Annotated in this window: 56 protein-coding genes, 3 tRNA genes, 1 pseudogene and 1 riboswitch (2 of these 61 only partly in view); of the genes and pseudogenes, 35 read left to right on the forward strand and 25 right to left on the reverse strand. The window is 73.0% G+C overall.

Annotated features, from left to right (window positions below; translation table 11 throughout):
- Positions 1–112 carry the end of a ketol-acid reductoisomerase gene (ilvC, locus tag QP089_RS31245; protein ID WP_285916388.1) on the forward strand. The gene continues 872 nt to the left of window position 1, outside the view, so 112 of the gene's 984 nt are visible here — the last part of the coding sequence; the start codon falls outside the window, past its left edge; the stop codon is at positions 110–112.
- A 58-nt stretch (positions 113–170) separates the two neighbouring features.
- Here ilvC and QP089_RS31250 read toward each other — a convergent pair whose 3' ends face one another.
- Positions 171–968 (reverse strand): hypothetical protein, encoded by a 798-nt coding sequence (locus QP089_RS31250; RefSeq protein WP_285916390.1) that lies wholly within the window; start codon positions 966–968, stop codon positions 171–173.
- 138 nt (positions 969–1106) lie between these two features.
- Here QP089_RS31250 and QP089_RS31255 point away from each other — a divergent pair, with 138 nt between their 5' ends.
- From QP089_RS31255 to QP089_RS31275, 5 genes are all read left to right on the forward strand, one after another.
- Positions 1107–1676, forward strand: a complete 570-nt coding sequence (locus QP089_RS31255; RefSeq protein ID WP_285916391.1) for a PadR family transcriptional regulator — start codon at positions 1107–1109, stop codon at positions 1674–1676.
- A gap of 99 nt (positions 1677–1775) precedes the next feature.
- Positions 1776–3296 (forward strand): DUF2079 domain-containing protein, encoded by a 1521-nt coding sequence (locus QP089_RS31260; protein WP_285916392.1) that lies wholly within the window; start codon positions 1776–1778, stop codon positions 3294–3296.
- 384 nt (positions 3297–3680) lie between these two features.
- On the forward strand, positions 3681–4319 hold the full coding sequence (locus tag QP089_RS31265) for a thymidylate synthase family protein (RefSeq protein ID WP_285916394.1): 639 nt from the start codon (positions 3681–3683) through the stop codon (positions 4317–4319).
- Between the two features lie 241 nt (positions 4320–4560).
- A complete protein-coding gene (serA, locus tag QP089_RS31270; RefSeq protein WP_285916395.1) occupies positions 4561–6147 on the forward strand; it encodes a phosphoglycerate dehydrogenase in 1587 nt (528 codons plus the stop codon).
- A gap of 561 nt (positions 6148–6708) precedes the next feature.
- Complete coding sequence (locus QP089_RS31275) at positions 6709–7440, forward strand: (2Fe-2S)-binding protein (RefSeq protein WP_285916396.1); 732 nt, start codon at positions 6709–6711, stop codon at positions 7438–7440.
- Between the two features lie 47 nt (positions 7441–7487).
- On the opposite strand, the gene QP089_RS31280 is transcribed toward QP089_RS31275, so the two are convergent.
- Both QP089_RS31280 and QP089_RS31285 read right to left on the reverse strand, forming a co-directional pair.
- On the reverse strand, positions 7488–8213 hold the full coding sequence (locus tag QP089_RS31280; RefSeq protein WP_285916398.1) for a CbtA family protein: 726 nt from the start codon (positions 8211–8213) through the stop codon (positions 7488–7490).
- A gap of 173 nt (positions 8214–8386) precedes the next feature.
- The gene (locus QP089_RS31285; RefSeq protein WP_285916400.1) at positions 8387–8620 is read right to left on the reverse strand and encodes a CbtB domain-containing protein; all 234 of its coding nucleotides are present in this window, start codon (positions 8618–8620) and stop codon (positions 8387–8389) included.
- A 32-nt stretch (positions 8621–8652) separates the two neighbouring features.
- Positions 8653–8842: riboswitch (cobalamin riboswitch) on the reverse strand.
- A gap of 129 nt (positions 8843–8971) precedes the next feature.
- On the opposite strand from QP089_RS31285, the gene QP089_RS31290 reads away from it, so the two are divergent.
- The gene (locus tag QP089_RS31290) at positions 8972–10027 is read left to right on the forward strand and encodes a 3-isopropylmalate dehydrogenase (protein WP_285916401.1); all 1056 of its coding nucleotides are present in this window, start codon (positions 8972–8974) and stop codon (positions 10025–10027) included.
- A gap of 174 nt (positions 10028–10201) precedes the next feature.
- Complete coding sequence (locus QP089_RS31295; protein ID WP_285916402.1) at positions 10202–11305, forward strand: branched-chain amino acid aminotransferase; 1104 nt, start codon at positions 10202–10204, stop codon at positions 11303–11305.
- 70 nt (positions 11306–11375) lie between these two features.
- Here the strand turns inward: QP089_RS31295 and QP089_RS31300 are convergent, their stop codons facing one another.
- Together QP089_RS31300 and QP089_RS31305 are read right to left on the reverse strand one after the other, a co-directional pair.
- Positions 11376–11939 (reverse strand): hypothetical protein, encoded by a 564-nt coding sequence (locus QP089_RS31300; protein WP_285916403.1) that lies wholly within the window; start codon positions 11937–11939, stop codon positions 11376–11378.
- Positions 11940–12017: 78 nt separating this feature from the next.
- On the reverse strand, positions 12018–12257 hold the full coding sequence (locus QP089_RS31305) for a cold-shock protein (protein ID WP_285916405.1): 240 nt from the start codon (positions 12255–12257) through the stop codon (positions 12018–12020).
- Positions 12258–12670: 413 nt separating this feature from the next.
- On the opposite strand from QP089_RS31305, the gene cimA reads away from it, so the two are divergent.
- Both cimA and QP089_RS31315 read left to right on the forward strand, forming a co-directional pair.
- Positions 12671–14248, forward strand: a complete 1578-nt coding sequence (gene cimA / locus QP089_RS31310) for a citramalate synthase (RefSeq protein WP_285916407.1) — start codon at positions 12671–12673, stop codon at positions 14246–14248.
- A 25-nt stretch (positions 14249–14273) separates the two neighbouring features.
- Positions 14274–14558: pseudogene (locus QP089_RS31315) on the forward strand (GNAT family N-acetyltransferase); the annotation flags it as partial.
- A gap of 54 nt (positions 14559–14612) precedes the next feature.
- Here QP089_RS31315 and QP089_RS31320 read toward each other — a convergent pair.
- On the reverse strand, positions 14613–14972 hold the full coding sequence (locus tag QP089_RS31320; protein ID WP_285916409.1) for an antibiotic biosynthesis monooxygenase family protein: 360 nt from the start codon (positions 14970–14972) through the stop codon (positions 14613–14615).
- 461 nt (positions 14973–15433) lie between these two features.
- On the opposite strand from QP089_RS31320, the gene QP089_RS31325 reads away from it, so the two are divergent.
- The 7 genes from QP089_RS31325 (at position 15434) to QP089_RS31355 (ending at position 18893) form a co-directional block, all read left to right on the forward strand.
- Positions 15434–15802 (forward strand): hypothetical protein, encoded by a 369-nt coding sequence (locus tag QP089_RS31325; RefSeq protein ID WP_285916411.1) that lies wholly within the window; start codon positions 15434–15436, stop codon positions 15800–15802.
- An 83-nt stretch (positions 15803–15885) separates the two neighbouring features.
- A complete protein-coding gene (locus QP089_RS31330; RefSeq protein WP_285916413.1) occupies positions 15886–16806 on the forward strand; it encodes a cellulose binding domain-containing protein in 921 nt (306 codons plus the stop codon).
- A gap of 22 nt (positions 16807–16828) precedes the next feature.
- Complete coding sequence (locus QP089_RS31335) at positions 16829–17593, forward strand: fumarylacetoacetate hydrolase family protein (protein WP_285916415.1); 765 nt, start codon at positions 16829–16831, stop codon at positions 17591–17593.
- A 56-nt stretch (positions 17594–17649) separates the two neighbouring features.
- Positions 17650–18282: a DUF2461 domain-containing protein gene (locus QP089_RS31340; protein ID WP_285916418.1), complete on the forward strand. Its 633-nt coding sequence runs from the start codon at positions 17650–17652 to the stop codon at positions 18280–18282.
- Positions 18283–18385: 103 nt separating this feature from the next.
- A tRNA-Gln gene (locus tag QP089_RS31345) sits at positions 18386–18457 on the forward strand.
- Positions 18458–18479: 22 nt separating this feature from the next.
- Positions 18480–18552 (forward strand) — tRNA-Glu (locus QP089_RS31350).
- Between the two features lie 268 nt (positions 18553–18820).
- Positions 18821–18893, forward strand: a tRNA-Glu gene (locus QP089_RS31355).
- A gap of 72 nt (positions 18894–18965) precedes the next feature.
- Here QP089_RS31355 and QP089_RS31360 read toward each other — a convergent pair.
- The 4 genes from QP089_RS31360 to QP089_RS31375 form a co-directional block, all read right to left on the reverse strand.
- The gene (locus QP089_RS31360; RefSeq protein WP_285916420.1) at positions 18966–19760 is read right to left on the reverse strand and encodes an SAM-dependent methyltransferase; all 795 of its coding nucleotides are present in this window, start codon (positions 19758–19760) and stop codon (positions 18966–18968) included.
- Between the two features lie 179 nt (positions 19761–19939).
- On the reverse strand, positions 19940–20311 hold the full coding sequence (locus QP089_RS31365) for a hypothetical protein (RefSeq protein ID WP_285916421.1): 372 nt from the start codon (positions 20309–20311) through the stop codon (positions 19940–19942).
- A 306-nt stretch (positions 20312–20617) separates the two neighbouring features.
- Positions 20618–22654, reverse strand: a complete 2037-nt coding sequence (locus QP089_RS31370; RefSeq protein WP_285916422.1) for an MMPL family transporter — start codon at positions 22652–22654, stop codon at positions 20618–20620.
- A 138-nt stretch (positions 22655–22792) separates the two neighbouring features.
- Entirely contained in the window at positions 22793–23398 is a 606-nt protein-coding gene (locus tag QP089_RS31375) for a winged helix-turn-helix domain-containing protein (RefSeq protein ID WP_285916424.1), read from the reverse strand.
- A 230-nt stretch (positions 23399–23628) separates the two neighbouring features.
- Between QP089_RS31375 and QP089_RS31380 the strand changes: the two genes are divergently transcribed.
- Complete coding sequence (locus QP089_RS31380) at positions 23629–24081, forward strand: hypothetical protein (RefSeq protein WP_285916426.1); 453 nt, start codon at positions 23629–23631, stop codon at positions 24079–24081.
- 23 nt (positions 24082–24104) lie between these two features.
- On the opposite strand, the gene QP089_RS31385 is transcribed toward QP089_RS31380, so the two are convergent.
- Both QP089_RS31385 and QP089_RS31390 read right to left on the reverse strand, forming a co-directional pair.
- The gene (locus tag QP089_RS31385) at positions 24105–24593 is read right to left on the reverse strand and encodes a hypothetical protein (protein WP_285916428.1); all 489 of its coding nucleotides are present in this window, start codon (positions 24591–24593) and stop codon (positions 24105–24107) included.
- A gap of 125 nt (positions 24594–24718) precedes the next feature.
- On the reverse strand, positions 24719–26203 hold the full coding sequence (locus QP089_RS31390; RefSeq protein WP_285916430.1) for a beta propeller repeat protein: 1485 nt from the start codon (positions 26201–26203) through the stop codon (positions 24719–24721).
- A gap of 774 nt (positions 26204–26977) precedes the next feature.
- Here QP089_RS31390 and QP089_RS31395 point away from each other — a divergent pair.
- The 9 genes from QP089_RS31395 (at position 26978) to QP089_RS31435 (ending at position 36111) form a co-directional block, all read left to right on the forward strand.
- The gene (locus tag QP089_RS31395) at positions 26978–28396 is read left to right on the forward strand and encodes an MFS transporter (RefSeq protein WP_285916431.1); all 1419 of its coding nucleotides are present in this window, start codon (positions 26978–26980) and stop codon (positions 28394–28396) included.
- Positions 28397–28517: 121 nt separating this feature from the next.
- Positions 28518–28859: an NADH-quinone oxidoreductase subunit A gene (locus QP089_RS31400; protein WP_285916432.1), complete on the forward strand. Its 342-nt coding sequence runs from the start codon at positions 28518–28520 to the stop codon at positions 28857–28859.
- Positions 28850–29785: a hypothetical protein gene (locus tag QP089_RS31405; protein ID WP_285916433.1), complete on the forward strand. Its 936-nt coding sequence runs from the start codon at positions 28850–28852 to the stop codon at positions 29783–29785. Before QP089_RS31400 ends, QP089_RS31405 begins: the two co-directional genes overlap by 10 nt.
- Entirely contained in the window at positions 29778–30641 is an 864-nt protein-coding gene (locus QP089_RS31410) for a complex I subunit 1 family protein (protein ID WP_285916435.1), read from the forward strand. The genes QP089_RS31405 and QP089_RS31410 overlap by 8 nt, the downstream gene beginning before the upstream one ends.
- Before the next feature lie 10 nt (positions 30642–30651).
- A complete protein-coding gene (locus tag QP089_RS31415; RefSeq protein WP_285916436.1) occupies positions 30652–31161 on the forward strand; it encodes an NADH-quinone oxidoreductase subunit J in 510 nt (169 codons plus the stop codon).
- Positions 31158–31463, forward strand: coding sequence for an NADH-quinone oxidoreductase subunit NuoK (nuoK, locus tag QP089_RS31420; RefSeq protein ID WP_285916439.1), 306 nt, complete (start codon positions 31158–31160; stop codon positions 31461–31463). The genes QP089_RS31415 and nuoK overlap by 4 nt, the downstream gene beginning before the upstream one ends.
- Positions 31460–33247, forward strand: a complete 1788-nt coding sequence (locus QP089_RS31425) for an NADH-quinone oxidoreductase subunit 5 family protein (RefSeq protein ID WP_285916440.1) — start codon at positions 31460–31462, stop codon at positions 33245–33247. Before nuoK ends, QP089_RS31425 begins: the two co-directional genes overlap by 4 nt.
- A 3-nt stretch (positions 33248–33250) precedes the next feature.
- Complete coding sequence (locus tag QP089_RS31430) at positions 33251–34738, forward strand: complex I subunit 4 family protein (protein WP_285916441.1); 1488 nt, start codon at positions 33251–33253, stop codon at positions 34736–34738.
- Positions 34735–36111, forward strand: coding sequence for an NADH-quinone oxidoreductase subunit N (locus QP089_RS31435; protein WP_285916443.1), 1377 nt, complete (start codon positions 34735–34737; stop codon positions 36109–36111). Before QP089_RS31430 ends, QP089_RS31435 begins: the two co-directional genes overlap by 4 nt.
- On the opposite strand, the gene QP089_RS31440 is transcribed toward QP089_RS31435, so the two are convergent.
- From QP089_RS31440 to QP089_RS31470, 7 genes are all read right to left on the reverse strand, one after another.
- Positions 36101–37681 (reverse strand): CocE/NonD family hydrolase, encoded by a 1581-nt coding sequence (locus QP089_RS31440; protein WP_285916445.1) that lies wholly within the window; start codon positions 37679–37681, stop codon positions 36101–36103. The two genes, QP089_RS31435 and QP089_RS31440, sit on opposite strands and share 11 nt — an antisense overlap.
- A gap of 120 nt (positions 37682–37801) precedes the next feature.
- Positions 37802–38665 carry an MHYT domain-containing protein gene (locus tag QP089_RS31445; protein ID WP_285916447.1) on the reverse strand — a complete coding sequence of 288 codons (864 nt, stop codon included), beginning with the start codon at positions 38663–38665 and terminating at the stop codon, positions 37802–37804.
- A gap of 166 nt (positions 38666–38831) precedes the next feature.
- The gene (locus QP089_RS31450) at positions 38832–39230 is read right to left on the reverse strand and encodes an NUDIX hydrolase (protein WP_285916449.1); all 399 of its coding nucleotides are present in this window, start codon (positions 39228–39230) and stop codon (positions 38832–38834) included.
- A gap of 10 nt (positions 39231–39240) precedes the next feature.
- Complete coding sequence (locus QP089_RS31455; RefSeq protein WP_285916451.1) at positions 39241–39990, reverse strand: amino acid ABC transporter ATP-binding protein; 750 nt, start codon at positions 39988–39990, stop codon at positions 39241–39243.
- Positions 39987–40859, reverse strand: a complete 873-nt coding sequence (locus QP089_RS31460; protein WP_285916453.1) for an amino acid ABC transporter permease — start codon at positions 40857–40859, stop codon at positions 39987–39989. Before QP089_RS31460 ends, QP089_RS31455 begins: the two co-directional genes overlap by 4 nt.
- A gap of 7 nt (positions 40860–40866) precedes the next feature.
- On the reverse strand, positions 40867–41739 hold the full coding sequence (locus QP089_RS31465) for an ABC transporter substrate-binding protein (RefSeq protein ID WP_285916455.1): 873 nt from the start codon (positions 41737–41739) through the stop codon (positions 40867–40869).
- A 32-nt stretch (positions 41740–41771) separates the two neighbouring features.
- Positions 41772–42632 (reverse strand): SAM hydrolase/SAM-dependent halogenase family protein, encoded by an 861-nt coding sequence (locus tag QP089_RS31470; protein ID WP_285916456.1) that lies wholly within the window; start codon positions 42630–42632, stop codon positions 41772–41774.
- An 89-nt stretch (positions 42633–42721) separates the two neighbouring features.
- Between QP089_RS31470 and QP089_RS31475 the strand changes: the two genes are divergently transcribed.
- Positions 42722–43630: a LysR family transcriptional regulator gene (locus QP089_RS31475; RefSeq protein WP_285916458.1), complete on the forward strand. Its 909-nt coding sequence runs from the start codon at positions 42722–42724 to the stop codon at positions 43628–43630.
- On the opposite strand, the gene QP089_RS31480 is transcribed toward QP089_RS31475, so the two are convergent.
- From QP089_RS31480 to QP089_RS31490, 3 genes are all read right to left on the reverse strand, one after another.
- Positions 43627–44865, reverse strand: coding sequence for an NAD(P)-binding domain-containing protein (locus QP089_RS31480; RefSeq protein WP_285916459.1), 1239 nt, complete (start codon positions 44863–44865; stop codon positions 43627–43629). The genes QP089_RS31475 and QP089_RS31480 overlap by 4 nt on opposite strands.
- A gap of 91 nt (positions 44866–44956) precedes the next feature.
- Positions 44957–45580: a MerR family transcriptional regulator gene (locus QP089_RS31485; protein ID WP_285916461.1), complete on the reverse strand. Its 624-nt coding sequence runs from the start codon at positions 45578–45580 to the stop codon at positions 44957–44959.
- Between the two features lie 148 nt (positions 45581–45728).
- Positions 45729–48062 (reverse strand): glycoside hydrolase family 3 protein, encoded by a 2334-nt coding sequence (locus tag QP089_RS31490; RefSeq protein WP_285916462.1) that lies wholly within the window; start codon positions 48060–48062, stop codon positions 45729–45731.
- 112 nt (positions 48063–48174) lie between these two features.
- On the opposite strand from QP089_RS31490, the gene QP089_RS31495 reads away from it, so the two are divergent.
- Positions 48175–48795, forward strand: coding sequence for a TetR/AcrR family transcriptional regulator (locus QP089_RS31495; RefSeq protein ID WP_285916464.1), 621 nt, complete (start codon positions 48175–48177; stop codon positions 48793–48795).
- A gap of 185 nt (positions 48796–48980) precedes the next feature.
- On the opposite strand, the gene QP089_RS31500 is transcribed toward QP089_RS31495, so the two are convergent.
- Positions 48981–49694, reverse strand: a complete 714-nt coding sequence (locus tag QP089_RS31500; protein WP_285916466.1) for an IclR family transcriptional regulator — start codon at positions 49692–49694, stop codon at positions 48981–48983.
- 99 nt (positions 49695–49793) lie between these two features.
- Between QP089_RS31500 and leuC the strand changes: the two genes are divergently transcribed.
- The 4 genes from leuC to QP089_RS31520 all read left to right on the forward strand — a co-directional run bounded on the left by leuC (position 49794) and on the right by QP089_RS31520 (position 52814).
- Complete coding sequence (gene leuC / locus QP089_RS31505; protein ID WP_285916468.1) at positions 49794–51191, forward strand: 3-isopropylmalate dehydratase large subunit; 1398 nt, start codon at positions 49794–49796, stop codon at positions 51189–51191.
- A gap of 9 nt (positions 51192–51200) precedes the next feature.
- Complete coding sequence (gene leuD / locus QP089_RS31510; RefSeq protein ID WP_285916470.1) at positions 51201–51788, forward strand: 3-isopropylmalate dehydratase small subunit; 588 nt, start codon at positions 51201–51203, stop codon at positions 51786–51788.
- Positions 51789–52143: 355 nt separating this feature from the next.
- Entirely contained in the window at positions 52144–52377 is a 234-nt protein-coding gene (locus QP089_RS31515; protein ID WP_285916471.1) for an SCO5555 family protein, read from the forward strand.
- A 158-nt stretch (positions 52378–52535) separates the two neighbouring features.
- A complete protein-coding gene (locus QP089_RS31520) occupies positions 52536–52814 on the forward strand; it encodes an HU family DNA-binding protein (RefSeq protein WP_151542535.1) in 279 nt (92 codons plus the stop codon).
- A gap of 51 nt (positions 52815–52865) precedes the next feature.
- Here the strand turns inward: QP089_RS31520 and QP089_RS31525 are convergent, their stop codons facing one another.
- Positions 52866–53078: a hypothetical protein gene (locus tag QP089_RS31525; protein ID WP_285916474.1), complete on the reverse strand. Its 213-nt coding sequence runs from the start codon at positions 53076–53078 to the stop codon at positions 52866–52868.
- A gap of 9 nt (positions 53079–53087) precedes the next feature.
- Positions 53088–53774: a 2-phospho-L-lactate guanylyltransferase gene (gene cofC, locus QP089_RS31530; RefSeq protein ID WP_285916475.1), complete on the reverse strand. Its 687-nt coding sequence runs from the start codon at positions 53772–53774 to the stop codon at positions 53088–53090.
- 85 nt (positions 53775–53859) lie between these two features.
- Here cofC and QP089_RS31535 point away from each other — a divergent pair, with 85 nt between their 5' ends.
- Both QP089_RS31535 and QP089_RS31540 read left to right on the forward strand, forming a co-directional pair.
- Positions 53860–54807 (forward strand): lysophospholipid acyltransferase family protein, encoded by a 948-nt coding sequence (locus tag QP089_RS31535; RefSeq protein WP_285916476.1) that lies wholly within the window; start codon positions 53860–53862, stop codon positions 54805–54807.
- A 17-nt stretch (positions 54808–54824) separates the two neighbouring features.
- Positions 54825–55141: the start of an NAD(P)H-dependent glycerol-3-phosphate dehydrogenase gene (locus QP089_RS31540; RefSeq protein ID WP_285916751.1), read on the forward strand. It continues 673 nt past the right edge of the window; 317 of the gene's 990 nt are visible here — the first part of the coding sequence; the start codon lies at positions 54825–54827; its stop codon lies off the right edge, out of view.

A 55141-nucleotide genomic window follows, 5' to 3' on the forward strand; every position in this document is an offset into this window, starting at 1 on the left:
GTTCGAGGGCGGCCAGGCCCAGTTCGGCAAGTACCGCGAGCAGCTCGCCGAGCACCCGATCGAGAAGACCGGTGCGGAGCTGCGCCCGATGATGAGCTGGCTGAACGACTAGCCGCTCCACTGACCGGGGGCGAGCGCGGCGCTCGCCCCCGTTCGCGTTCCCGGCGTCCTCAGCGCGACAGGCGGCGGCGGATGCGGGCGCGCAGGGACGTCGCGCCGGCGTCCTCCCGCACGACCAGCGCCAGGTGGCCGCCCTTGGTGAAGTAGACCGAGACGTGGTGCGGGCCCACCGGGCGCCGCTGCGGCGCGGTCTTCAGGCCGTCGCTGCGGCGGGAGCCGAAGCGGGCCTCGCGGGTCACGCCGTGCGCGGTCGCGGCGACGTGCACGTCCCAGCGGCCCGGTTCGACGCCGGACGGGTCGGCGAACGCCTCGAAGCCGCCGGCCTGCGCGCCGGGCGCGGGGCGCGGGTCGGCGGGGAACACGTGCTCCCTGCCGGTCGCCCGCTCGCGCAGGATGACGTCCACGGCCGTCCGGTTGGTCTCGACGCGCTCCAGCAGCGCGGTGCCGCGGATCCGGACCCGCCTGCCCTGCCAGGCCACCGCGTCGAGGCGGTGCTCGACGCCGACCTCGGTGGTGATGTCGGCGTCCTGCCGGGGGACGCCGCGCAGGTAGGGGTACATCGCGTAGATCCGGCCGCCGACCACGACCGCGCCAGCGGGGCTGCCCTCCACCTCGTCGCGGATCAGCCGCTCCAGCTCGTCGCGCAGGCCGTACTGGATGCAGAACGCGCGGAGCCGGTCGGCGGCGGGCAGCGCGGCGCGGGCGGCGTCGCTGAGGCCCTCCTCGCCGATGACCCGGCGGGTGCCGTCGACGAGCCGGTCCCGCTGCCGGCGGTCCAGGTCGAGGTACCGGTGGTCGTAGACGCGCAGGACGTCGCGCAGGACGCTGATCGTGCTGTCCGAGGTCACGCTTCTCTCCTGATCGGCCGGGGACATCGTCACGGTAAGGCGCGCGATGGCCGCGCACAGTGAAATTCCGGTAGCGTGTCCTCCGGGATGCATACTCGGTATTGCGCTGCGCATACCGGGTATGCATACTCGGTGATCATGTCCATCCGTCACGGCCTGCTGGCGCTGCTGTCCCGGGGACCGCGCTACGGCTACCAGCTGCGCGCCGAGTTCGAGGCGTCCACCGGGGCGTCGTGGCCGCTCAACATCGGGCAGGTTTACTCCACGCTGGCCCGCCTCGAGCGCGACGAGCTGGTCGTCCGCGACGGCGCCGACGGCGAGGGCCGGTTCGTCTACCGGATCACCCCGGCCGGCGAGGCGGACGCGCGGCGCTGGTTCGCCACCCCGCTCGGCCGCGCCGACCGGCCCCGCGACGAGCTGGCGATCAAGCTGGCGCTGGCCGTCACCGCGCCCGGCGTGGACGTCCGCCAGGTCGTCCGGACCCAGCGCGCCGCCACCCTGCGCGGGCTGCGCGACCTCGACCGGCTGAAGGCCGCCGCCGCGGATGAGCCGGGCGTCCCGGGCGGCGCGAGCGGCGCGGGCGGGCGCGACGCCCGCGACGCCCGCGCGTGGCGGCTCGTTCTGGAGTCGATGATCTTCCAGGCGGAGGCCGAGGTCCGCTGGCTGGACCACTGCGAGGCGTCGCTGACCGGCCCCGCCGTCTCATGAGGGCGATCCCGCCGGGGGCCGCCGCGTGACGGTCCTCGCGTGAGGCTCTCCAGGCGCCGCGAGGCGGGGCATGGGGGCGCGGCTGATAGCGTCCGGCCCGTGGCGGAGGTCGAGGCGGTCGCGGCGGCGGCGGACGGCGCCCCCGCAGGCCGGGCGCCGCGCGGGAGGCGGCGCCTGTGGGCGCTCACCGCGCTGGTCGCCGCGAGCGCCGTGCTGAACTCGGCGTTCGCGCTGCTGCGCCTGCGCGCCTTCCGCGCCAGCACCTACGACCTGGTGATCTTCGATCAGGCGGTCCGGTCCTACAGCCGCTTCGGCGCCCCGGTGGCGATCGTCAAGGGCGTCCACAACGGGTTCGGGCCCGGCTTCTCGATCCTCGGCGACCACTTCTCGCCGATCCTGGCGGTGCTGGCGCCGCTGTACTGGATCCACGACGGCCCGGGGACGCTGCTGGTCGTGCAGGGCGTGCTGTTCGCGCTGGCGATCGTGCCGATCTGGCGGTTCACCGAACGCCGGCTCGGCGCGGGCGCCGGATACTGCGCCGCCGCGGCCTACGCGCTGTCCTGGCCGGTCGCCGAGGCGCTCGCGTTCGACTTCCACGAGGTCGCGTTCGTCCCGCTGCTGTCGGCGGTGATGATCGAGCGGTACGACGCCGGGCGGCGCGGCCGGGCGGCGCTCGCCGCGCTCCTCCTGCTGCTGGTCAAGGAGGACATGGGGCTGCTGCTGGCGGGGTTCGGGCTGTTCCTGCTGACCCGCCGCGGCGAGCGGCGCGCGGGCCTGGCCTACCTGGCGGTCGGCGCGGTCGCGACCGGCGTGTGCTCCAAGGTCGCCATCGCCGTCTTCGGCGGCGACAACGACTACTACTGGGCCTACACCTCGCTGGGCCCCGACCTCCCGCACGCCGCCGTGCACGCGCTGACGCACCCGTGGGACGCGGTCGCGGAGATCGGCACGCCGCCCGCCAAGCTCGCCATGATGGGGCTCCTCGTCCTGCCACTGCTGCTGCTCCCGCTGGCCTCGCCGCTGACGCTGGTCGTCCTGCCGCTGCTGGCCGAGCGGATGCTCGCCGACCGGTTCGCCAACTGGTGGGCGCCCCACTACCACTACAACGCGTTCATCGTCGCGGCGCTGGTCATGGCCGCCGTGGACGGCGCGGCCCGGCTGCGCCGCAGCGACCGGCTGCGCGCCCGCCTGCCCCTGCGCGGACGGCTCCGGGAGGGGCTGAGCCCGCCCTGGGCGCCCGCGGCCGGCCTGCTGGCGGCGGCGATCATCGCGGTGCCGTTCTTCGCGTTCGGCGCGCTCGGCGACCCCGCGCTGTACCTGCGCAACGAAAGGGCGTCGGCCGCCGCGGCGGCGGTGGCGAAGGTCCCCGACGGGGCGCTGGTGGAGGCCGCCAACGGCGTCGGCCCGGGGCTGACGGCCCGTACGCGCGTCCTGCTGTGGGACTGGCAGCCGCGCGACGCGCCCTGGGTCGTCGCGGACGTTCAGCGGCAGACGTTCCCCTTCCCGTCGGTGGCCGAGCAGCAGCGGCGCGTCGCCGAGCTGACGGCGTCCGGCTACCGGGAGGTGTTCCGCCGGGACGGCTACGTCGTGCTGCACCGGGACGGCCCGGACCCCTGGTGAGCGAGCCCGCGCGCACGCGCCGGTAAAGGCGGCGATCGTTTGGACAGAGTGTCCAATGACCTTTGTGATCGCGGCCCGTCAGAATGCCGGTGGAGATGGCCCGCAGGGTAAAAGAACCTACCCTTTTGGCGTACCTTGCCGGATACTTGAAGAAAGTCGCGACGGCCGTGGCCGGCGCGGGAGCACCTGCGCGAACACTCACGTGACCGCCGCCGGAGCGGCGTTGGGGCGAGTACATGAGTGGAGAGAGGCTGTCAGGCGCCGTCGCCGGCCGGCCGGCCGGGCGCGCGGCGCAATTCGTCACCGGCGCGGCAATGCCGCGGGCAGGAAAACACCCGTTCCGCATTGGCGGTGATCGGGTGGGCAATGGCGCGGAGAGATGACGTGCAGGCGCGAGGGGACAACGACGTCCGGCGCTGGGAGACGTGCGGGAGGGCGTGGATCGGCGTCCTGCGGCACGTGTGGGCGGCCGGAGTGGCCGGGATGGAGGACGCGGGGCCCATCATCGAGGGGCCCCCGCTGCTCTTCGAGATCAGCTCGCTGAGCTGGGAGGACCCGATCCTGCTCAAGCACGGCGACCGGGACCGGATCGCGCGCCGCGTCCAGGAGCGCGCCCGGGACGCGGTGATCGGCCGCTACGGGCCGCGGCTGCGCGACCTCGACGGCGTCGACCAGCTGCGCTGGGTCGTCGGCCTGCTGCGGGCCCGGCCGTGGACGACCAGCGCGTGGATCTCGCTGACGCTGCCGGGCGAGGACGCCGCCGCGGTGCCGTGCCTGACCGCGCTGTCGTTCCGGATCCGCGGCTACCGGCTGATCATGACCGGGATGTTCCGGTCGCAGGACGTCTTCCGCGGCTACCTGACCTACGTCCCGCTGCGCGAGGTGCAGCTCCAGGTGGCCGAGGAGCTGGGCCTGCCGGCCGGGCCGCTGCGGGTGTTCGTGGACGTCCCGCACGTGCGGGTCGCCGACGCCGAGCGGGTCGCGGCCCTGCTGGCGGCGATGCCCGAGCCGAACGCGGCCTGACCGCACCCGGCCTGACCGCACCCGGCCTGACCGCACCCGGCCGGGGCCGCCGGCCGGGTGCGGAGGTAAGGGCGGGGCGGGCGCGGCGGACACCGTGGAGTTACCGGCCGGTGTTTGCCTGCCGCGAACCCCGCCGCCCACCGGGGGATAGACTCGCCTGCTGGGGGCGAGGGCACGACGAGGTGACTCGCGACTTCACCTGCACACCAGCCGAACATCCGACTTCCGAAGGACTGTTTCCTTGAGCAAGCCCGTCGTCCTCGTCGCAGAAGAGCTCTCCCCGGCCGGCATCGCCGTGCTGGAATCCGACTTCGAGGTCCGCCACGCCGACGGCAGCGACAAGGCCAAGCTGCTGCCCGCCGTCGCGGACGTCGACGCCCTGATCGTCCGCAGCGCCACCAAGGTCACCTCCGAGGTGTTCCAGCACGCCAAGAGGCTGCGCGTGGTCGCGCGGGCCGGCGTCGGCCTCGACAACGTCGACGTGGAGGCCGCCACCAAGGCCGGCGTCATGGTCGTCAACGCGCCGACCTCCAACATCGTCACCGCCGCCGAGCACGCGATCGCGCTGCTGCTGGCCACCGCGCGGAACGTTCCGCAGGGCCACGCCGCCCTCAAGCAGGGCGAGTGGAAGCGCTCCAGGTACACCGGCGTCGAGCTGCAGGGCAAGACCGTCGGCGTGCTCGGCCTCGGCCGCATCGGCGTGCTGGTCTCCCAGCGCCTCGCCGCGTTCGACATGAACGTGATCGCCTTCGACCCGTACGTGCAGGCCGCGCGCGCGGCCCAGCTCGGCGTCAAGCTCGTCACCCTCGACGAGCTGCTCCAGCAGAGCGACTTCATCACCGTGCACCTGCCGAAGACCCCCGAGACCCTCGGCCTCATCGGCGACCGCGAGCTGCACCAGGTCAAGCCGAGCGTGCGGATCGTCAACGCCGCGCGCGGCGGGATCGTCGACGAGGAGGCGCTCGACCTCGCGCTGAAGGACGGCCGGGTCGCCGGCGCGGGCATCGACGTGTTCAGCAGCGAGCCCTGCACCGACAGCCCGCTGTTCGTCCACGACAACGTGGTCGTCACCCCGCACCTTGGCGCCAGCACGCACGAGGCGCAGGAGAAGGCCGGCACGCAGGTCGCCCGCTCGGTGAAGCTGGCGCTGTCCGGCGAGTTCGTGCCGGACGCGGTGAACGTCCAGGGCGGCGCGGTCGCCGAGGACGTCAAGCCGGGCCTGCCGCTGGCCGAGAAGCTCGGCCGCATCTTCACCTCGCTGGCCGGCGGCGTCCCCGTCCGGCTGGACGTGGTGGTGCGCGGCGAGATCGCCGAGCACGACGTCAAGGTGCTGGAGCTGGCCGCGCTCAAGGGCGTGTTCGTGGACGTGACCGAGGAGGCGGTGACGTTCGTCAACGCGCCGCTGCTGGCCCGCGACCGCGGCGTCGAGGTCACCCTCACCACCAGCGAGGACAGCCCCGACTGGCGCAACGTGGTGCAGGTGCGCGGCACGATGGGCGACGGCGGGGTGGTGTCGGTGTCCGGCACGCTGACCGGCCCGAAGCACGCCGAGCGGATCATCGAGATCAACGGCTACAACATGGAGCTGGTGCCGACCGCGCACATGGCGTTCTTCTCCTACGTCGACCGTCCGGGCATCGTCGGCGCGGTGGGCAAGCTGCTCGGCGACGCCGCGGTCAACATCGCCGGCATGCAGGTCGGCCGGGACGCCAAGGGCGGCAAGGCGCTGATCGCGCTGACCGTCGACTCGGCCATCCCGGCGCAGCTCGTGGACGCGATCACCGCCGAGGTGGGCGCCGACATGGGCCGCCGCGTCGACCTCGACTGACCGGCGTCCGGAGCGGAGCTCCGGCGGACCGGAGGACGACGGTCAGTCGCTCTTGCCGGGGGTCTGGGGGGTCGCCCCCAGAATGAGACTGAGCGGGAGCGAACCGCCGCGGGCGGGTGCCCGGCCGATGGCCGGTCGCCCGCCCGTCGCGTTCGTGAGCACCGTCACGTCTCATATGTTGAGATTTTACGCCACGGGTCGGGACAGTCGCCCGGACGGCGGGTAGCGTGATCGGTAATCATGCGGCGTTTCGTGGTAATCCTTCGCTGCCGCAGCGGGGCCTGATATCGGCAGGCCGGCACCGCTGCGGAGGTTCCGCCCGGCCATGAGCCCGATTCCGCGCCCGGAGACCCGTGCGAACCGCGCGTCCCGGGGGCCCTCCGGCACCAGCCTCAGCGATTCGGAGCGATCATGAACGACACCACCTGGACCAACGCGCCCGCGGACGACGCCGCCGAAGAGGCGGCCCGCGCCCTGCAGACGGCGCTGGACCGCCGCGACAACGGCGGCCACCCCTCCCGGTAGCGGCGGGTACGTAGGCGGCATGGCAGGGTGAACGCCATGCCGCCGCCCAAGCCCGCCGCAACCGAGGACGTCGCGCAGGCACTGCGCGCGGCCGGGCGCCTCGGCCCTTATTTCGCGATCTCCACTGATCCGAATGAGGAGGTCGATCCGACCTGGCGGGCGCTGCCCGAGCGGGATCCCGGCCGGATCACGGACCTCACCGACCGCTATGCCGAGCGGCTCGGCACCGGCGAACGGCGCGTCGCGGCGTCCATCCTGTTCCAGGGCCTCGCGTCGCGGCTGTGGTCGCCGGTCGTCGCGGCGGCGGCCCACGGGGTCGTGCCCGACCTGTCCGGCCTGCACTGGCGGTGGGCGCCGGGGGCGCCCATCGCGCTCTGGCTCGCCGAACCGCGCGGATGGCGCGTCGAGGACCCGACAGAGGCCGCCGATCTCGTCCACGCCGCGGTCGTCACCGGCCAGCTGGAGCCGCTGCGCGCCACGATGCGGGCCGTCTCCCGGCTTGCAGACGGCCTGCTGTGGGGAAACGCGGCCTCCGCTCTCGCGGGCGGCCTGAACGTCGGCCCCCGGGATCCCTTCCGCGGCGCCCTCGTCCGCGAGCTGCTCGCCCGGCCCCCGCTCGCGGGGACGGGGACGTTCGGTCCGCGCGGATTCGTCCGCCGCAGCTGCTGCCTGTACTACCGCGTCCCGCCCGGCGGGGAGCTGTGCGGGGACTGCGGTCTCCGCCGGCCGCCCGGTCGCGGCGAGCCGTCGCTACAGGGGCGCTCGTAGCGACGGCCCGCCGCAAGCACGGCGCTTCCGTCAGGCGGCGGTTCGGGTCAGGCGGCGGCGAGGGCCCGGCGGCGGGCGCCCGCCCGCTCCGTCAGGTAGCCGAACAGCAGCCCGATCGTGGCCCACAGGACGAGCTGGACGCCCAGGGAGGCGATCCGGAAGTTCCACAGGACCGTCGCGGGGAAGTGCTCCGGGACCGCGTCGGGCTCCGGCGTGAGCCGGTACACGACGGCGAGGAGCACCACGTAGCCCACGGCGGTCGCCGTGACCGCGTTCCAGGCGCCGAGCCGGGGGACGAGGCGGCGGCACACGATCACCGCCGCGGTCGTCGCCAGGATCCCCAGCGCCATCATGCAGAAGTACAGCGCCGTCCGGCTCCCGATGGTCGTCGGGTTGCCGACCGCCGGGGGCGTCGCCGGGTACTTCAGGAACGGCACCAGCTCGACCGCCACGAACCCGGCCAGCGCGACCAGCGCGGCGGTGGCGCGGGCGCCGAGCCGTCCGAGCCGCCCGGACGCGAAGGCGAACGCGATCGAGAACAGCCCGCCGAGCGCCACCCCGTACACCGCCATCGCGGTGATCAGGCCGGCGGTCTTCTGCACGGTGCGGCTGACGACCTCGGGCTCGTGCCCGGCGTGTTCGGCGTGCGCCGTCGCCTCCTCGAACGCGATGGCGTGCCCGACCTGCGGTTCCCCGTACAACCAGGCGACGACCAGCGCGAGGGCGGCCGCGGCCAGGCCCGCGAGCATCCCGCGGACCAGCAGTGCTCTCATCGACATCTCCTCGAATCGGAATCCCCTGGCCACCGCGCGAGCGCGCTGTCCGACCGGTGGGACGACGCCGGAGGCGGGTCCCACCGGGAAGCTCGCGAAGCGGGTTCGCGCTCGCCCGAGCACGGTCAAGGGCCGAGCCGCCAGGCGAGGTCCTCGACCGTGCTTGCGTGAACTCAGTGGCAGGGGAAGCCGAGCAGGTGCCGGCCGTCGTGGGTGAACTCGTGCACCCAGGTGCCGCCGAAGATCGAGGTCGCGCCCTGCTCGGCGCCGACGAAGTAGATCAGGACCGCGGCCAGCACCACGGCGAGCACGGCCCACGGCACGATGTCGCGGATCGGCACGCGCAGCGGCGCGGTGGACGGCTCGGCCTGCGGGGACGCGGCGGACGGTACGGCGGACTCGGCCATGTCGGTTCTCCTCACGGGGTGCACTCGCCCCGGTTGCGGGAGGACGACGGGTCAGTGTCCTGACTCCCAGATCGCCGTCTCCCGCCGACCTTCCCGCCGGTCGTCCGGCCGTGGTCGTGCGGTGGGGGAGACTCCCTGGTCACAGTGGCGGGACCGTCCTGGATTCGCACCAGGTTCCTGCGCACCGTCGCCTCGATGTGAACTTGTCGAGGAGAGCGTCTCCTCTCCCCTCCGGCCCGTCAACCCCGCGCGGAGTGACAAAGGCGACGCCCGGCCGCCGGCGGCGAGACCGCTGTACCGGGATATGAGACGAAAGCCCAAGCAGTGAGACGTTTGCAGTACAGTACGCGCATGGCTTCCCGCAGCATTCGTCTGGCCGTCATCCCCGGTGACGGGATCGGCCCCGAGGTGGTCGCCGAGGGACTGAAGGTCCTCGAGGCCGTCGCCCCGTCCGGTGACCTCGCGTTCGAGCAGACCTCCTACGACCTGGGCGCCGCCCGCTGGCACCGGACCGGGGAGACGCTGCCCGACTCGGTGCTGGAGGAGCTGCGCGGCCAGGACGTCATCCTGCTGGGCGCGGTCGGCGACCCGAGCGTGCCGAGCGGGACGCTGGAGCGCGGGCTGCTGCTGCGGACCCGGTTCGAACTCGACCACTACGTCAACCTCCGCCCGGTGAAGCTGTTCCCGGGCGTGCGGACCCCGCTGGCGGACGTCACGCCCGACGACATCGACATGGTCGTCGTCCGCGAGGGCACCGAGGGCCCCTACACCGGCGTCGGCGGCGTCCTGCGCAAGGGCACCCCGCACGAGGTCGCCACGCAGGAGAGCGTCAACACCGCCTTCGGCGTCGAGCGGGTCGTCCGGTACGCCTTCGAGGTCGCCGCGGCGCGCCCGCGCAAGAAGCTGACGCTGGTCCACAAGGACAACGTCCTGACCTTCGCCGGTGATCTCTACCAGCGCACGCTGAAGCGGGTCGGCGAGGAGTACCCGCAGGTCAGCACCGACTACTGCCATGTCGACGCGGCCACCATGTTCTTCGTCGGCCAGCCGCAGCGCTTCGACGTCGTGGTCACCGACAACCTGTTCGGCGACATCATCACCGACATCGGCGCTGCGATCGCCGGCGGCATCGGGCTCGCCGCTTCCGGGAACGTCAACCCCGACCGGACGGCGCCGTCGATGTTCGAGCCGGTGCACGGCAGCGCCCCCGACATCGCGGGGCAGGGCAAGGCCGACCCGACCGCGACGATCCTGTCGGTCGCGATGCTGCTCGACCACCTCGGCGCGGGCGAGGCCGCCCGCCGGGTCGAGCGGGCCGTCTCCGACGACCTCGCCGAGCGCGCCGCGCTCGGGACGCGGTCGACCGCGCAGATCGGCGACGCGATCGCCAAGCGAGTATCGGGCTGAGGGCGCGCCTCTCCGGCCACGAGCAGGGACACTCCGGGCGCGCCTCGCGGCGCGCCCGGTTTTCCGTATGCGCCGCGTGCGAGGAGTGAGGTCACGAAGAAGTACGACAATGGGGATGAAGAGCCGTCGGGCGGCAACGGGGCCGGCGCGGCGATCGGGAGAGGACGAACGGCGATGAGCGACACCCTGGACTTCGAGATCACGCGGACCGAGCGGCCCGCGACGGCCGCCGAGCGCGAGCGCGTCCTGGCCGATCCGGGCTTCGGCCGGTACTTCACCGACCACATGGTCACGATCCGGTACTCGGCGGACCGCGGCTGGCACGACGCGAAGCTCGAACCGTACGGGCCGATCCCGATGGACCCGGCCAGCCAGGTGTTCCACTACGCCCAGGAGCTGTTCGAGGGCCTCAAGGCCTACAAGCAGCCGGACGGCTCGATCGTCACCTTCCGGCCGTACATGAACGCGGCCCGGATGAACCGCTCCGCCCGGCGGATGGCCATGCCGGAGATCCCCGAGCAGCTGTTCGTCGACGCCGTCGAACTGCTCGTCCGCACCGACAAGGACTGGGTCCCCGACACCGAGGGCCACAGCCTCTACCTGCGGCCGTTCATGTTCGCCACCACCCGCGCGCTCGGCGTGAACAGCCCGGCGAACGAGTTCCTCTTCATGGTCATCGCCTCCCCGTCCGGCCTGTACTACCCGCGCGGCATCAAGCCGGTCTCGGTGTGGCTGTCGCAGGACTACACCCGCGCGGCGCCCGGCGGCACCGGCGAGGCCAAGTTCGGCGGCAACTACGCCGCGTCCTTCGCCGGCCAGGCCGAGGCCGTCCAGCAGGGCTGCGACCAGGTCGTCTGGCTCGACGCGGTGGAGCACCGCTGGGTCGAGGAGGTCGGCTCGATGAACCTGATGTTCGTCTACGGGTCCGGCTCGGGGGCCCGGCTGCTCACCCCCGCGCTCACCGGCACGCTCCTGGCCGGCGTCACCCGCGACTCGATGCTCAAGCTGGCCCCCGACCTCGGCATCCCCGCCGAGGAGGGCAAGATCAGCATCGACGAGTGGCAGGCCGGCTGCGCGTCCGGCGAGATCACCGAGGTGTTCGGCTGCGGCACCGCCGCGATCATCAGCCCGGTCGGCCGGGTCAAGGGCCACGACCGGGAGTGGGCGATCGGCGACGGCGAGCCCGGCGAGATCTCCATGCGGCTGCGGCAGGAGCTGGTCGGCATCCAGTACGGCACCCGGCCCGACCCCTACGGCTGGGTCCACGAGATCGTCTGATCCGTGGTGGCGCCCGATGGCGCGCCCGTCCCCGGGTGCGCGCCATCGGGCGCTGTCGTGTCCGGCCGCGTCAGCGGCCGAAGCGCACGGTGGTGGTGAGCGCCGAGCCGGCGGTCTTCGGGCTCACCCCGGGCGAGTCCGGGTTGATCGCGTAGTGGAACGCGAAGCCGACGTAGGCCCGCCCGGGCCTGCCGCCGACCTGCACGGGGAAGGTGCAGGTCCCCGAGAGGGTGTAGACCTTGCGGACGCGGTGCGGCTTGACGGTGGAGTGCCAGACGTAGCCCACCGGGATCACGTGCCGGTCGTGGTAGTGGCCGTTCAGCCCGGTCGCGGTGCAGACCGCCCGGCCCCGCGCGATCGCCCGCAGCTTCTTGTTCGTGATCTGGAACGCCCACGGCATCGGGTACTGCCGGGAGTACCGCCCGGTGAGCCTCACCTGCGCGTGGAACGCGCCGATCCGGTCCCGGTAGGCGAATCCCTGATGGCGTTTGGTGAACACGAAGTAATGGGCGGCGGCCGCGGGGGCGCGGTGCCCCGGACGGCCCGCGGCGGACGCGACGGACACGGTGCCGAGCGCCATTGCCAGCGCCGTTCCGCTGATCACGGCCGTCCGGCCGAATGTATGCATGAGCATTCCAGGCATTCCCTTCGGAAATGGTCGCCGTCCGCCGGGGGCCGGCGGGCGGCGGTGGTGGGTCCGCCGCCGGGATCCTCAGCTCCGGCCGGCCGGCCGCACGTCCAGCGCGCGGTAGGCGTAGCCGTCCTGCTCGGCTTCCTCCCAGGTGAACAGCACGCTCTCCCCGGGATCCAGGGAGGCGAAGCCGCCCGGCTCGGTGCGCACGGCGGAGAAGTGCGCCCAGACCTCGCCCGGGACGTCCGGCGAGACGAGCACCCCCCAGCCGCTCTCGTCGTCCCACGACGCGACCGTTCCGCGAACCGGTTCACCGCTCATCGGAATCCCCTCCTCCGGCGGACAGCGCGATCCTCTGTCATTCATCAGCCAATGCACAAGCGTGTTTACGCGACGAAAACCTTACTTAACCTTTGGCGTGCATTTTCCGTCCCCCGATGAACCGCGATCCCATGAAATGAACCGATGTGTGCCGCCTAGGTGTGACAGGTCGGTTCCGACCGTGATCTGGAGGTTCTGCGGGGGTCAGCGGCCGGGGGACATCTCAGGATCCGAGACAGGTGTCCCAGGCACGGGCGGGGGTGTGGCAGACTGGGTCGCATCATGCGCCACAGCCTCGTCATTATCGGCTGGCGCGCCGGCAACTAACGGGACACCGCCGGCGCGCAGACCTCTCACGTCCGTGAGGGGTCTTTTTTGTGTCCTGGCGCTGATCACCCATCCCTGGGGGAACCATGCAAGGCGACGACTTCCACGTCTACGACACCACGCTCCGCGACGGCTCGCAGCAGGAGGGGCTCAACCTCTCCGTGACCGACAAGCTCGCCGTCGCGCGCCACCTCGACGACCTGGGCGTCGGCTTCATCGAGGGCGGCTGGCCCGGAGCCAATCCCAAGGACACCGAGTTCTTCAGGCGGGCTCGAACAGAGCTGGACCTGAGGCACGCGCGGCTCACCGCGTTCGGCGCGACCCGCCGGGCCGGGGTGAAGGCGGCCGACGACCCCCAGGTCGCCGCCCTGCGCGAATCCGGCGCGTCCGTCGTGACCCTGGTCGCCAAGAGTCACGACAGGCACGTCGAGCTGGCCCTCCGCACGACCCTGGAGGAGAACCTCGCGATGATCCGCGACACGGTCTCCCACCTGCGTGCGGAGGGCCAACGAGTCTTCCTGGACGCCGAGCACTTCTTCGACGGCTACAAGGCCAACCGCGCCTACGCGCTGGAGGCCGTCCGGGCCGCCGCCGAGGCGGGTGCCGACGTCGTCGCGCTGTGCGACACCAACGGCGGCATGCTGCCCGACGAGCTGGCCGACGTCGTGAACGAGGTCGTCGGGCTCGGCGTCCGCGTCGGCATCCACTGCCACGACGACTCCGGCTGCGCGGTCGCCAACTCGCTCGCCGCCGTCAAGGCCGGCGCCACCCACGTACAGGGCTGCGCGAACGGCTACGGCGAGCGAAGCGGCAACGCCAACCTGTTCACGGTGATCGGGAATCTCCAGCTCAAGCGAGGGATGAACCTGGTCTCGGACGCACAGCTGGCCGAGATGACCCGGATCGCGCACGCGGTCTCCGAGGTCACCAACGTCGCGCCGAGCTCCCAGCAGCCCTACGTGGGCCTGTCGGCGTTCGCGCACAAGGCCGGGCTGCACGCCTCCGCCGTCAAGGTCGACCCCGATCTCTACCAGCACATCGACCCGGCGGCCGTCGGCAACGACATGCGGATGCTGGTCTCCAGCATGGCCGGCCGCGCGTCCGTCGAGCTCAAGGGCCGCGAGCTCGGCTACGACCTGTCCGGAGAGAAGGCCAAGGCCGTCGTGGACAAGGTCAAGGAGCTGGAGTCCACCGGCTACACCTTCGAGGCCGCGGACGCCTCGTTCGAGCTGCTGCTGCGCGAGGAGCTGACCGGCGTCCGGCAGCGGCACTTCGAGGTCGAGTCGTGGCGGTCCATCGTGGAGCGCCGCCCGGACGGCTCCATGGTCAGCGAGGCCACCGTCAAGCTGCACGCCAAGGGCGAGCGGATCATCGCGACCGGCGAGGGCAACGGCCCCGTCAACGCCCTCGACAACGCGCTGCGCATCGCGCTCGGCCGGCTCTACCCGGAGCTGGCGCGGCTGCAGCTGGTCGACTACAAGGTCCGCATCCTGGAGGGCGCGCACGGCACCGACGCCCGCACCCGGGTGCTGATCGAGTCCGCCGACGGCGAACGCGAGTGGGGCACGGTCGGCGTGGAGGACAACGTCATCGCCGCGTCCTGGCAGGCCCTGGAGGAGGCCGTCACCTACTGCCTGCTGCACGCCGGGTACGAGGCGGGCTAACCCGTCGCCTGTCGGGCATGATCGGGGCATGAGCACCGAGATCACCGACAATGCCGGGGAAGGCCGCTACGAGATCCGGGTGGACGGCGACCTCGCCGGGTTCGCCGAGTACGAGCGGCGCGACGGCGCGGTCGTGTTCACCCATACCGAGGTCCTGCCCGCCTACGAGGGCAAGGGCGTCGGGAGCTCCTTGGCCAGGGGCGCGCTGGACGACGTCCGGGGCAAGGGCGAGCCGGTCGTGCCGCGCTGCCCGTTCATCGGCAAATGGATCGAGAAGCACCCCGACTACCGGGACCTGGTGAAGGGGTGAGCACGCGACGAGCGCGGGCCCGGCGAGGGCCCGCGCTCGTCGCGTTCGTCCGGGTCAGCCCTGCTTGGGGCCGGCGCTCTCGACGACCTCGAAGGCCCACAGCTCCGAGCCGGACGCGGCGGGCCCGCCGTGCCCGTGCCCGTGCCCATGGCCCTGGCCCGCCGGGCGCTCCGCGGCGGCCTGGGCGTGCCCGTGCTGGAACGCCTGGCTCTGCGTCCAGCGCTGGAAGTCCTCCTCGCTGCGCCAGCGGGTGTAGACCAGGTAGCGGTCCTGGCCCTCCACCGGGCGCAGCAGCTCGAAGCCCTCGAAGCCCTCCGCGGACTCCACCAGCCCCGCCCGCCCGGCGAAGCGCTTCTCGACCTCCTCGCGCATCTCCGGGCTCACGGTGAGGACATTGATCTTCACGACGGACACGCCGACCCCCTTCACGTCTGGTCGAGCCCACCGTCTCACACCGCCCGCGCCCGGGGCCCGCCGCCCTCCAGCGTCATCCAGCCCTGCAGCGAGGCCTCCTTCACCCGCACCCGGATACGCGCGTACCACCAGCCGCCGTGCCGTGATGATCGCCAGCCCGCACACGCCCCGCGCGCCGCGCTGCACCGGCCCCATGTGCATCGCCACGCGCAGCTGCAGCCGCACGGGTTCGGCGGCGCGACGGCTTCGACGACGCGCTCCCCGGTACATGCTGGGCTGAACGGCGTCGTTCGAACGGACGAGGGGCTTTCCTGGACTGACCGGGTAGTCACGTAGAAATTCCATCAAACCCACCGAAACCGGTGGCGGATTTCGGGCGGCGCGGCCACCATGGTTCGCGCACGGCACGTGTGCGGGACACGCGCGCCGCCGTCCCATCGCCGAACCGCCGGAGTGATCGCATGCCTGTCCGACCCTGGAGTCCCGAGGACCTCGGGCGTCCCACGGACGGATCCTGGGCCGACGTCGCCTTCGGGCTGGGCGAGATCCACGAGTGCGAGGGCGACCTCGGGCAGGCCGCCGACTGGTTCCGGCGGGCCGCCGAGTCGGGGCACGCCGCCGCCGCGCTGCGGCTCGGCTCGGTGCTCGGCCGGCTGGCCGACGCGGGCGCCGACGGGGCCGCGGAGGACCTGCTCGCCGAGGCCACCCGGTGGCTCAGCGGCGCCCAGGGCATCGGCACCCCGGACGCGATCGAGCTGATCACCGACATGCTCAACCGGCACCAGCGCCAGGCCGCCCGCCGCGGACTGGAGCCCGCCACCGCCGGCTGACCGTACATTCCCGGCACCCCGGCCGAACTTGCCGTTCCCGCCCGTCGTCGGACTATGTGACACCGGCCACAGGGGAGGGCGAGTTGAGCGGCGAGGAGCCCGGCTATGTGCCCCCGGACCACACGACCACCGTCGAGTTCCTCCGTCCCGCCCCGCCGGCCGTCCCGGAGGACGACCGGGCCGATCCCGACGCCACCGCGCCGGACCCGCCTGCGAGCAGCGCGCCTCAGCCCACGAGCACGGACGCGGCACCGGAGGTCACGGCACCCGACCCGGTAGAGCCCGCCGATCCGGCGGACGAGGGTGGAGCGGCGGAGGTGTCGGCACTTGATCAGGGTGATCGGCGGGTCGCGGGGGAGCCGGCCGTTGCGCGTGCGCAGGGCCCGGAGGAGGGGGCGTCGACGGCGCGGTTCTCTGCCGAGGAATCGGCCACGATGGCGAACCCCGGCGCCGCAGGCCGTTCGGCGGCCGCCCTGCCTCGGGGGCTCGGGGTGATCGTCTCGCTGGTCGGGGCCGTGCTCGTCATGCTTGCGGCGCTCGGCGCGGTGTCGCTGCTCAGCGGCGGCGGATCGGACGAGGACCCCGGGCCGCGTGCCCCCGCGGTGACAACGACCCGAGCGTCCGGCGGCCCGTCTGCGAGGAGGCCCGCTCAGAGCAGTCCCACGCTCGGCGCCCCGACGCCGTCCGGGCCCGTGGTGAACGGCGCGGGCGTCACCTACCAGCTCGTCCAGCAGGACGAGGGCTACTACGAAGGCCGGCTCGTCATCACCAACCGCACCGGACGCCCCATGAACGCCTGGCGGATCAGCTTCGACGCGCCTGGCGCGGACGTCCGCAACGTCTGGAACGGACGCCTCGTCCGGGGCGGCCCCCATCCGGTGATCGAGAGCGCCGGCGCCGACCCGATCCCGCCCGGCGGCACGTTGGACGTCGAGTACGGCGCTTCCGGGGTCGCGGCGGCGCCGCGGCACTGCCTGCTCAACGGTGCCGCATGCGGGTTCTGAGCCGCGTACTAGGCTCTCGGCCATGCGTATCGCCAGGTTCTCCACCGACGAGGGCATGTCCTTCGGTGTGGTGGAGGAGAACACCATCGCCGCCGTCGCGGCCCACCCGTTCGGTGAGCTCACCTTCACCGGGCAGCGCTTCCCGCTCGCCGACGTCCGGCTGCTGGCCCCGATCCTGCCCAGCAAGATCATCGCGATCGGCAAGAACTACGCCGACCACGCGCGCGAGATGGGCGGCGAGCCGCCGGCCGAACCGGTGATCTTCGCCAAGCCGTCCACCGCGGTGATCGGGCCCGGCGAGGCGATCGCCTACCCGGACCGGCTCTCCGAGCGCGTCGACCACGAGGGCGAGCTCGCCGTGGTGATCGGGCGCATGTGCCGCGAGGTCCCCGCCGCCCGCGCCGCCGACGTCATCCTGGGCTACACCTGCGCCAACGACGTCACCGCCCGCGACCTGCAGAAGAAGGACGGGCAGTGGACGCGGGCGAAGGGCTTCGACACCTTCTGCCCGCTCGGCCCGTGGATCGAGACCGAGGTCGACCCGTCCGACCTCGCGCTCTCCACCACGGTCAACGGCGAGGTCCGCCAGGAGGCCCGCACCTCGCTGCTGCTGCACGACATTCCCAGCCTGGTCGAATACGTCAGCCAGGTCATGACGCTGCTGCCCGGCGACGTCATCCTCACCGGCACCCCCGCCGGCGTCGGCCCGCTGCAGGTCGGCGACGAGGTGACGGTCACGATCGAGAGCATCGGCGCCCTCACCAACCGCGTCGTCACCCGCGACTGACCCCCGCTGTCGTACGGCGTCCCTAAGCTGGGGGCGCCGTACGGAAGGGGGAGGTCATGGCGTTCACCGGCTTCACGAGCGAGGCGTTCGAGTTCTACGAGGGCCTCCTGGCCGACAACAGCAAGTCCTACTGGGCCGCCAACCGGCAGGTCTACGACGACCACGTCCGCGGCCCGATGACCGAGCTGTGCGCCGAACTCGAAGAGGAGTTCGGTGCGGTCCACCTCTTCCGGCCCTACCGCGACGTCCGGTTCAGCAAGGACAAGACGCCCTACAAGACGCACCAGGGCGGGCACAGCGGCGGCTACTACGTCCAGATCGACGCCGACGGCCTGATGGTCGCCGGCGGGATGTACGCGCCGAAGCCGGAACAGCTCCGCCGCTACCGGGCCGCCGTCGACGCCGACTCCTCCGGCAAGGAGCTCCAGGCGATCGTGGACGGCCTGCGCGCCGCCGGGCTGGAGATCGCCGGTGACCGCCTCAAGACCCGCCCGCGCGGCACCCCCGAGGACCATCCCCGCCTCGACCTGCTGCGCCACCGCTCCCTCTACGCCCACGAGGGCTGGCCGGTGGACCCCTGGATGTCGACGCCGGAGACCGTCACCCGCGTCCGCGCGGCCTGGCGCCGCCTGCGGCCCCTGGTCGAGTGGGGCGACGAGCACGTCGGCCCGCCCGACTTCAGCCGCTGACCCCGCCCGCCGCGGCAATCGTTTTGGCCGCTGACGCGCCGTCCTGTATTCTCTTCGAGGCGCGAGCGACCAGCCGGAAACGGCCCGGAAGCCCGTACCGCACTGGGGTATGGTGTAATCGGCAGCACGAGTGATTCTGGTTCACTTAGTCTAGGTTCGAGTCCTGGTACCCCAGCTGCGTCCACCATCGTGGACAGGCCCCCGTCGTCTAGTGGCCTAGGACGCCGCCCTCTCAAGGCGGTAACGGCGGTTCGAATCCGCTCGGGGGTACGCTGCGGGGTCGTTTGCTCGTCGCCCTTCGGGCGACTTCGCCGCGGCCCGCAGTGTTTGCCCAGGGGGGCGACCCCCTGGAACCCCCGGTGCGCGGCTTCGCCGCGCGGGGCGACGCAATTGTGCAAGGTGCCCGGTCAGTGACGACCGGGCGTTTTTGCGTTTTTGGGGCTCTTCGGTGCGAGGATGGAATTCGGTTCGAGGTGGGGGTGCGGGTCCGGTAAGCTGGGCGAGGCCCAAGCGGGAGACCGCGCAGGCTCACAGTCCGGCCCCCGTCGTCTAGTGGCCTAGGACGCCGCCCTCTCAAGGCGGTAACGGCGGTTCGAATCCGCTCGGGGGTACACTTTTCGCAGACCGCAGGTTTCTGACCTGCGGTTTTTCTGTTTCGGCTCTGTCGTGCGTGGAGGGCGGGGTCAGGGCTTGCGGGCGACGCCGCAGAACTCGTCGATCTCGGTGGCTGCGCCGATCTCGGCGGCCGGCGGGTGCCACAGCGGGCAGGACACCACGCCCGGCGGGAGGAGTTCCATGCCCTCGAAGAAGCCTTCGAGCTGCGCGGGCGTCCGCAGCACGTAGGGCGGTTCGGCGGAACGGTTCCAGATCTCGATGGCTGCCGCCGACGCGGGGTCGACGACGTTGGTCGCGTCGTACAGGGCGAGGTAGCTGTCGGCGGGCAGCGCGTCCGTCAGCCGCCGGACGATCGACCGGGCCTCATCGTCGTCGGTGACGTGGCCGAGGATCCCCATCAGCATCAGCGCGATCGGCTCGCCGAAATCGAGGGTCTCGGCCGCGCCGGCGAGGATCTTCTCGGGTTCGCGCAGGTCGGCGTCCAGGTAGCTGGTCCTGCCCTCGGGCGCGCCGGTCAGCAGCGCGCGGGCGTGCGCGAGGACGAGCGGGTCGTTGTCGACGTAGACGACGCGCGCGGACGGCGCGGCGCGCTGCGCGACCTGGTGGGTGTTGTCGGCGGCCGGCAGCCCGGTGCCGATGTCGAGGAACTGCCGCACGCCGAGGTCGGCGGTGAGGTGGTGGACGGCGCGCTGCAGGAACTGCCGGGTGGCGCGGGCGAACAGCGCCATGTCCGGGATGACCTTCAGGATGTCCTCGCCGACCTGCCGGTCGACCTCGAAATGGTCCTTTCCGCCCAGCCAGTAATTCCAGATGCGGGCTGTCTGGGGGACGGTGGAGTCGATCGGAGGGGGCTGGTCGGTCACGGCGATTTTCCTCGCTCGGGATCGGGGACGGCCGGAACCATCCAACCTCTGGTGATCCACTTTGGGAACCGGTTCACGGGCGCGCGCGGTGGCCGGTACCGGCGCGGCCCCGGAGGGAAACGTCCTCCGGGGCCGCGTACGGGTCACCGGCCGCGGTCAGTCGGCCGTGGCCCGGACCGTCACTCCTCGGGCTGGACCACGGAGCAGTCGGCCCCGAGGACTCGTCCGTCGTCGGGGTCGTGGATGTCACCGCGGACGCTGGAGCGCCGGCAGTCCCAGGTCGGCGGGTAGAAGCGGGGGTCGGTGAACTCGAACCTCACGGTGCCGTTGTAGTCGCCGTCCTCGGGGGCGCCGTTCGCGGCATCGCAGTCGGCGCCGATGACCACGGGCGGGTAGATGAGGGGCGCCGGCAGCTGCATCCGGCAGGTGTAGGTCGGCTGGTCGGCGGGATCGGACGGGGCGGCGGCGTGGGCGGGGGCGGCGAGCAGGGCGGAGGCGCCGAGACCGGCGACGGCGAGGGCCAGGACGCGGGCGGGCGGAAGAAGGCTCATCCGTGGGTTCCTTTCGCGGATTGCTGCGAACAGCAATCAATTAACTACGCTTCGTGTCGGTCGACAACGTGTCGTCGGGCAACGGGAGAGTTGCTCGCGGTCTGCATGGATGAGTCGCCCGCGGGTCCGAATGACAGCCCATTGACGGCATTCCCGGCATGCAGGTCGGCGCCCCGGAATTAGGTGGCGATATGCCCTGCTACCGTCCCTGCACCTGCCGCACGCGGGATTCGGCGCCGCCATTGGTTGAGCCGGGGGAAGGGAAAGGTCCCGGTCGCGCGGGGTGGCCGGGACCTGCGGGCACTTCTAGGCGTTGGGGACCGGTTCTCGGTCGGGGGCCGGGCGTGCCGGGGTGCGGGACAGCGGGCCGGGCCACCAGAAGCGGGGACCGGTGTCCAGGGCCAGGGCGGGGACGATCACCGAGCGGACGAGGAAGGTGTCGAGCAGGACGCCGAGCGCGACCAGCACGCCGATCTCCACGAACATCGTCACCGGCATGACGCCGAGGACGCCGAAGGTGCTGGCCAGCACCAGCCCCGCGCTGGAGATGACGCCGCCGGTGACGCCGAGTCCGCGCAGCACGCCCGCGCGGTGCCCGGAGCGGGCCGTCTCCTCGCGGATGCGGGAGACGAGGAACAGGTTGTAGTCGACGCCGAGCGCCACCATGAACAGGAAGCCCATCAGCGCGACCTGGATGTCCAGCGCCGGGAAGCCGAACGCGTGCCGGAACAGCAGCCAGGACGCGCCGAGCGCGGCGAAGTACGACGCGACGACGGTGGCGATCACCAGCAGCGGGGCGACGAGGGCGCGGAGCAGGACCATCAGCACGACGAGGACGACGCCCAGGATCAGCGGGATCACGACGCGGCGGTCGTGCGCCTGCGCGTCGGCGAGGTCGAGTTCGCTCGCCGCTCCCGCGCCGACGAGCGCGTCCGGTTCGGCGTGGCGTATCCGCTCGACGGTCCGCTGGGCGGCGTCGCTGTCGGGCGGGTCGGCCAGCACGACGGCGGTGCGGGTGAGGCGTCCGTCGCTCGACGTCTCGGGCGCCGCGACCCGCGCGATCCCGGAAATGCCGTGCAGATCGACCGGCTTTCCGCTGACGATTTGGAGGGGCCGGCTCTCGTCGCCGGGGTAGTGGGCCGCGGCGAGGCGCTCGCCCTGCACCGAGTTCGGCGTCGTGGTGAGGAAGTGCGCGCGGTCCAGGCCGGTGTGCAGGCCGAGGCAGCCGGCGGCGAGCGCGGCCAGCAGGGCGGCGCCGAGCGTCCAGACCAGGCGGGGACGTGCGGCGACGCGGCGGCCGACGCGGTCCCAGACGCCGCCGCGGGCGGGCGGCGCGTCCCCGAAGTGCGGGACGCGCGGCCAGAACACCCAGCGGCCGAGCACGACCAGCATCGCGGGGAGCAGCGTCATCACGACGACGAGGCCGCCGATGACGCCGATCGCGCCGACCGGGCCGAGCGCGTAGTTGAAGCCCATGTGCGCCGCGAGCAGGCACAGCAGCCCGAGGCAGACGGTCGCGGCGGACGCGGTGATGGGCGCGGCGGCACGGCGGAGCGCGACGGCCATCGCCCGGTACCGGTCCTCGTGGCGGCGCAGTTCCTCGCGGTAGCGGGCGAGGAGGAGCATCGCGTAGTCGGTGGTGATGCCGAAGACGAGCGCGTTGAGGATGGTCGACATGCCGTCCGCCACGTACAGGCCGGCGTACTTGCCCAGCAGGTAGACGACGGCCGTGGACACCTGGAGCGAGATCGCCGCGCTGGCGAGCGGGAGCAGCCACAGGATCGGGCTGCGGTAGGTGAGCAGCAGTACGGCCGCGACCAGCAGGATCGTCACGAGGAGGAGCGGCTTGTCGACCTTGCGGAAGGCGTCGCCGGAGTCGAGCGCCGCGCCGGCGGGCCCGGTCACCTTCACCTCCAGCCCTCGGGGGACGTGTCCTGTCGCCATGTCGCGGACCTTCTCGGCGTTGTCCGTGAGGTCGTCGTTGTCGTGGAGCGGGACGGTCAGCAGGAGTGCCCGGCCGTCGTGCGACGGTTGCGGGGCGTCGACCGGTCCTGCGGCGAGCGGAGCGAGGGTGCGGCGGTCGGCGTCCGCCTCGGCGCGGTCGGCGGGCGTGACGCCGGCGGTGCGCGCGTAGACGATGACGGCCGGGGCCTGCTTGCCGTCCCGGAACCGGTCCGTGAGCTTCTCCACCTCGGTGGACTGGGCGCCGCGCGGCAGCTCGGCCGCCGACTTCGCCTTCACGACGTCCGGCAGCTTGCCGGCGAACGGGACCGCGACCGCGACAATCGCGACCCAGAGCAGCAGGACCGCCCATTTCAGCGTGCGTTTGCTCGAGAGCAGCATGAAGTGCTCTCCTTTCCGTGGGGGTTGTGCATCGTGTGAGCGACGCGCCGCCGGCCGATGGAACGGACGGCGGCGGGTGTGATGCGGCCTCCGCCCGGGCCGCCGAGGGGCAACTCGGCGGCCCGGACTCCTCCGGGCTCAGACCTCGGGGAAGGCCAGGAACCGGGCGTGCAGGGTGCGCGCGCCCGGCGGCGGGTCGTCGTCGGCCCGCTTGTAGCGGTAGAGGAGCGCGATGTACTCCTCGAAGAAGGGACGCACCTGGTCGGGCGTCAGCGTGACGGTGGCGGTGGAGAACAGCAGGGCGTCCGCCCACTCGCCCATCCCGTCGCGTTCCCGCTGGTAGCGGGCCAGCATCTCCAGCTCGTTCGCGACCTCCAGCTTCGTCGCCTGCTCGACCGCCTCCCGCATCGCCGGCGACTGCTCGCGGTGGGGCGGGATCCGCCGGTCCGCCGGGACGGCCCGCCACCAGCGCTCCCGCCCGCGCTTGAGCTCCGGCACCTCCTCGACGAACCCGTACTTGGCGAACTGCCGCAGGTGGTAGCTCGTCGCGCCGGTGCTCTGGCCCAGCTCGCGGGCGAGTGTCGTGGACGAGACGGGCCCGCGCCGCATGATCTCCGCGATCCGCTGCCGGAGCGGGTGGGCGAGCAGCCGCACCTGCCGCGGGTCGGTGATCATCTCGGGGGCCGGCTGCTCTTTCGGCGGCCGGTGCGGGGGCGGCTGCCCGGGCGGCGGTTGCTCCTTCATGACGTGGACGCTACGAGTTGCAAAGGGCCTTTGCAATGCCTCTTGGCATAGTTCGCCGCAGAGGGGGAGGGGCGTGGCGCCCGCGGGGGAGGCGCCCGCTACCCCGCAGGTTCCGGTTCTGCTGCGTGATCGATCCGATACGTGCTGAAACAATTCCCGTGTCCTTGGCTGACGGGCACTCCTGCGGTCAACTAAAGTCGTTGGCGTCGGTGAGGTTCGGGAGGGGCCGGATGAGCAACAAGACGGAAGAGATCGCGCCGAGCGCGACGCTGGCGGACAAGGTCGAATGGCTGATCCGCAACCTGTGGCCGGCGGACGCGCAGCCGCCGCGCAACAACGTCGAGACCGCCGCCGCCATCGCGCGCACCACCGGTGAGGACATCTCGTCCACCACCGTGTGGAAGCTGCGCACCGGACGCCAGGAGAACCCCCAGCTCAAGACCCTCCGCGCGCTCGCCACCTTCTTCGGCGTGCCGATCGGCTACTTCGGCCGCCCCAGCGAGACCGCCCCCATCGACGAGGACATCACCCTCAAGGCGCTGCGCCGCGACGTCGAGCACGGCATCATCCGGCCCGAGGTCCTGCGCGCCCTGGTCGACCTGTCGCCGGAGGCCCGCTGGGTCGTCGACGAGATGATCCTCAGTGCCGCCGAGGCCGACCGCCGCCGGCAGGCCGCGTCCTGACCCTCCCGCCGCGACCCTCCGGCTCAGGGCAGATCGGTGCGCCAGAGGGTCGGGGCGGTGCCGTCCGTACCGGTGGCGACGAGGCCCTTGCCCTGGAGGGCGAGGCCCGTCAGCCGCTGGCTCCCGTCACCCTCCAGGCGGGCGCCGTGCGGACGGGCCATCCGCCAGGACGTGCCGTCGGGGGAGCTCCACAGCGCGACGTCGTCGGTCCCGGCCGGTGTCCCGGCGAGGACGAAGCCGCGCGGCGTCGCCAGGCTCGCCGTCAGCGCTGACGCCTGGACGGTCTGCGCGCGCCACGTCCGTCCCGCGTCGGACGACACGGCGACGACGTTGCCCGCGCCCGTCGCCACCACGGTGTCGCCGCGCGCCACGACATGGGTGAAGGGACCTTGTGCCTGCGGCGGCTGTACCGACGTCCACTTCGCGCCGTCGTCGGACGTCCACACGGCGGGCGCGCCATTGCGCTCGCCGACCGCGACATAGCCCTTCGTCACGGAGACGACGTCGTGCATCTTCCCGTCCTGGAGATCACCGGATCCGGCGGTCCACTGGGCGAGGTCGTTAGAACGCCATGCGATAGGTGATTTGTCCGTCGACCCCACGACGACGTAGCCCGCCTGTCCGTAGGCGGCGCCGCCTAGCTCGCCGTCGTCATCCGCTGGGGCCGTCGCGGGGTTCCACGCGTTCGCGTCGTTCGAGGTGAGGAGGAGCAGCCCTTCGGCCCGTAGGCCGCACCCGCCAGCCGTTGCACGCCCGGCCCTGCGAGGCCCGTGCCGCCGGCGCGCGTCCACGTTTTACCGTCCCTTGTCGTCCAGACGGCTGCCTCGCCTGCGCCGCTACCGACCGCCAGCGTCGTGCCATTGGCGGACGTCAAACGCCTGATGGTCCGGTCCGGTGTGACCGCGTCGGGGATGGAGAGCAGGTCGATGTCCCCGTGGCGCGCGCCCGGAGCCGTCAGGTAGGCGCCGGTGTTCTGGTGTCCCGCCACAAGAACGCCCTTGGGGAGCGCCGCCGTCGACTCGGCCTTGCGCCCCTGGTCCGTCGCGAGCCTCTCCACGGGCTGCCAGTTGACGCCGTCCGTGCTCCGCTGCACGGCCACGCGCCCGTCGCTGAGCGGCGTGAGCGCGGCCAGCCCCGCGTCGGAACCGCCCAACGCGGCCAAGCTGGAATAGGTGCGCCGGTCGATGGTGCTGGCACGCGTCCAGCCGACGCCGTCGGACGACCGGAAGAACACCGCGAGAGCGCGCTTCTTCGGGTTCTTCGACGACCCGCCCGTACGGCGCCCCTCCCGCGCCGCGAAGAAACCGCCGGGCCCGGACGTCAACGCCACCACCGGCCCGTACGAACCGTCGCTCTGCGGAACCTCCGCACGGGCCCACGTCCGTCCGCCGTCGGCGGACCGCCACAGGTCGCCCTTGTCGTTCCTCACGACGAGCGTGTTCCCGCTCGTCGCGATGCTCTGCGGGCCGCCCTGGAGAGCGGGCTGTTGCCGCTGCCACGTGGTGCCGTCCGAGGACGTCCACAGGACGGGCGCATTCTGGCTGGTCCCGATCGCGGCGAAGCCCGCCGAGGTGGCGGCCAGCCCGGTCACGTGGTCGCCCGGATTGAACACGCCCTTGCCGGCGGTCCGATGCGACCACGTCCGGCCGTCCGCGCTCGTCCACGCGGCCACGCCTCCGGGGCCCTCGCCCAACGCTGCCCACGACCGGCTCCCCGCCGCGACGACCTGGGGCACGTCGCCGCTCGTCCCGCCCTCGTCCTTCACCTTCGCGGCGTTCCACGCCTTGCCGCCGTCGGACGACACAAGGATCTGCCCGCGCGGCGCGTCCACGGTCTCGCTGCCGACCGTCACCGCCGTGTCACCGCGCACCGCGACCGCCGTGATCGACTGCTCGTGCCCGTCGTACAACGCCGGAGGCACCGCGAACACCTTGTCGGCCGCCTCCGCGCCCTCGGCGCCGCCGCCTCCGCTGCCACCGCCGTCCCGCACCAGGTACGCCACGCCCCCCGCCACCAGCGCCGCGACCGCCGCGACCGCGATCCCCGACCGCAGCCCGGGCCGGAACACCCGCGTCGCCCCGCCCTCCGGCGGCGTGGGCGCCCCCCGGGGCCGATCGAACACCGGCCCGTCCGCCTCCGCCCCCGCCCCGTCCCGAATCCGCACCCGCTCTTGCGCGCCACTCGCAACCGCCGCCGCACCCGCACGCGGCCCCGCCGACGGCCATGTGTGCAGGCCTGGACGCGCCGCGGAGGGCGTTCCTTGAGGTGGCGCCGCAGACGCACCGTGTGCGCCGGTACCCGTGTTCGCCTGCGGTTGGGCGTGTGGCTCCGGGGCTGGTCTTTGGCGTGGGCTGGACGGTGTTGCTTGGGGTGGCGCGGGGGTGGCGCCGGGTGCTTCGGCGTTTGTGGTCGTTTGGGGCGGCGTGTGTTTCTGCGGACGGGTGTGCGCTGCCGGCGTAGGCCCTGGACGGGGCGCGGGCGATGGTGCTGCTGCTGCCAGGGGGCTGGTGGGTGGGGCGGTCGGGGCGGTGGGGGTGCGTGGGGGGCGGCTGTGGGGTCTCGCCTGCTCGGCGGGTTCGTCCGCTGTGGGTTTCCGGGCGGACTTGGTGCGCCAGCTCGCCACGAGCTTGTCGCCCTCGGCGGGGGGCGGTTTGGGGTGGTCGGCGCGGCCCCAGTTCGGGGGCGGGGGAGTGGGGGAGCCGGGCGAGTCCTGGTCGTCAGGCCGGTCGGCCGTGCTCATATTCGCCCCCCTCGCGACAGCACAGAAGCGAAGTGTACGGAATTGCGGTGGATCGGAGGAAGGGCGGCGGGCGGGGAATGAATACCCCCTAGGCGTATGTTACGGTCCGACGCACATACCCCCTAGGGGTACAGCCGAGTGGAGGGACGGACCGTCATGTCCGCAGACCCGAGGCGGTGGTGGGCGCTGGCCGTGCTCGCCACCGCGCAGTTCATGGTGATCATGGACACGTCGATCATCGGGGTGGCGCTCCCCGACCTGCAGCGCGATCTGGGCTTCGGCCCGAGCGGGTTGCAGTGGGTGTTCAACGCCTACGTCGTCGCGTTCGGCGGGCTGCTGCTGCTCGGCGGCCGCCTGTCGGACCTGCTCGGCGCGCGGCGGGTGTTCGCGGCCGGCTGGGTGGTGCTGGTCGCCGGGTCGGTGGTCGCGGCGGCCGCCGGCGGGGCCGGGATCGAGATCGCCGGGCGCGCCGTGCAGGGCGTCGGGTCGGCGCTGATCGCGCCGTCCTCGTTGACGCTGCTGATGGCGCTGTTCTCCGCGCGGCCCAAGGAGCTGGCCAGGGCGATGGCGTTCTACGGCGCCGCCGCACCGGCGGGCGGGACGGCCGGGGTGTTCCTCGGCGGTGTCATCACCGAGTGGCTGAGCTGGCCGTGGGTGTTCATCATCTACATCCCGATCGGGCTGGCGACCCTGGCGCTGGTGCCGGGGTTGCTGCCGGACGTCCCCGGACGCCGCGCCGGGCTGGACGTGCTGGGCGCGGCGGCGGTGACCGGCGGGCTCGCCCTGGCCGTCTACGCGATCGTCCAGGCGCCCGAGCGCGGATGGGGTGCGACGGCCACCGTCCTGCAACTCGGCGGCGCGGTGCTGCTGCTGGCCTTGTTCGTGGCGTGGCAGCGGATCGTCCGCAGCCCGCTGATGCCGCTGTCGGTGTGGCGCACGCGCGGCCTGGCCGGTGCGAACGCGGCGATGGCGCTGCTGGGCGCCGCGTGGATCCCGATGTGGTACTTCCTCAACCTCTACCTGCAGCAGGTGCTCGGGTACGGGGCGTTCCCCAGCGGGGCGGCGCTGCTGCCGATGACCGCGCTGATGATGGTGCTGATGGTCGGCGTCACCGGACGGCTCATCGGGCGGTTCGGCACCGGGCCGCTCATCGTCACCGGGCTGCTGGTGCTGGCCGCGGGGCTGTTCGTGCTGTCGACGATCGACGCGGGCGGCGGCTTCTTCACCGATGTGCTCCCGGGCTCGCTGGTCTCGGCCGTCGGGATGTCGCTGGTGTTCATCCCGGCCACCATGGCCGCGATCGGCGGTGTCGCCCCGGAGCAGGGCGGGCTGGCGTCCGGCATCGTCAACACCACCTACCAGGTCGGTTCCGCGATCGGGCTGGCGGCGATGACCGCCATCGCCACCTCGCACGGCGGCGGAGAGCTCGGCAACCTGGGCGCTCTCACCGACGGGTTCCAGGCCGCGTTCGTCGGCGCCGCCGTCGTGGCGCTGGCCGGTTCCGGTCTCGCGCTGGTGACGCTGCGGGCCCGGTCGGCGCGCGCGGTCCCCGAGAAGGAGACGGTCGGCGCGTGAGCGGTGTCCGCGAGGCCGTCCCGCCGTGTGCGGGGCGGCCTCCGGATTACCCCCCGGAGGTTTCCGGCGGCGGTGATCAGGTACATCGACTGGTGATGGACGCCGGGAACCGGGAGGGGCGATGCCGCCGTACGCCGTGGTCCTGTCGGTCCTGGGGCTGGTGGGGGCGGTCATCGCGGCCGTCTACGCGGTGTCGTACATGGTCGCGCCGGAGATGGAGGGCGGGCCGTTCCTGTCGGGCGGGCGTCCGCGCGAGCAAGCGATGTCGCGCTACCACGTCCGCTGGTACGCGGTGACGATGGTGTTCCTCGCCTTCGACATGGAGATGGTCTTCATGTACCCGTGGGCGCTCGTGGTGGCGTCGGTAGGCGTCAAGGCCGTCGTCGAGATGTTCGCGTTCCTGGTGTTGCTGCTGGTCGGTGTCCTGTACGCGTGGCGCGAAGGGGCGCTGCGGTGGGTCTGAGACGGCGGTTGGAGCGGCCGGCGAAGCACAGCCCGCGCCCGTTCGTGGTGTCGGCGGCCGACGGGACGGGGGAGCGGCTCGCGGTCGAGGCCGGGTTGCGGCGGCGGGGGTGGCGGGCGGCGGTGTCACCGGCGGAGACGGGTGTGCTCGTCGTGTGCGGGCGTCCGGGGGAGGCGCTGGCGGAGGCGATCGACGAGGTCTGGTCGGGCATGCCGGGGCCGCGGGCGCGGGTCCGGCCGGACGCGCTGGACGACATCGTGTGGGACGGAACCCGGACGTCTCGCCCATCGGGCGAAGTGGAGACGGCCGGTCGAGCGGACGACCGGGACGGTCTGCGGCTCGACGTCCTGCACGTCCCGCTCGGTCCAGTGCTGGCGGACTGGCCCGCGGGCCTGCGGCTCGACCTGGCGTTGCAAGGGGACGTCGTGCAGGCCGCGGAGGCCGTGATGGTCGACACGGGCGGCGGGTCGTTCTGGGAGGGGCGGCCGGGGGCGCGCGGGCTCGACGGGCTCGCCCGCTTCTTGCGGGTCGCGGGCTGGGACGACGCGGCGCGGCGCGCCGCCGTTCTGCGGGACGACCTCCTCAGCGGCAAGGAGATCGGGGAGCGGTTCGACACGTTCGACCGGATGGTCCGGCGTTCGCGGTTGCTGCGGTGGATGACCAGAGGGATCGGGAACCTCACACCGGAGGCGGCGGAGCGGCACGGCGTCGCGCCGCAGCATGTCGGTGACGTCAACGACCGGTTGCGCGGGCGGCTCCGCGAGATCCGGCTCGCCCTCGACGGCGACGACTCGCACGGCCATGCCAGGGCCGAGGCGCTCGTGGCGGTGCTGCCCGAGCTGGTGAAGGGCACCGAGCTGGCGCAGGCCCGGCTGATCGTCGCGAGCCTGGATCCGGACCTCGCGGCGGTGCCGGCCGATGGTTGAGGTGCTCGTCCTCGGGCTGATCGCCGTCGCGGCGGCGTCGTTGGACGCGGTGCTCGCGGGCGGTCCCGGCCCGGTCCGGGAGGCCGCGCGGTTGCTGGTGACCGAGCGGCGCGCGACGCCCAGCGCGGACCGGCTGCTGACGCGGGCCGGTGCGATCTCGCTGCCGGTGGCGGCGGCGCTGGCCGCGCTCGTCGTGCCGTTCGGCGGCCACGCCGCGCTGGACACGCGGGTCGGCGTCGTGTGGTTCAACGCGATGGAGGTCGTCGCGTGGGCGTCGGTCTGGCTGGCGGGATGGGGCGTCAACTCCGCGTACGCGCTGGTCGGCGGGTACCGGTTCCTCGCGCAGGGCCTTGCGTACGAGCTGCCGCACATGTTCGCCCTCATCACGGCGGCGCTGGCGGCGCACTCGCTGGACCTGCGGGCGATCGGTGCGGCGCAGGACGGGCTGTGGTTCGGGGTCTGGATGCCGGGGGCGTTCGCGGTGTACCTGGTGTCCGCGCTCGCGATGGCGTTCTGGGGGCCGTTCGAGGCGCCGCTGGGCGCCGACATCGCGGGCGGAGCGGCGCTCGAACTGTCCGGCCCCGACCGCCTGGTCTTCCTGGCCGGACGGTACGGGCTTCTCACCGTGGCGTCGGCCGTGGCCGTCCCGCTGTTCCTCGGCGGCGGCGCGGGTCCGCTGCTACCCGCGTGGCTGTGGTCGGCGGTGAAGACCTGCGCCGTCCTGGCGCTGCTGGTGTGGGCGAGAAGGCGGCTGCCCGTCCTGCGGATGGACCGGTTCATGCAGGTGGCGTGGACGGTCCTCATCCCCGCCGTGCTGCTGCAGATGCTCGTGGTCGCGATCGTCGTCGTGGACTGAGGAGGTTCCCGTGACCGTCCTGTTCTGGGTGCTGGCCGTCGCGGCGGTCGCCTTCGGTGCGGCGGTGTTCGCCGTCGGGTCGATGGCGCGCGCGACGTTCGCGCTGCTCGCGTCGTTCCTGTGCGTCGGCGGCGAGCTGCTGCTGGTGGGCCTGCACTACCTCGGCGTGCTGGTCGTGCTCATGATGATCATGGAGATGCTGGTGATGGCGGTCTTCATGATCATGTACATGATGGACCCGGGCGGGCTGATGCCGATGTCGATGGTGCACAACCGGCGCGGCGCGCTGGCCGTCGCGGGGACGGTGTTCGCGGCGCTGGCCGCCGGGGTGTTCGCGATCCCGTGGCCGCAGCGGCGCGGCGCCGCGCCGCACGACCCGACCTTCGCGCTCGGCCAGTCGATCATGGGGCCGAAGATGCTGGTGATGATGGTGATCGGCATCGCGATCCTGGCCACGATGATCGCCACGGTCGTGCTGGCGACCCGGACGGGACGCTACGGCGAGGACGGTGTGCGATGACCCTCCAGGCGTTCCTGCTGCTCGCCGCCGCCCTGTTCAGCGTCGGCCTGTACGGCGCGCTGTCGCAGCAGTCGATCGTGATGCTGATGATGGGCCTGGAACTGATGATCAACGGCATCGTCGTCGCGGCGGGCGGGTTCTGGCACTGGGTGTCGCCGGGCGCGCCGGACGGCCAGGTCCTCGTGCTCGTCGCGATCACCGTGATGGCGCTGGAGATGGCGATGGGGTTCGCCGTCGTCACCGCCCTGTTCCGCGCCCGGGACGTGGACATGACCGACGACGCCGGAGACCTCCGAGGATGATCGTCGCGCTGGCCGTGACGCCGGCCGCCGCGGGTGCGCTTCTGCTGCTCGCGGGGCGGCGGGCCGATCGCGTGGCACCGGCCGCCGGGGTCCTGGCCGCGGTCGCGGTGCTGGCACTGGCGGTCGCGGCGGCGGTGACGCGTCCCGTCGCGCGTTTCGCGCTGCTGCCGGGGTGGCCCGGCGGGCTGGCCGTGGACGGGCTGTCCGGCGTGCTCGTGGTGACGGTCGCGTCCGTCCTGACCGCGATCCTGGTCTTCGCGGCCGCAGGCGGGTACGGCGCGCGGTTCTTCGGCCTGATGCTGCTGTTCGCGGGCGCGATGCTGGTGACGGTCACCGCGTCCGACCTAGTCCTGCTGCTGATGGGGTGGGAGGTCATGGGCGCGATGTCGTACGCGCTCATCGGCTACGAGTGGCGGGAGGCCGAGCCGGTGCGCTCGGCGGACGTCGCGTTCCTCACCACCCGCGCCGCCGACCTGGGCCTGTACGCCGCGGCGGGCTTCGCCATCGCCGGGACGCACTCGCTCACGCTCTCCTCACTGACCGGCGCAGCCGAACCATGGCGGGATCTCGCGGCGGGCGGGATCGTGCTCGCCGCGCTGGGGAAGTCGGCGCAGCTTCCGTTCTCGTTCTGGTTGTCCAGGGCGATGGCGGGTCCGAGTCCGGTCTCGGCGCTGCTGCACTCGGCCACCATGGTCGCCGCCGGCGCCTACCTGCTGCTGCGCCTGCATCCTCTGCTCGCGGCGACCGGATGGGCCGGCACGCTCGTCGCCTGGGTCGGCGCCGTGACCGCGCTCGCAATGGGCGCCGTGGCACTGGCGCAGAGGGACCTGAAACAGCTTCTCGCCGCGTCGACCTGCGCGCAGATCGGGTTCATGGTGCTGGGCGCCGGCGTCGGTTCCGTCTCCGGTGGGACGGCGCATCTCGTGGCGCACGCGACGGTGAAGAGCCTGCTGTTCCTGTGCGCGGGTGCCTGGCTGACGGCTCTGGGCACCAAGCGGTTGGACGAGCTGCACGGCGCCGCACGCCGATACCGGGTCGTCGGCGTCGCGTTCGGGGCTGCCGCGCTGGCGCTGGCGGGGCTGCCGCCGCTGTCGCTGTGGGTGACGAAGGACGAGGTGCTGACGGCGGCCGCAGAACGCTCGCCCGCGCTCCTCGCCGCCGGGATGGCCGCCTCCGTGCTGGCCGCCGCGTATTCGGCCAAAGCGCTGTTCGCGGTGTGGCGCGGTACGCGCAGCGACGGTCAGGTCGTGCCGTGGCTCGAGCGCCTTCCGCTGGTCGCCCTGGCGGTCGCGGCCTGCGTCCTCGGCGTGCTCGGGCTGCGCGGCGTCGCCGAAGCCCTGGGGATTCCAGGGGAGACGAAGGTGAGCGTCCTTGACCTGGTGGTTTCCGGTGTTCTGGCGGTGGTGGCGATCGTCGTGGTCCGGTTCGTGCGGGCCGTGTCGGCGCCCGCGTGGGTGGCCGACTGGCTGTTCCTCGAACGGGCCGCGAGGGCCGGGATCGTCCGTCCGGTGTTCGCGGTGTCGCGGGCGCTCGCCAGGTTCGACGACCGGGTCGTCGACGGCGCGGTCCGGTCCGTCGCGCGGGCCGGGCTGCGGACGGCCGACCTGGCCGCACGCGGCGCCGAACTTCGCGTGGACGGAATGGTCGACGGGGTCGGGCGCTGCGCGCGGCGGCTCGCCGGGCTCGCTCGCCGCCCGCAGACCGGGCTGGTCCACACCTACTACGCGCAGGCGGCGGTGCTGCTCGCGGTGCTCGTCGTCGTCGCCGTGTTGGCCGGGTGGTGAGGCGTGCTCTCGCTGGTCGTCTTCCTGCCGCTGGCCGTCGCGCTCGTCCTGCCGGTCGCGCCGCGCCGCGCCGTGCCGTGGACGTGGATCGCGGTCACGGTCGCCGACCTCGCCCTCATCGTGAGCATGTGGCTCGCGCACGGCACCGGGCCCGGCGTCGCCTACGAGGCGGATGTGCGCTGGATACCGTCCGTCCGGGCGGGCTACCACGTGGGCTTGGACGGGCTGTCCTTCCCACTCGTCACGCTGACGGCGGTACTGTTCGCCGCCTGCGCCGTCTACTCGATCCGGCAGCTGCACCGGGTTCGGGCGTTCGCGATCCTTTTCCTGTTCTTGGAGACGGTCTGTCTGGGATTGTTCGCCGCCCTGGACCTGCTGCTTTTCTTCGTCTTCTTCGACCTGTCGATCGTCGGCATGTACTTCGTGATCCTGCTGTGGGGGCACGGCGATCGGGCGGCGTCGGCGCTGAAGTTCTTCCTCTACACATTCCTCGGCTCGCTGGTCCTGCTGCTCGGATTCATCGGCCTGTACCTGGGCGCGGACCCGCACACGTTCGACATGGTGGAACTGACCAGGCACCCGCCGCTCGCCGGGTCGCCGGGGCTCGCCGGGCTGACGCTGCTGGCCGTCGGCATCGGCCTCGGTATCAAGACGCCGGTCGTCCCGTTCCACACGTGGCTGCCGCCCGCGCACACCGACGCGCCCGCCGCCGGGTCCGCGATCCTTGCCGGGGTCATGCTGAAGATGGGCACCTACGGGTTTGTCCGGATCGCCATGCCGATGCTTCCGGACGCATGGCGGCGCTACGCACTCGTCTTCCTCATCGTGGGCCTGATAAGCGTCCTGTACGGGGCGCTCGTCGCGCTGGCGCAGGACAATGCGAAACGGCTCGTCGCGTACACGTCCGTCAATCACATGGGCTACATCGTCCTCGCACTGGGTGCGGCCGGATACGCGTCCGGCGACGTGGACGCGCGGCGGCTCGCCGTCACCGGGGCCGTCACGCAGATGGTCTCGCACGGGCTCGTCACCGGCGCGCTGTTCCTGCTGTGCGGCGTCCTGTACGACCGCGCCGGAAGCTACGACATCGGGCGGTTCGGCGGCATCGCGCGGACCGCGCCCGTCTACTCCGGGATGCTGGCGCTCGCCGCGTTCGCGTCCCTCGGACTGCCCGGCCTGTCGGGATTCGTCGCGGAGTTCCAGATCTTCGCCGGGACGATCGGCAGCGGCACCACGGCGGCGGCCGTGACCGGCGCGCTCGCCGTCCTCGGCATCCTCGTCACGGCGGCGCTGTTCCTGCGCGTCCTGCACCGGGCAGTGCTGGGCGCGCCCGGTGAGCTGTCCGGGCAGGTAGCGGACGTGCGGCGGGCCGAACTCGCGGCGATCGTCCCGCTGCTGGCGCTGTCGGTGCTGATCGGCGTCGCGCCGCGCGTCCTGCTCGACACGATCGAGCCGCTGTCGGCGGCCGTGACCGCGCTGGTCGGCCGATGAACGAGAACCCCGCCGACGTCGCGCCCGAGCTGTGCGTGCTGATCGCCGCCGTCCTCGGCCTGGTCAACGGGCTGTTCCTGCCCCGCACCCGGCAGTGGCGGGTCGCCGCGATCTGCGCGGCCGGGCTGGTCGCGGCCCTCGTGGTCGCCGCCGTCGACGCGACCCGGCCGGACCTGGTCGTGTTCGACGCGTTCTTCGTCGACCCGATCACCCACGTCACCCGGATCGCGGTACTCGGCTCGACGCTGCTGGTCCTCGGCCTCGCCGCCGGACCGGTCCGCGACCATCCGCGGGAGAGCGAGCACTACGTCCTGATCCTGCTGTCGGCGCTCGGCGCGATGGTGCTCGGCGCCTCGTCCGACCTGCTCGTCGTCGTCGCCGCGTACCTGCTGGCGAGCATCCCCGCGTACGCGCTCGCGGGGTTCGGCAAGGACGCGCCCGGCACGGAAGCGGCGTTGAAGTACTACCTGATGGGCGCGTTCCTCGGCGTCGTGATGCTCGCGGGCGTCACGCTCCTCTACGGGGTCGGGCGCGGCACCGCTTACGGGACGCTCCGCGCCGGCCTCGCCGACGCGCCGTCGGCGGCGGTGTCCGCAGGCGTCGTCGCGTTGCTGGCCGGGCTGCTGTTCAAGGCGGGCGCCGTACCGGGACACTTCTGGATCCCCGACGTCACCGAGGGCGCGCCCCCGGCGGTCGCCGCGTTCGTCACGACCGTCCCGAAGATCGGTGCGTTCGCCGCGCTGCTGCGGTTCGGTGCCGAGGCCTTGCCGCCGGACGCCGCCGGATGGCCGACGGTCGTCGCGGTGATCGCGGCGGCCACGATGACGCTCGGCAACCTCGCCGCGTTCGGGCAGGACAACGTCCGCCGGCTGCTCGCCTACTCCACCGTCAGCCAGGCCGGATACCTGCTGGTCCCGGTCGCGATGGCGGGCCGGACCGACCTCGCGCAGACCGCGCTGCTGTTCTACGTCGCGGCCTACGCGGTGACGAACCTCGGCGCCTTCGCCGTCGTCCTGGCGGTCGGCCGCGACGACCTCGCCTCCTACACCGGCCTGCTGCGCGCCTCCCCGCCCCTCGGGCTCGCGCTGGTCGTGTGCCTGCTCGGCTTCATCGGGACGCCGCCGACCGCTGTCTTCGTCGGAAAGGTCCTGATGTTCGGCGCGGCTCTCGATGGCCACTACGTCTGGCTCGCGGTCGTCGCCGCCGTCAACACGGTCGCGAGCGTCTTCTATTACCTGCGCTGGATCGTCCCGCTGTTCCGGCGGCCGGACGGCGAGTTCACACCGGCCCGGGGAGCGTCGGCGGTCGCCATGGTGGCCGCGCTGTTCTCGCTGGTCCTTGGCATCGGCGCCGGGGTCGCGCTCACCGCATGACCGGCAGCTCGATCCAGGACGGGCGTCCGGCGTCGTGGAAGACGGTCTGCTCCGCGCGCACCATCGACGGGTGGCGGTCGAACCGGGGGAAGTTCGACGAGGCGACCTGCACCCGGATGCGGTGCCCGGCCCGGAACGTCTGGCTGGTGGCGGCCAGGTCGATCTCGTGCCGGGTCGCGTCGCCGGGGGAGCGGACGATGCCGTCCAGCACGTTCATCGCCCGCCCGTCCGGCCACACGTCGACCAGCTTGGCCGTCCAGTCGGCGCCGGGCGCGGAGGTCGCCGCGTGCAGGACCGCCCGGACCGGCCCGGTGACCTCCACGTCCCGGTCGAGCACGGGCGTGGTGAAGACGAGGACGTCCGAGCGCGCCTCCACGGCCCGCTGGTCGCGCGGCCCGACGTTGACCGGGTCGTTCAGCAGCAGGTTGCCGCCGTGCGTGGGGACGGGGTCGTCCGGGTCGTGCACGAAGCGGGACGGCGACGCGTCGCACTCCGGCGCGTCAGCGGACAGAGAACCGCCAGAGTGCAGGTAGTACCGGGTGGTGGTGGCGCCGGGCGGCGGCCATGACTCGGCGTCCCGCCACACGTCGGCGCCCATCGTGAAGTACCGGACCGCCGGCCCGCCGGTGTCGCCGCGCAGGAACGCGATCTGCGCGGCCTCCAGCTGTGCCATCTGGGCGGACGCCGCGTGCCCGAAGTACAGCTCGCCGACGCCGCCCGTCTGGGACAGGTGGGACCACGGTCCGATGACGAGGCGCCCGCCAGGAATGCGCCGGTAGTTCTCCAAGGTGCCGCGCAGGAAGACGTCGAACCATCCGGCGACGTGCAGGACCGGGACGCCGATCCGGTCGTGCCGCAGCGTCTCCGCGAGATCCGTCCAGTACGAGTCGCGTTCCGGATGGTCGACCCAGTCGCGCCAGAACGGGAACGCGTCGGCGACGGCGGGGATCTCGCGCAGCGGCAGCGACCGCATCGCCGCGTCGGGATCGGCCAGCACCTTCATCAATGGCCCGAGGCGGGCCGCGCCGCCGTTCTCGATGTCGTGCACCGCGCCGAGCAGCCCTTGGAGCGCGCCCCAGAAGAACGCCGACCCGAGCGCGAACGCGCCGCCGTGGTACTTCAGCCCATCGTAGAAGTCGTGCGGGGTCATCGCCGCGACGACGGCCTTCAGCGCGTCCGGGCGCTCGGACGCGAGCTGGAGCGCGCATCCGGCGAGGTAGGAGTTGCCGGCGGCGACGACCTCGCCGTTCGACCACGGCTGCACGGTGATCCACTCGACGGTGTCGGCGCCGTCGCGCCCCTCGTCCACCCAGGGCGTGAACTCGCCGTCGCTGTTGCCCCGGCCCCGGCAGTGCTGCAACACCACGGCCATCCCGGCCCGCAGGCAGCCGGTGACCGGAGCGGCCCGGAACACCGGCTCGCCGTAGGGGCCGCGCATCAGCACGGTGCGGTGCCGCCCGTCGCCGGCGGGCCGGTGCACGTCCGCGCGCAGGACCGTCCCGTCGCGCATCTCGATCGGCTGGTCCAGGACGGTGACGGCCGCGAGCGCGGGACGGTCGAGCTTCGTCACGGAGGTCCCTCCGGGTGGACGGCGGCGCCCGGCGGTGTGCGCCGCCGCAGACGCTAGGCAGTCCGATGGTGGCCGTCAAGAATCCGCCTAGCTTCCTGGGCGGGCGCCCAGCGAGCCGTCCTAGCGGCTTGGGCCGCCGCCGAACCACTCGCCCGCGGTGCGGGCCGGGGGCGGGGCGTCGCCGGGACGCGGCGCCGCGCGCGACCCGCCCTCCTGCAGCGAGCGCAGCCGTTCCTGCAGGGCGCGGTCGGCGTGGATCTCGTCCTCGCTCGGCGCCATCGCGATGATGATCAGCAGGGTCGTCGACACGACGGCGATGCCGCCGATGAGCGGCAGCAGGAAGTCGATCGGGTCGGCGCCGCCGGTCGCGCCCGCGTTCCCGTCCATGGTCACCCGCATGGCCGCCATGCCCGTGTAGTGCATGCCGGTGACCGCGACGCCCATGATCAGCGCGGCCCCGGCCGTCTCCCAGCTGCCCTTGGCACGCAGGCAGAACCACAGCGCCACCGTGGACGCCACCACCGCGATCACCACCGACAGCGCGACCAGCCCGGGCTGGTAGCCGATGTGGCCGGACATCCGCATCGCCGCCATGCCGCTGTAGTGCATGCTCACCACGCCGATGCCCATGATGACGCCGGCCGTGACGATGACCGGCGTCCCGGAGCCGCCGAAGCCGACGATGAACAGCCCGACCGCGACGACCACCACGGCCGCGAGGCAGCTCAGCAGCGTGATCGGGACGTCGTAGCGGATCTGCATGCCCGAGATGCTGAAGCCGAGGATGGCGATGAAGTGCATCACCCAGATCCCGGTGCCGCCGATCGCCAGCGCCGCGAGCGCCAGCCACGAGGCGCGCGAGCGGCCCGTGGACGCGCGGGCGCGCGACGTGCACAGCAGCCCGAGGAACGAGCCGACGAACGACATGAGGTAGGCGCACACGGGGGTCAGCAACCCGTATGAGAAATGGTGCACGTGGGCCATGCGATCCCCCGTGAAGCACGAGACCACTGGTGAGGTGGCCGCATCATAACCGCACTTATCCGGGCAAATTGGGAACCATGCAGGTATTGGTCCGAAAATCGACCGCCCGTGCGCGGGCGCTCACCCCCCGGAGCGGCCACCGGACGGGCCGCGTGCGGGAGGACGGTCAGGACAGCAGGCCGTGCTCCATCGCCAGGTCGAGCGCGGACCGGGACGCCGGGGCGAGCAGGTGCCGGTCGGCCGGCGCGACGTAGCGGTACTCGTCGACCTCGCCCGACGCCGCGATCGACCCCCGGCACGACGCGGTGAAGCACGCCATCCGGGCGTGCGTGAAGTCGGGCTGGTCGTGCGCGGGCGCGCGGATCACGCCGAGGCCGCGCAACGACGCCCGGTCCAGCTCGACGCCCAGCTCCTCGCGGACCTCCCGCGACAGCGCCGCCCAGTCGTCCTCGCCCGGCTCCCGCTTGCCGCCGGGAAGGTACAGCAGGTCACGGCCCCGCGACCGGACGGTCAGCAGCCGCCCGTCCACCACCCGCACCCATGCCACCACGTCCAGATCCGCCACGACGCCCACCCTAGATGCGGCGCGACTCCAGGACGCGGCGCAGGAACTCGCGGGTGCGCGGCTCGGCCGGCTCCTCGAAGATCTGCTCGGCCGTGCCGCGCTCCAGCAGCACGCCGTCGGACAGGAAGCAGACCGTGTCGGCGATGTCGCGGGCGAACCCCATCTCGTGGGTCGCCAGGACCATCGTCATCCCGGACTCCTTCAGCTCCCGGATGATCCCCATCACCTCGGTGACCAGCTCCGGGTCGAGCGCGGAGGTCACCTCGTCCAGCAGCAGCAGGCTCGGCCGCGTCGCCATCGCCCGGATGATCGCGACGCGCTGCTGCTGGCCGCCCGACAGCCGGTCGGGGTACTCGCCGGCCTTGTCGGCCAGGCCGAACCGCTTCAGCAGCTCGTGCGCCTGGTCGACGGCCTCCGCCTTCGGCCGCCTGTGCACCCGGACGGGCGCGAGCGTGATGTTGTCCAGCACCGACATGTGCGGGAACAGGTTGTAGGCCTGGAACACCATCCCGATCCGCTTGCGGACCTCGTCGGGGTCGGCGCCGGGGTCGGTGATGTCGTCGCCCTCCAGGAAGATCGCGCCGTCGTCCACCGTCTCCAGCACGTTCACGCAGCGCAGCAGCGTCGACTTGCCCGACCCGGAGGCGCCGATGAGGCAGACGACCTCGTGCGGCGCCACGTCAAGGTCGACGCCGCGCAGCACCGGATGCGCGTGGTAGGTCTTCCAGACGCCTTCGACGCGCAGCAGCGGTCCGCTCATGTGCCGCCTCCGGGGGCGCGGCGGCGTTCGGCGCGCACCGCGAGATGGTCGGTGAACCGGGCCAGCGGCACGGTCAGCGCGATGAACAGCACCGCCGTGGCCAGGTAGGGCGTGTAGTTGAAGTTGGCGGCCGAGTGGATCTGCGCCTGCCGCAGCGCCTCCAGCGGTCCGAGCACCGCGACGAGCGCGGTGTCCTTCTGCAGCGAGGCGAAGTCGTTCAGCAGCGGCGGGACGACCCGGCGCACCGCCTGCGGCAGCACCACGAACCGCAGGCTCTGTGTCTTGCTCAGCCCGAGCGACCGGGCCGCCGCGCGCTGGCTCGGGTGGATCGAGTCGATGCCCGCGCGGAACACCTCCGCCACGTACGCGCCGTAGGACAGCACGAGCGCGAACCCGCCGAGCACGGCCGGGCTGTCCGGGACGCCCTGCAACCGCAGCGCGGGCAGGCCGAACCCGACCAGGTACACCAGCAGGATCGTCGGGATGCCGCGGAACACGTCGGTGTAGGCGACGGCCAGGGCCCGCAGCGGGAAGAACAGCGGATTGCGCAGCCCGCGCGCGAGCGCGACCAGCATCCCGAGCACCAGGATCACCGGCTCGGCGATCAGGAAGATCCGCACGTTCAGCCAGAAGCCGCGCAGCACGTCCGGGAACGCGTTCGTGAACTCGCCCCAGTTGAAGAACGTCTCGTGCACGCGCGGCCAGCCCGGCGACGTCACCACCACGGCCAGCACGACCGCGACGCACACCGCGGTCGACGCGGCGGCGAGCGACCCGCGTCGGACGCCGGCGCGGCGGCGCCGCCGCTCCCGCTCCAGCTGCCGCTCGCTCTTGACCCAGGCGGTCTCGCCGCCCGCCTGCGCGGTCATCGCCCGGTCACTTCAGGACGGGCGCGCCGGCCGAGGAGGTCAGCCATTGCTGCTGGATCCTCGCGAGCTCGCCGGACGACTTCAGCTGCCCGATCGCCTGGTTCAGGCAGCCGACCAGCGTGCTGCCCTTCTCCATCAGCAGCCCGAAGTGCTCGGTGGAGCCGCCCTCGGTCTGCGGCAGCTGCCCGACGATCTTCGAGCCGTCGATCTGCGCGGCGGTGACATAGAACGCGGTCGGCAGGTCCACCAGCAGCAGGTCGACCTGCTTGTTCTTCAGCGCGTTCACCGCGTCGATCTGGGTGTTGAAGATCTTCGGCTGGCCGTCCGGCTTGATCTGGTTCTGCACCGCCTGCAGCGCGGTCGTCCCGACCTGCACGGCGATGCGCGCCTTCTTCAGCTCCGCGATGCTCGTCGCGTCGGCGAACTTGCCGCTCTTGAGCGCCACGACGCCCTGCTGGACGTCGTAGTAGCCGTCGCTGAACGTCACGGCCTTCTCGCGGGCCGGGGTGGCCGAGATCTGGTTGATGTCGAAGTCGAAGTTCTTCGGGCCGGGTGCGTACGACGACTCGAAGGACTGGGTCGTCCAGCTCACCTGGTCCTTGGTGAAGCCCAGCTTCCCGGCGACGGCGTAGGCGACGGCGCTCTCGAAGCCCTGCCCGTTGGACGGGGCGTCGTTCTTGAACCACGGCTCGAACGCGGGCTTGTCGGTCGCGACCGTCAGCTTGCCGGGCGACTTCAGCGGCAGCTTGTCCTTGGTGCAGGACGCGGGGCTCTTGCTCGCCGAGGCGGTGGAGTCGTCGTCCTGCGGAGCGCAGGCGGTGACGGCGAGGGTCAGCGCGGCGACGCCGGTCAGGGCGGCCACGAGGGGACGGCGGGTCACGGAGGTGCCTCCAGCGTTGCGGGGGTTGCGAATCAGGACTGCGGGGCGGTGCGCCCGTTGGTGGAGCGCCCGGTGGCGGCGCGCAGGGTGACGGCTCGCGCGCCGGTCAGGCCGAGGACGTCGGCGGCGCGTCCCTGGTTGACGCCGAGGCCGAGCCAGCCGGAGGAGTCGATCCACAGCAGCGGTTCGCCTACGGCGACGCTGCCGAAGGTCCCCTCGAACGGGACGCGGGCGGTGCGGGACGTCCCGTCTGGAACGCTCCATTCGAGATCGAGGGGAGTGCCCGGCTCCAGCGCCCCGAACGCGGCCGCGAGGTCGTCGCGCTCCGCGCCCAGCACCAGGCTGCCGAACCGGTCGGTGTACAGCACGGGGACGGTCAGCTCCCCCTCGCGGGCGGCCGCGGCCGGCAGGTCCAGCGGCAGCGGCTCGACCCGCGCGCCGAGGCCGGCGACGTCGACTCCGGTCGCGACGTGCGCGGCGGCGGGGGAGAAGATGTCGCGGCCGTGGAACGACGTGGACACCTCCGGCAGCCGGTACGCCGGTTTCTCCAGCGCGTGCGCCCGGACGATGCCGCCGAGGGCCTCCGCCGCCGGCACCAGCAGCCCGTTGTCCGGCCCGACCAGCACGTCTCCGCGCCCGGTCTCGATCGCCACGGGGCGGCGCGGGGTGCCGACGCCCGGGTCCACGATGCCGACGTGCACGCCGACCGGCAGGTAGGGCAGCGCCTGCCGCAGCAGCATCGCGCCCTCCACCACGTCGAACGGCGTGATCTCGTCGCTGAGCACCAACACGGTCGCGTCCGGGGCGATCGTGTACACGACCCCGGCGCAGATCGAGGTGTAGGCGGCGCCGAAGTCCGTGGCGATGCTGACGAACGGGCGGCTTCCGGACATGGGCGACCTCGGCGGGACCTGCGGGAATGAAGGAGAGCAGAAGCCTACCAAGCCGATCTGGTGCCCGAACCTGCGCTTATCCTCCGGGGATGCGCGCCGATTCGCTCGATCCGCTCCTGCTGCGGACCTTCGTCGCCGTCGCCGACCTCGGCTCGTTCACGGCCGCCGCGGCGGCGGGCGGCTACACCCAGTCGGCGGTGTCCCGGCAGATCGCGGCGCTGGAGGACGCCTGCGGCGTCGAGCTGTTCGCGCGCGGCGCCCGCGGCGTGCGGCCCACCCCCGCCGGCGAGCACCTGCTCCCGCACGCCCGCGCCCTGCTGGACCGGCTCGCCGACACGGCCCGCGCGATGGAGGGGCTGCGCCGCCTCGACACCGGGACGCTGCGGCTCGGCGCGTTCCCCACCGCGAACGCGGCGCTGGTGCCGCGCGCCCTCGCCCGGTTCCGCGAAGCGCACCCCGGCGTGCGCATCGCGCTGCGCGAGGGCACCACCGACCGGCTGCTTACGCTGCTGGACGCCGGCGACCTCGACGTCGCGGTCGTCAGCACCCACATCGTCCCTGCGCTGCCCGCCGGCGACCTGGTCGCGCTGCTGGACGACGCGCTGCTCGTCGCCCTGCCCTCGGGACACCCGCTCGCGGCGCTGCGCCGCGTCCCGCTGGGCGAGCTGGCGGGCGAGGCGTGGATCGTCGCCGACACGCCCGACGCCGTCGCCGCGCTGCGCGCCCGCTGCGAGGCCGCCGGGTTCGAGCCGCGCACGCCGCTGCGGGTCGCCGAGTGGATCTCCAAGCTGGGCCTGGTCGCCGCGGGCTTCGGCGTCACCCTCGTGCCCGCGCTCGCGGCGGCGGCGATGGCGCGCGAGGACGTCGCGATGCGCCCGCTGGACCCCGGCCCGCCGGGCCGGACCGTGCACGCCGCCGTCGGGCGGCACGCGCGCAGGTCCCCGGCGGTCACCGCGTTCCTGGCCGACCTGCGCGCCGCCGCCGCCGAGCTGGGTTAGGGGACCGCGGCGACCACCTCGACCTCCAGCAGGGCGTCGGGGTGGAACAGCCGGGAGACCTCGACGGTCGTGCTGGTGGGCGCCGCGCCGGAGAAGTACCGCCGCCGGACGGCCCCGTACTCGGCGACCCGGTCCAGGTCGGTGACGAACGTCCGGACGTTGACGACGTCGGCGAACCCGGCGCCGTGCGCCGCAAGGATCCGCTCCAGCAGCCCGAAGATCACCTCGGACTGCCGGCCCATGTCGCCGGGAGCGTCGATCTTCCCGTCCTCGCCGAACGCGACCTGCCCCGACACGTACAGCATCGGCCCGGCCGTCACGTGCGCGGCGTGCGAGTAGAAGGGGTTCGGCGGCGGCGGGACGGTGGCGGGGTTGCCGAGCGCGACGCGCATGGGGGAGTCCTTTCGGGCGTGGTCCGCGAGTGCGATGAGGTCGTGGGGGCCGAGGCCGTCCGCCAGCGCGGCGGACGCGCGGGCGCGGGCGGCGGAGAGGACGCCCGACGCGGGCGCGCCCGGGGCGTCCAGCGCGAGGCCGAGGTCCTTGGCGGCGAGTGCGAGGGTGAAGCGCGGCGGCGCGCCGGGCGCCGCGTCGCGCAGCCTCCTCGCCTGCGCGCTGGTGCGGGCGAGCACGTCGAGCGCGAGGCCGCGGTCGACGCCGAGGCGGCCGGCGAGCGCGAGCGCCTCGCCGAGCACCGCGAAGTTCGCGACCAGCACGCCGTTCGCGACGAGCTTCAACGCGGCACCGGACCCGGGCGGCCCCACGTGCCGGACCCGTCCGAGCGCCTCCAGCGCGCCACCGGCGCGGGCGATGTCGTCGGCGGTGCCGCCCGCCAGCACCTCCAGCTCGCCCGCCTCCGCCTGCGGGACGCTCCCGACGACGGGCGCGTCGAGGTAGCCGACACCGTCCGGCAACCGGTCGCGGACGCGGCGCGCCGCGTCCGGGCCGATCGTCGAGGTGTCGGCGATCACGGCGCCGGGTGCCAGCGCGTCGGCGGCCCCGCCGGGACCGAACAGCACGTCCTCGACGGCGTTCCCGTCGGTGAGCATCGTGATGACGAGGTCCCGGCCGGCGGCGGCCTGCGCGGGCGACGCCGCGAGCGTCGCACCGGCCTCCACCGCCGGTGCGGCTTTGGCGGCGGTCCGGTTCCAGACCGCCACGTCGTGACCGGCCGCGATCAGCCGTCCGGCCATCAGGACGCCCATACGTCCCAGTCCGAGAAAAGCGATTCGTGTCATGGTGCGACCGACGCTAGGGGCCGCCGGGCCATGCCACCAGCGCAGCTTTCGCACAGTAGGCATGCGGCTGCCGCATGGCTCGGAACCCGTCTCAGCCGAAGCGGCGCGCGGAGGCGTTCTCCTGGGCCAGCCGGTGCAGGGCCGTCAGGACCTGCTCGTACAGGACGGTGGACACCAGCAGCGTGTGGACCGTCCGGGCGCGCGGCGCGCCGTCGGCGACGCGGCCGATCTCGTGCTCGGCGACCTCGGCGGCGGCCTTCACGTAGGGGCGCAGGTCGGTGAGCGTGATCGGGAAGCCGAGCCGGCGCAGCGCGACGAAGGTGTGCGCGAGCAGGTCGCGGGCGGGGGAGCGCTCGCCGACCGTCCAGCCGAGCTCGCGGACGAGCGCGTCGACGTCCTGGCGGGCGGCGCGCCAGTGCGGGTCGTGCGGCGCGGCGACGTGCGGGCCGATGGCGTACTGGGCGGTGCCGAACAGCTCGTGCAGGCTGACCCGCTCGTCCTCGATCGCCTCGACGATCCGCTGGATCGCCGCGACCGGCAGGTCGCCGACCTCGCGCAGCGCGCTGATCAGCCGGAGCCGCTCGAGGTGGCGGTGGTCGTACTCCGCGCGGGTCGCGCTCACCACCGAGCCCTTCGGGAGGAGGCCCTCCCGGATGTAGAACTTGATCGTCTGGACCGTCAGGCCGCTGCGATCGCTGAGCTCGGAGATCTGCACCGCGCACCTCCTTGTCCGGAGGTCAACGCTATCCAGGGCGCGCGGGCGGATACGGGCACTCGTCAAAGGTGGTCCGACTTGCGGTGCTTTGTCGTACCTGGTCCGGGCCGTGCCGGGCCCCTGCCCCGGCACGGCCCGCACCCCGGCGTCAGGCGGTCAGCCGGAGGTCGGCGACGGAGCGCCCGGCGCGCAGCGCGCACCCGCCGGGCAGCCGCTCGTCCAGCGCGACCCGGACGGTCGCCCGCTCGCCCGCCCCGGCCTCCGCGACCGCGAACCCGGCGAGCCGCAGCGGCAGGGCGTCCGACGAGGCGTAGCACTGGACGACCTCGCGCCCCGGCCGCTCACCGGTGTTGCGGACGGTCACCTCCGCCACCCCGTCCGACACCGTCAGCGACTCGTACTCCCAGGTCGTGTAGCCCAGGCCGTGTCCGAACGGGTACGCGACCCGGTCGGGTGCGTAGTGCCGGTAGCCGATCGCGGTGCCCTCGGCGTACGGCAGCGACCCGTCCTCGGCGGGGACCGGCGACAGGATGCCGTCCTCGGTCGCCGGGAACGTGGTGGGCAGCCGCCCGCCCGGCTCGGCGGCGCCGGTGAGCACGTCCGCGATGGCGTCGCCACCCTCCTGGCCGGGCAGCCACGCCCACAGCACCGCGGCGACCTCGTCCCGCCACGGCATCAGCACGGGCGCGCCCGCGTTCACCACCACGACGGTGCGCGGGTTGGTCGCGGCGACGGCGGAGACCAGCTCGTCCTGGCGGCCGGGCAGCGCGAGCGTCGTCCGGTCGAAGCCCTCGCTCTCCACGTCGTCGTTCGTGCCGACGACCACGACGGCCACGTCGGCGGCGCGGGCGGCCTCGACCGCCGCCGCCAGCTCCTCGTCCTCGGGCAGGTGCGGCTCGTGGTAGCCGATTCCGAACGCGGTCAGGAACGACCCGGGCCGGTAGGCGCGCCGCAGCTCCACCGGGACGGGTCGCCCGGCCGCGAGCCGCACCTCGACGCGGTGCTCCGGCGGGCGCATCATCGCCTCGACCGGGTCGCCACCGTCCAGCGACAGGTTCAGCGTCGCCGTCGTGTCCGCGATGCGCACGTCGTACTCGCCGACGCCGGCGACCGCGAAGGTGTGCACGCCGTCCGCGGCGGGCGTCACCTCGGCGCGCACGACGATCTGCGCCGTGGCGTCCGGAACGCCCTCGAAGAACATGAAGCGCGCGGCCCTGCGGTGCTCGGAGTCGAGGATCGCGCCGTCGGCGTCGATGAACTCCAGGCGCACCCCCGGCTCGCCCGTCTCCGGGTCGGCGGCCATGTCCAGCGGCAGCGCCGCCAGCCGCTCGTGCGGGTACACGCCCGCGCGCACGACCAGCTCGGTGTCGGCGCCGAGCGCCCGCCGCAGCCCCTCGACCGGCGAGACGACGTGCTCGGGGTTCACGTGCGCGCTGCCGCCGCCCTGCGCGCTGAACCGCACGGCGTTCGGGCCGATCAGCGCCAGCTTGCGGGGCACGTTCAGCGGGAGCACGCCGCCCTCGTTGCGCAGCAGCACGCACGCGCGCGCCGCCAGGGCGCGCAGCCGTGCGGGTGCGTCGGCGGGCGTCGTCACGGGCGCCGGCTCGGGGAAGCCCTCGAGTGCGCCGACCCGCGCGGCCAGCCGCAGGATCCGCAGCACCTTGTCGTCGATCAGGTCCTCGGCGACCTCGCCGTCGCGGACGGCGGTGACGAGCTTGTCCCGCCACGCGTTGCCGGGCATGCCCGGCATCTCCAGGTCCATTCCGGCGTTGGCGCTGGCCGCGGTCGAGCGGATCGCCGTCCAGTCCGACATCAGCACGCCGTCGAAACCCCAGCGCTCCTTCAGCACACCGGTCAGCAGCGCGTGGTTCTCCGTCATCGTCGTGCCGTTGACCTTGTTGTAGGCGGCCATCACGGCCCACGCGCCGGCCTTCACCGCGTCCTCGAACGGGCGCATGTACAGCGCGTCCAGCGCCTCGTCGCCGATGCGGGCGTCGTAGGACATCCGGGCGGTCTCGGAGTCGTTGCCGACGAAGTGCTTCACCGTCGCCGCCACCCCGGCCGACTGAACGCCCCGGACGAACCCGACGCCGATCCGGGCGGTGAGCAGCGGGTCCTCGGAGTAGTTCTCGAAATGCCGTCCGCCGAGCGGGGTCCGGTGCAGGTTGATCGTCGGCGCGAGCTGGACGTGCACGCCCTTGTCCCTGGCCTGCGCGCCGTTCAGCCGTCCCGCCTGCTCGGCGAGGTCCGGGTCCCACGTCGCGGCCAGCGCCGTCGGGCTCGGGAACAGCAGGCTCGTGCTCCGCTCGTCCCACGCGGTGCCGCGGACGCCGCTCGGGCCGTCCGACAGCACCACCTTCCGCAGCCCGATCCGGGGGATCGGGCGCAGCGACCAGAAGTCGGCCCCGGTCAGCAGATGGACCTTCTCCTCGAGCGTCAGTTCCGCGAGCCGCTTGCGCAGGCCGGACTCGTCGACGGTCATCGAACCTCCTCCTGGACGTTTCCGAACGAACCTCACCATATTTCGCGATACCGAGTACTCGGTAGGTTTGTTACCTGTACGTTATGGAGGTATCTGCGTAGAGTGAGGTGACGTGACGACCAGCACGGACCGGCGGCGCGGCTACGCCGCCGGCGACGCCAGACGCGAGCGCATCCTGCACATCGCGACGCAGGAGTTCGCCGAGCACGGCTACCGCGGCACCTCGCTGGCGCGCGTCGCCGAACGCGCCGGGCTGTCCCAGCCGGGCCTGCTGCACCACTTCCGCACCAAGGAGCAGCTGCTCGTCGCGGTCCTCGAACTGCGCGACCGGCGCGACATGGAACGCTTCTTCGCCGGCGACGAGGCGGCCGGCGGCCTGGACGTGCTCGCCGCGCTGGTCCGGGTCGTGGAGCACAACAGCCGCACGCCCGAGCTCGTCCGGCTGTTCGTGGTGCTGACGAGCGAGGCCGTCACCGCGGACCATCCCGCCCGCGCGTGGGCCCGCGCCCGCTACGTCCGGCTGCGCGGCTGGGTCGCCGACGCGCTGCGCCGCGCCGCCGACGCCGGGGACCTGCGCGCCGACCTCGACGCCGACGCCACCGCCGCCCGCCTCATCGCGATCATGGACGGCCTGCAGACCCAGTGGCTGCTCGACCAGGACGGCATAGACATGCCCGCCCTCTTTCAAGCCCACGTAGACGACCTGATGCAAACCCTCCGCCCCAGGGCCTGAACCTCGACCACCGGTCCACGGGACAGCCCGCGGAGCGAGCGCCAGCGAGCGCAACGGGATCCCCGGCGCGCCGCGCCCGGAAGGTCGGAGCCCCGCCACCGGTCTCGGGCAGGCGCGCGGAGCGAGTGCAGCGAGCGCAGCGCGCATGCCCGTCGTGACGGGGGGTTTGGGGGGGCGCCCCCCAATCAACTCCTGCGCATGCCCTCGCTGATCTTTTCGGCGGCGGCGACGACGGGGGCGGCGTGCAGGCGGCCGGGGGAGCGGGTGAGGCGTTCGAGGGGACCGGAGACGGAGACGGCGGCGATGACGCGGCCGCCGGCGCCGCGGATGGGAGCGGACACCGAGCCGACGCCCTGCTCGCGCTCGCCCACGGACTGGGCCCAGCCGCGGCGGCGGACGGAGGCCAGGGCGGTGGCCTCGAACTTGGCGCCGCGCAGGCCGCGGTGCATCCGGTCGGGCTCCTCCCAGGCGAGCAGGATCTGCGCGGCGGACCCGGCGGTCATCGGCAGGGCCGCGCCGACGGGGATGGTGTCGCGCAGGCCGCTGGTGCGCTCGGCGGCGGCGACGCAGACGCGGACGTCGCCCTGGCGGCGGAACAGGGAGGCGCTCTCGCCGGTGTGGTCGCGCAGCTGGGCGAGGATCGGCTGGGCGATGGCGAGCAGGCGGTCCTCGCCGGCGGCGACGGCCAGCTCGGCGAGGCGCGGGCCGAGGATGAACCGGCCCTGGGTGTCGCGGTGGACGAGGCGGTGGTGCTCCAGCGCGACGGCGAGCCGGTGGGCCGTGGGGCGGGCGAGGCCGGTGGTCTGCACGAGCTGCGCGAGCGAGGCGGGACCGGCCTCGAGCGCGTTCAGCACCAGAACCGCTTTGTCAAGTACGCCGACTCCGCTAGAGTTGTCCATGTCTTGATATTGCCGTCTCGTAATTTGAGATGCAAATCAACCGGACCGGACCCCGGCGCGACGGCGCGCCGGACGATCATGACAGGTGAGGTGGGTGTGATGGGCCGTACATTGGCCGAGAAGGTGTACGACGCGCACGTCGTGCGGCGTGCCGAGGGTGAGCCCGACCTCCTCTACATCGACCTGCACCTGGTGCACGAGGTCACCAGCCCCCAGGCGTTCGACGGGCTGCGGATGGCCGGCCGCCAGGTGCGCCGCCCCGACCTGACGATCGCCACCGAGGACCACAACGTCCCGACCACGGACCTGCTCAAGCCGATCGCCGACCCGGTGTCGCGCACCCAGGTCGAGACGCTCCGCAAGAACTGCTCCGACTTCGGCGTCCGGCTGCACCCCATGGGCGACGACGGGCAGGGCATCGTCCACGTCATCGGCCCGCAGCTGGGCCTGACCCAGCCCGGCATGACCGTGGTCTGCGGCGACTCGCACACCTCCACGCACGGCGCGTTCGGCGCGCTGGCGTTCGGCATCGGCACCAGCGAGGTCGAGCACGTCCTCGCCACGCAGACGCTGCCGCAGATCCAGCCGAAGACCATGGCCGTCACGGTCGAAGGCGCGCTGCCCGAGGGCGTCACCGCCAAGGACCTGATCCTGGCGATCATCGCGCGGATCGGCACCGGCGGCGGCCAGGGCCACATCATCGAGTACCGCGGCGAAGCCATCCGCTCGCTGTCGATGGAAGGCCGCATGACGGTCTGCAACATGTCCATCGAGGCCGGCGCCCGCGCCGGGATGATCGCCCCCGACGAGACCACGTTCGCCTACCTCAAGGGCCGCCCGAACGCCCCGAAGGGCGCCGACTGGGACGAGGCCGTCGAGTACTGGACGTCCCTGCGCACCGACGACGACGCGGTCTTCGACAAGGAGGTCGTGATCGACGCGGCCGAGCTGACCCCGTTCGTCACCTGGGGCACCAACCCCGGCCAGGGCCTGCCGCTCGGCGAGTCCGTGCCCGACCCCGCGGCCATCGACGACCCGGTGAAGCGGCAGAACGCCGAGCGGGCCCTGGAGTACATGGGCCTCACCGCCGGGACGCCGCTGCGCGAGATCAGGGTCGACACCGTCTTCGTCGGCTCCTGCACCAACGGCCGCATCGAGGACCTGCGGGCCGTCGCGGGCGTGCTGGAGGGCCGCAAGGTCGCCGACGGCGTCCGGATGCTGGTCGTCCCCGGCTCGATGGAGGTCAAGAAGCAGGCCGAGGCGGAGGGCCTCGACCGGGTCATCTCCGCCTCCGGCGCCGAATGGCGCGAGGCCGGCTGCTCGATGTGCCTGGCGATGAACCCCGACAAGCTCACCCCCGGCGAGCGCAGCGCCTCCACGTCCAACCGCAACTTCGAGGGCCGGCAGGGCCCCGGCGGCCGCACCCACCTGGTGTCGCCCGCCGTCGCCGCCGCCACCGCCGTCACCGGCCGCCTGGCCGCCCCCGCCGACCTGTAAGGAGCCGACATGGAAGCGTTCACCACCTACACCGGGCGCGCCGTCCCGCTGCGGCGCAGCAACGTCGACACCGACCAGATCATCCCGGCCGTCTGGCTCAAGCAGGTCAGCCGCACCGGATTCGACAAGGGCCTGTTCTCCGCCTGGCGCGAGGACCCCGGTTTCGTCCTGAACCAGCCGCAGTACGCGGGCGCCGGCATCCTGGTGGCCGGCCCCGACTTCGGCACCGGCTCGTCCCGCGAGCACGCCGTCTGGGCCCTGCAGCAGTACGGCTTCCGCGTCGTCATCGCGCCGCGCTTCGGTGACATCTTCCGCAACAACTCCACCAAGATGGGGCTGCTGCCGGTCGTGCTGACCGACGAGCAGGTCGAGAACCTGCAAAGCGCTATTGAGAAGGACCCCGCCCTCGAGATCACCGTCGACCTGGAGAAGCGCGAGGTCCGCTGGGGCGCCGACGTCGCCACCTTCGAGATCGACGACTACACCCGCTGGCGGCTCATGGAAGGCCTGGACGACATCGGCCTGACCCTCCGCCACGGCGACGCCATCAACGACTACGAAGCCGCCCGGCGCCCCTGGCTCCCAGTGACTGTGTAGCCCAGGGGGACGACCCCCCTGGAACCCCCCGTTGCGGCCGAGAGGCTGTTTCAACACTCCGCTAGCGCTCCGCGTTGAAACAGCCTCTCGGCCGTCGGGCAGGCCCGCTCCGCTCGCTGCGCTCGCTCCACGTGCCTGCCCGTGGCGGTGGCTGAGGTTCAACCTGCTCGGGGTTGGGCTTCGACCTTTCCGGAGGTCGGGCTTCAACCTTCCCGGGGGTTGGGCTTCGACTCTCCCGCGGTTGGGCTTCGGGGCTGTGCGCGGGGTGTTGGCGGGACCCGGTGTGGGGGTCGCGTAGCCTCGCGCGGGAGAATTCGTCCAGGGGACGATGATGCCCGAGCGTTGGGGGGCTTTCGTGAACGCCACGCCGTGGACCGGACCGGAGTGGGACGACCCGGCTCTGACCCGGCTCGCCCGGCAGCTGCGCGACGCGCATCGGGCCGTGGCGCCGCTCCCGCCGCAGACCCGGCGGCGGCTGATCCGCCACCTCCTGGCGATCACCGATCTGGCCAAAAGGGACTCCGACCTCGCCGCCCGCAGGCTGGAGGCGTTCCTGGCCGATTTCCACGAGGCGCCCGGCGTCCGTTAGCGTGCGCAGTGGCCGGATCCGGTCCGGTCACCCGGCGAGACGGGGGCGAGGCCGACAAAAACGCCAGCGACACGGCAACTCTTGCGTGCAGGTGATTGTGTCCATGCTGAGGGTCCCTTAGTTTCGTTCGGGCAAGGGGGGAACTAGAGGAGTAACCCATGAACAAGCGTGAGCTGGTCGACGCCATCTCTGACCGGCTGGGCAGCAAGAAGGCCGCAGCCGAGGCCGTCGACGCGATCCTGGAGGCGATCCAGTCCGCGGTCGCCAAGGGCGACAAGGTGGCGATCACCGGGTTCGGTTCGTTCGAGAAGGCCGACCGGCCTGCCCGGACGGCCCGCAACCCCGCAACGGGCAAGACCATCGAGGTTCCCGCGACGTCCGTGCCGAAGTTCAAGGCCGGTGCGGACTTCAAGAACCTGGTGGCCGGCAAGAAGTAGCCGCACGCGACAGCGCCCGGGACCGCATCGGTCCCGGGCGCTGTCGTGTTCTCACGCCTCCCGGGGCGGCAGCGGGAACGTCGACAGCGTCACCACCGAGACCCGGCCGCCGTCCATCGCCAGGTTCACCCGCTGCCCGAAGCGCAGCAGCCGCAGGCCGCCCGCCGCGAACGCCTCGGCGTCGAACGGCAGCTCGGTCCCGTCGTCCAGCAGCACGCTCCCCGTCCGCGTGCCCGCGTCGAAGTCCTTCACCGTCGCCTGCATGCGCGAACCCTATCCCCGGCCGTGGCCGGCGGACGGTGCGAACTCGGGGAGGAGGGCGGCGACGGCGGCGGTCCTCGGGCCGGTGCCGAGGGCGAGGGCGGCGCGCAGGTCGTCGGGGGTGTCGACGTCGCGGCGCACGCTGTCGGTGCCGGGCAGCAGCAGTTCGCGGGCGCCGCGCGCGCGGTGGGCGGCGCGGGAGTCGCCGCCGAAGGCGGGGGAGAAGGGGACGCCGGGACGCGCCGTGTAGAGGGTGGTGCCGACGCCCGCCGCGTCCGGGACGAACGCCTCGGGCGCCCGCGCGGCCGCGTCGAGGACGCGCGCGAGCTCGTCCGGCCGCAGCGCGGGCAGGTCGGCCGACAGTGCGCCGACGCCCGCGTCCGGGGACAGCTCGCGGCCGCGTCCGGCCCCGTGCACCAGGGCCGGGTTCAGCCCCGCGTCCGGCTCGTCCGGGACGATCCGCGCGCCGAGCGCGGCCAGCTCGGCGGCCGGGACGGGATCGTCGGTGACCACTATCACATCGCGGACGCGGGGGCAGCGCAGCGCCGCCGCGACGGTGTCCGCGGCGACCGCCAGGGCGAGCGCCTCGCGGTGCGGCCCCGCCGCCGCGGACATGCGGGTCTTGGCCCTGGCCAGCACCTTGACCGGCACGACGAGCGACCACTGCTGATGAGGCGCGCTGGGCGCTGGGGTAGACATGGCAACTCGACACTATGCGCAGACAACCGCGACACTTGAGGACACCCCGCGTTCACGCCGGGTACGGATCGAGGAGGGACGGGCCATGAGCCACGGGTACTCGCCTGGCTGGCGCAAGCTCACGATCGTCATCCTGCGGCCCCTGCTGTTCGGGCTGCTGAGACGGGACTGGCGCGGCCGGGGCAACGTGCCCAGGACGGGCGGCGTGATCATCGCCGCCAACCACATCTCCGAGTCCGACCCGCTCGCCCTTGCGCACTTCGTCTACGAGGCCGGCCGGTACCCGGTGTACCTGGCCAAGGACGCGCTGTTCAGCACGCCGATCGTGGGGACGGTGATGCGCGGCACCGGCCAGATCCCGGTGTACCGCGACAGCGCCGACGCCGCGCTGGCGCTCAGGGACGCCGAGAAGGCGCTGGTGGACGGCGAGTGCCTGATGTTCTACCCGGAGGGCAGCTGCACCCGCGACCCCGAGCTGTGGCCGATGACCGGCCAGACGGGCGTGGCGCGGATGGCGCTGCAGACCGGCGCGAAGGTCGTCCCGGTCGCGACGTGGGGCGCGCACGAGCTGCTGCCGTACAAGAAGGCCGAGCAGCGCGGGCTCGCCGGGAGCCTGAAGAAGGGGTTCCACCCGTTCCCGCGCAAGACGATGCAGGTGATCGCGGGCCCGCCGATCGACCTGTCGAAGTACGAGGGGCGCCCGCTCGACAAGGAGACGCTGCGCGCCGCCACCGACGACATCATGACCGTGATCAGCGAGCTGCTCGGTGAACTGCGCGGCGAGCGGCCGCCCGCCGAGCGCTACGACCACCACAAGGTGCTGGAGGAGCGGCGCCGCGCCGCGGCCGCCGCGGTGCCCGGCCCGGCCGAGCCGGTCGAGCCGGTCGAGCCGGCGGACCGCGACGCCGTCGCCGCCCCGGACGCCGCCGTCTCCGACGCCGCCGAGGCGCAGGCCGGCACGCCCGCCGCCGCGGGCGGCGACGCCCCCGGGACCGCCGGCCCCACCGGGACCGCGAAGGCGGGTGACTCGTGACCTGCCGCACCGCGGTGATGGGCGCCGGGTCCTGGGGGACCACGTTCGCCAAGCTGGTGCACGACGCGGGCGGGGAGGTCACCCTGTGGGCGCGCCGCCCCGAGCTCGTCGAGGCGATCAACGAGCGGCACGAGAACACCGACTACCTGCCCGGCGCCCCGCTGCCCGAGCCGATCCGGGCGACCCTGGACCCGGCCGAGGCGCTGGAGGGCGCCGACTTCGTGGCGCTGGCCGTCCCGGCGCAGACGCTCCGCGACAACCTGTCGGCGTGGGTGCCGCTGCTGCCGCCCGGCGCCGTCCTGGTCAGCCTGATGAAGGGCGTGGAGCTCGGCAC

This window comes from Actinomadura opuntiae (assembly GCF_030283205.1).
Taxonomy (GTDB): Bacteria; Actinomycetota; Actinomycetes; order Streptosporangiales; family Streptosporangiaceae; genus Spirillospora.

Coding starts and splice junctions, on each gene's coding strand:
- QP089_RS31425 (WP_285916440.1), top strand. CDS start 31,460: ATGATCGTCGCGCTGGCCGTGACGCCGGCCGCCGCGGGTGCGCTTCTG.
- QP089_RS31375 (WP_285916424.1), bottom strand. CDS start 23,398: ATGAAGGAGCAACCGCCGCCCGGGCAGCCGCCCCCGCACCGGCCGCCG.
- QP089_RS31280 (WP_285916398.1), bottom strand. CDS start 8,213: ATGAGAGCACTGCTGGTCCGCGGGATGCTCGCGGGCCTGGCCGCGGCC.
- QP089_RS31275 (WP_285916396.1), top strand. CDS start 6,709: ATGCCGCCGCCCAAGCCCGCCGCAACCGAGGACGTCGCGCAGGCACTG.
- cimA (WP_285916407.1), top strand. CDS start 12,671: ATGCAAGGCGACGACTTCCACGTCTACGACACCACGCTCCGCGACGGC.
- QP089_RS31410 (WP_285916435.1), top strand. CDS start 29,778: ATGGTTGAGGTGCTCGTCCTCGGGCTGATCGCCGTCGCGGCGGCGTCG.
- QP089_RS31385 (WP_285916428.1), bottom strand. CDS start 24,593: ATGCACGACGTCGTCTCCGTGACGAAGGGCTATGTCGCGGTCGGCGAG.
- QP089_RS31445 (WP_285916447.1), bottom strand. CDS start 38,665: ATGGCCCACGTGCACCATTTCTCATACGGGTTGCTGACCCCCGTGTGC.
- QP089_RS31460 (WP_285916453.1), bottom strand. CDS start 40,859: ATGACCGCGCAGGCGGGCGGCGAGACCGCCTGGGTCAAGAGCGAGCGG.
- QP089_RS31300 (WP_285916403.1), bottom strand. CDS start 11,939: ATGCTCATGCATACATTCGGCCGGACGGCCGTGATCAGCGGAACGGCG.
- QP089_RS31290 (WP_285916401.1), top strand. CDS start 8,972: ATGGCTTCCCGCAGCATTCGTCTGGCCGTCATCCCCGGTGACGGGATC.
- QP089_RS31435 (WP_285916443.1), top strand. CDS start 34,735: ATGAACGAGAACCCCGCCGACGTCGCGCCCGAGCTGTGCGTGCTGATC.
- leuD (WP_285916470.1), top strand. CDS start 51,201: ATGGAAGCGTTCACCACCTACACCGGGCGCGCCGTCCCGCTGCGGCGC.
- QP089_RS31455 (WP_285916451.1), bottom strand. CDS start 39,990: ATGAGCGGACCGCTGCTGCGCGTCGAAGGCGTCTGGAAGACCTACCAC.
- QP089_RS31255 (WP_285916391.1), top strand. CDS start 1,107: ATGTCCATCCGTCACGGCCTGCTGGCGCTGCTGTCCCGGGGACCGCGC.
- QP089_RS31400 (WP_285916432.1), top strand. CDS start 28,518: ATGCCGCCGTACGCCGTGGTCCTGTCGGTCCTGGGGCTGGTGGGGGCG.
- QP089_RS31325 (WP_285916411.1), top strand. CDS start 15,434: ATGCCTGTCCGACCCTGGAGTCCCGAGGACCTCGGGCGTCCCACGGAC.
- QP089_RS31470 (WP_285916456.1), bottom strand. CDS start 42,632: ATGTCCGGAAGCCGCCCGTTCGTCAGCATCGCCACGGACTTCGGCGCC.
- QP089_RS31535 (WP_285916476.1), top strand. CDS start 53,860: ATGAGCCACGGGTACTCGCCTGGCTGGCGCAAGCTCACGATCGTCATC.
- QP089_RS31480 (WP_285916459.1), bottom strand. CDS start 44,865: ATGACACGAATCGCTTTTCTCGGACTGGGACGTATGGGCGTCCTGATG.
- QP089_RS31370 (WP_285916422.1), bottom strand. CDS start 22,654: ATGCTGCTCTCGAGCAAACGCACGCTGAAATGGGCGGTCCTGCTGCTC.
- QP089_RS31520 (WP_151542535.1), top strand. CDS start 52,536: ATGAACAAGCGTGAGCTGGTCGACGCCATCTCTGACCGGCTGGGCAGC.
- cofC (WP_285916475.1), bottom strand. CDS start 53,774: ATGTCTACCCCAGCGCCCAGCGCGCCTCATCAGCAGTGGTCGCTCGTC.
- QP089_RS31500 (WP_285916466.1), bottom strand. CDS start 49,694: ATGGACAACTCTAGCGGAGTCGGCGTACTTGACAAAGCGGTTCTGGTG.
- QP089_RS31490 (WP_285916462.1), bottom strand. CDS start 48,062: ATGACCGTCGACGAGTCCGGCCTGCGCAAGCGGCTCGCGGAACTGACG.
- nuoK (WP_285916439.1), top strand. CDS start 31,158: ATGACCCTCCAGGCGTTCCTGCTGCTCGCCGCCGCCCTGTTCAGCGTC.
- QP089_RS31285 (WP_285916400.1), bottom strand. CDS start 8,620: ATGGCCGAGTCCGCCGTACCGTCCGCCGCGTCCCCGCAGGCCGAGCCG.
- QP089_RS31335 (WP_285916415.1), top strand. CDS start 16,829: ATGCGTATCGCCAGGTTCTCCACCGACGAGGGCATGTCCTTCGGTGTG.
- QP089_RS31295 (WP_285916402.1), top strand. CDS start 10,202: ATGAGCGACACCCTGGACTTCGAGATCACGCGGACCGAGCGGCCCGCG.
- QP089_RS31305 (WP_285916405.1), bottom strand. CDS start 12,257: ATGAGCGGTGAACCGGTTCGCGGAACGGTCGCGTCGTGGGACGACGAG.
- QP089_RS31475 (WP_285916458.1), top strand. CDS start 42,722: ATGCGCGCCGATTCGCTCGATCCGCTCCTGCTGCGGACCTTCGTCGCC.
- leuC (WP_285916468.1), top strand. CDS start 49,794: ATGGGCCGTACATTGGCCGAGAAGGTGTACGACGCGCACGTCGTGCGG.
- QP089_RS31395 (WP_285916431.1), top strand. CDS start 26,978: ATGTCCGCAGACCCGAGGCGGTGGTGGGCGCTGGCCGTGCTCGCCACC.
- QP089_RS31340 (WP_285916418.1), top strand. CDS start 17,650: ATGGCGTTCACCGGCTTCACGAGCGAGGCGTTCGAGTTCTACGAGGGC.
- QP089_RS31365 (WP_285916421.1), bottom strand. CDS start 20,311: ATGAGCCTTCTTCCGCCCGCCCGCGTCCTGGCCCTCGCCGTCGCCGGT.
- QP089_RS31380 (WP_285916426.1), top strand. CDS start 23,629: ATGAGCAACAAGACGGAAGAGATCGCGCCGAGCGCGACGCTGGCGGAC.
- QP089_RS31525 (WP_285916474.1), bottom strand. CDS start 53,078: ATGCAGGCGACGGTGAAGGACTTCGACGCGGGCACGCGGACGGGGAGC.